Origin of the sequence: Stenotrophomonas sp. AS012628, from assembly GCF_010608305.1 — a bacterium.
In the GTDB taxonomy this organism is placed as follows: Bacteria; Pseudomonadota; Gammaproteobacteria; order Xanthomonadales; family Xanthomonadaceae; genus Stenotrophomonas; species Stenotrophomonas geniculata.
The window spans coordinates 1-56,452 of the sequence record NZ_VMBJ01000032.1; the positions used below are offsets into that span (position 1 = coordinate 1).

The 56,452-nt window shown below is 67.2% G+C and carries 49 protein-coding genes; 25 read left to right on the forward strand and 24 right to left on the reverse strand.

Going from position 1 to position 56,452, the window contains the following annotated elements; genetic code table 11:
• Positions 1-109: 109 nt before the first annotated feature.
• Positions 110-2,401, reverse strand: coding sequence for an NADP-dependent malic enzyme (locus G5A07_RS14325; RefSeq protein ID WP_043400158.1), 2,292 nt, complete (start codon positions 2,399-2,401; stop codon positions 110-112).
• A 230-nt stretch (positions 2,402-2,631) separates the two neighbouring features.
• Complete coding sequence (locus tag G5A07_RS14330) at positions 2,632-3,975, reverse strand: dicarboxylate/amino acid:cation symporter (RefSeq protein ID WP_010480813.1); 1,344 nt, start codon at positions 3,973-3,975, stop codon at positions 2,632-2,634.
• A 330-nt stretch (positions 3,976-4,305) separates the two neighbouring features.
• Here G5A07_RS14330 and G5A07_RS14335 point away from each other — a divergent pair, with 330 nt between their 5' ends.
• A complete protein-coding gene (locus G5A07_RS14335; protein WP_191863481.1) occupies positions 4,306-5,475 on the forward strand; it encodes a porin in 1,170 nt (389 codons plus the stop codon).
• A gap of 66 nt (positions 5,476-5,541) precedes the next feature.
• Complete coding sequence (locus G5A07_RS14340) at positions 5,542-8,184, forward strand: PAS-domain containing protein (RefSeq protein WP_043400152.1); 2,643 nt, start codon at positions 5,542-5,544, stop codon at positions 8,182-8,184.
• 573 nt (positions 8,185-8,757) lie between these two features.
• Here the strand turns inward: G5A07_RS14340 and G5A07_RS14345 are convergent.
• Genes G5A07_RS14345 through G5A07_RS14360 form a run of 4 tightly spaced genes read right to left on the reverse strand, consistent with a single transcriptional unit; the run spans position 8,758 to position 12,562 of the window.
• Positions 8,758-9,408 carry a response regulator transcription factor gene (locus tag G5A07_RS14345; protein ID WP_005414428.1) on the reverse strand — a complete coding sequence of 217 codons (651 nt, stop codon included), beginning with the start codon at positions 9,406-9,408 and terminating at the stop codon, positions 8,758-8,760.
• Between the two features lie 28 nt (positions 9,409-9,436).
• Complete coding sequence (locus G5A07_RS14350) at positions 9,437-10,492, reverse strand: ABC transporter substrate-binding protein (protein WP_191863482.1); 1,056 nt, start codon at positions 10,490-10,492, stop codon at positions 9,437-9,439.
• Complete coding sequence (locus tag G5A07_RS14355; protein ID WP_029379709.1) at positions 10,489-11,880, reverse strand: sensor histidine kinase; 1,392 nt, start codon at positions 11,878-11,880, stop codon at positions 10,489-10,491. The genes G5A07_RS14350 and G5A07_RS14355 overlap by 4 nt, the downstream gene beginning before the upstream one ends.
• Positions 11,873-12,562, reverse strand: a complete 690-nt coding sequence (locus G5A07_RS14360) for a response regulator transcription factor (protein WP_019337115.1) — start codon at positions 12,560-12,562, stop codon at positions 11,873-11,875. The genes G5A07_RS14355 and G5A07_RS14360 overlap by 8 nt, the downstream gene beginning before the upstream one ends.
• A gap of 242 nt (positions 12,563-12,804) precedes the next feature.
• On the opposite strand from G5A07_RS14360, the gene G5A07_RS14365 reads away from it, so the two are divergent.
• From G5A07_RS14365 to G5A07_RS14385, 5 genes are all read left to right on the forward strand, one after another.
• Positions 12,805-13,944, forward strand: a complete 1,140-nt coding sequence (locus G5A07_RS14365; protein WP_111098059.1) for a porin — start codon at positions 12,805-12,807, stop codon at positions 13,942-13,944.
• A 75-nt stretch (positions 13,945-14,019) separates the two neighbouring features.
• The gene (locus G5A07_RS14370) at positions 14,020-15,348 is read left to right on the forward strand and encodes a CitMHS family transporter (protein ID WP_029550722.1); all 1,329 of its coding nucleotides are present in this window, start codon (positions 14,020-14,022) and stop codon (positions 15,346-15,348) included.
• A 24-nt stretch (positions 15,349-15,372) separates the two neighbouring features.
• The gene (gene phbB / locus G5A07_RS14375) at positions 15,373-16,113 is read left to right on the forward strand and encodes an acetoacetyl-CoA reductase (RefSeq protein WP_005419193.1); all 741 of its coding nucleotides are present in this window, start codon (positions 15,373-15,375) and stop codon (positions 16,111-16,113) included.
• 207 nt (positions 16,114-16,320) lie between these two features.
• Positions 16,321-16,845, forward strand: coding sequence for a hypothetical protein (locus G5A07_RS14380; RefSeq protein ID WP_191863483.1), 525 nt, complete (start codon positions 16,321-16,323; stop codon positions 16,843-16,845).
• A gap of 159 nt (positions 16,846-17,004) precedes the next feature.
• Entirely contained in the window at positions 17,005-19,299 is a 2,295-nt protein-coding gene (locus G5A07_RS14385; RefSeq protein WP_191863484.1) for a TonB-dependent receptor, read from the forward strand.
• A 442-nt stretch (positions 19,300-19,741) separates the two neighbouring features.
• Here the strand turns inward: G5A07_RS14385 and G5A07_RS14390 are convergent, their stop codons facing one another.
• Positions 19,742-20,995 carry a flavohemoglobin expression-modulating QEGLA motif protein gene (locus G5A07_RS14390; protein WP_049411678.1) on the reverse strand — a complete coding sequence of 418 codons (1,254 nt, stop codon included), beginning with the start codon at positions 20,993-20,995 and terminating at the stop codon, positions 19,742-19,744.
• Between the two features lie 126 nt (positions 20,996-21,121).
• Complete coding sequence (rsgA, locus tag G5A07_RS14395) at positions 21,122-22,231, reverse strand: ribosome small subunit-dependent GTPase A (RefSeq protein ID WP_099560029.1); 1,110 nt, start codon at positions 22,229-22,231, stop codon at positions 21,122-21,124.
• Positions 22,232-22,345: 114 nt separating this feature from the next.
• On the opposite strand from rsgA, the gene G5A07_RS14400 reads away from it, so the two are divergent.
• The 3 genes from G5A07_RS14400 to G5A07_RS14410 are packed head-to-tail and all read left to right on the forward strand — an operon-like array spanning position 22,346 to position 24,977.
• On the forward strand, positions 22,346-23,620 hold the full coding sequence (locus G5A07_RS14400) for an aminotransferase class I/II-fold pyridoxal phosphate-dependent enzyme (protein WP_010480840.1): 1,275 nt from the start codon (positions 22,346-22,348) through the stop codon (positions 23,618-23,620).
• A gap of 3 nt (positions 23,621-23,623) precedes the next feature.
• On the forward strand, positions 23,624-24,241 hold the full coding sequence (locus G5A07_RS14405) for an SGNH/GDSL hydrolase family protein (protein ID WP_191863485.1): 618 nt from the start codon (positions 23,624-23,626) through the stop codon (positions 24,239-24,241).
• A gap of 4 nt (positions 24,242-24,245) precedes the next feature.
• Complete coding sequence (locus G5A07_RS14410; protein WP_191863486.1) at positions 24,246-24,977, forward strand: class I SAM-dependent methyltransferase; 732 nt, start codon at positions 24,246-24,248, stop codon at positions 24,975-24,977.
• Here G5A07_RS14410 and G5A07_RS14415 read toward each other — a convergent pair.
• On the reverse strand, positions 24,967-25,746 hold the full coding sequence (locus G5A07_RS14415; RefSeq protein WP_019336485.1) for a polysaccharide deacetylase family protein: 780 nt from the start codon (positions 25,744-25,746) through the stop codon (positions 24,967-24,969). The two genes, G5A07_RS14410 and G5A07_RS14415, sit on opposite strands and share 11 nt — an antisense overlap.
• Positions 25,747-25,805: 59 nt before the next feature.
• Between G5A07_RS14415 and grxD the strand changes: the two genes are divergently transcribed.
• On the forward strand, positions 25,806-26,732 hold the full coding sequence (gene grxD / locus G5A07_RS14420) for a Grx4 family monothiol glutaredoxin (RefSeq protein ID WP_010480849.1): 927 nt from the start codon (positions 25,806-25,808) through the stop codon (positions 26,730-26,732).
• 77 nt (positions 26,733-26,809) lie between these two features.
• Here grxD and G5A07_RS14425 read toward each other — a convergent pair whose 3' ends face one another.
• Positions 26,810-27,349: a DUF924 family protein gene (locus G5A07_RS14425; protein WP_049411690.1), complete on the reverse strand. Its 540-nt coding sequence runs from the start codon at positions 27,347-27,349 to the stop codon at positions 26,810-26,812.
• A 43-nt stretch (positions 27,350-27,392) separates the two neighbouring features.
• The gene (locus tag G5A07_RS14430) at positions 27,393-28,169 is read right to left on the reverse strand and encodes an AMP nucleosidase (protein WP_010480853.1); all 777 of its coding nucleotides are present in this window, start codon (positions 28,167-28,169) and stop codon (positions 27,393-27,395) included.
• Positions 28,170-28,320: 151 nt separating this feature from the next.
• Here G5A07_RS14430 and G5A07_RS14435 point away from each other — a divergent pair, with 151 nt between their 5' ends.
• From G5A07_RS14435 to G5A07_RS14455, 5 genes are all read left to right on the forward strand, one after another.
• Positions 28,321-29,730 carry an amidohydrolase gene (locus G5A07_RS14435; RefSeq protein ID WP_191863487.1) on the forward strand — a complete coding sequence of 470 codons (1,410 nt, stop codon included), beginning with the start codon at positions 28,321-28,323 and terminating at the stop codon, positions 29,728-29,730.
• On the forward strand, positions 29,730-31,013 hold the full coding sequence (locus G5A07_RS14440; RefSeq protein ID WP_191863488.1) for an amidohydrolase family protein: 1,284 nt from the start codon (positions 29,730-29,732) through the stop codon (positions 31,011-31,013). Before G5A07_RS14435 ends, G5A07_RS14440 begins: the two co-directional genes overlap by 1 nt.
• Positions 31,014-31,033: 20 nt before the next feature.
• On the forward strand, positions 31,034-31,666 hold the full coding sequence (locus G5A07_RS14445; protein ID WP_191863489.1) for a 2-hydroxychromene-2-carboxylate isomerase: 633 nt from the start codon (positions 31,034-31,036) through the stop codon (positions 31,664-31,666).
• Positions 31,667-31,761: 95 nt separating this feature from the next.
• Positions 31,762-32,703, forward strand: a complete 942-nt coding sequence (locus G5A07_RS14450) for a DegV family protein (RefSeq protein WP_071305844.1) — start codon at positions 31,762-31,764, stop codon at positions 32,701-32,703.
• A 77-nt stretch (positions 32,704-32,780) separates the two neighbouring features.
• A complete protein-coding gene (locus G5A07_RS14455) occupies positions 32,781-33,119 on the forward strand; it encodes a hypothetical protein (RefSeq protein WP_071305891.1) in 339 nt (112 codons plus the stop codon).
• A gap of 40 nt (positions 33,120-33,159) precedes the next feature.
• Here G5A07_RS14455 and G5A07_RS14460 read toward each other — a convergent pair whose 3' ends face one another.
• From G5A07_RS14460 to G5A07_RS14475, 4 genes are all read right to left on the reverse strand, one after another.
• Entirely contained in the window at positions 33,160-34,575 is a 1,416-nt protein-coding gene (locus tag G5A07_RS14460; protein ID WP_191863490.1) for an efflux transporter outer membrane subunit, read from the reverse strand.
• Positions 34,572-35,654: an HlyD family secretion protein gene (locus G5A07_RS14465; RefSeq protein WP_010480866.1), complete on the reverse strand. Its 1,083-nt coding sequence runs from the start codon at positions 35,652-35,654 to the stop codon at positions 34,572-34,574. Before G5A07_RS14465 ends, G5A07_RS14460 begins: the two co-directional genes overlap by 4 nt.
• Positions 35,655-35,674: 20 nt before the next feature.
• Positions 35,675-37,204 carry an MFS transporter gene (locus G5A07_RS14470; RefSeq protein ID WP_180867906.1) on the reverse strand — a complete coding sequence of 510 codons (1,530 nt, stop codon included), beginning with the start codon at positions 37,202-37,204 and terminating at the stop codon, positions 35,675-35,677.
• Between the two features lie 153 nt (positions 37,205-37,357).
• The gene (locus tag G5A07_RS14475; RefSeq protein WP_010480868.1) at positions 37,358-38,275 is read right to left on the reverse strand and encodes a LysR family transcriptional regulator; all 918 of its coding nucleotides are present in this window, start codon (positions 38,273-38,275) and stop codon (positions 37,358-37,360) included.
• Positions 38,276-38,416: 141 nt separating this feature from the next.
• On the opposite strand from G5A07_RS14475, the gene G5A07_RS14480 reads away from it, so the two are divergent.
• Both G5A07_RS14480 and G5A07_RS14485 read left to right on the forward strand, forming a co-directional pair.
• Positions 38,417-38,863 (forward strand): universal stress protein, encoded by a 447-nt coding sequence (locus G5A07_RS14480; protein ID WP_043400104.1) that lies wholly within the window; start codon positions 38,417-38,419, stop codon positions 38,861-38,863.
• Between the two features lie 5 nt (positions 38,864-38,868).
• A complete protein-coding gene (locus G5A07_RS14485; RefSeq protein WP_049480536.1) occupies positions 38,869-39,339 on the forward strand; it encodes a hypothetical protein in 471 nt (156 codons plus the stop codon).
• Positions 39,340-39,393: 54 nt separating this feature from the next.
• Here G5A07_RS14485 and G5A07_RS14490 read toward each other — a convergent pair whose 3' ends face one another.
• The 5 genes from G5A07_RS14490 to frmR form a co-directional block, all read right to left on the reverse strand.
• Positions 39,394-40,839: a GGDEF domain-containing protein gene (locus G5A07_RS14490; RefSeq protein WP_191863491.1), complete on the reverse strand. Its 1,446-nt coding sequence runs from the start codon at positions 40,837-40,839 to the stop codon at positions 39,394-39,396.
• A 111-nt stretch (positions 40,840-40,950) separates the two neighbouring features.
• Entirely contained in the window at positions 40,951-41,781 is an 831-nt protein-coding gene (fghA, locus tag G5A07_RS14495; RefSeq protein ID WP_191863492.1) for an S-formylglutathione hydrolase, read from the reverse strand.
• Between the two features lie 63 nt (positions 41,782-41,844).
• On the reverse strand, positions 41,845-42,204 hold the full coding sequence (locus tag G5A07_RS14500) for a YqcC family protein (RefSeq protein ID WP_010480873.1): 360 nt from the start codon (positions 42,202-42,204) through the stop codon (positions 41,845-41,847).
• Positions 42,205-42,212: 8 nt separating this feature from the next.
• Positions 42,213-43,322, reverse strand: a complete 1,110-nt coding sequence (locus G5A07_RS14505; RefSeq protein ID WP_010480874.1) for an S-(hydroxymethyl)glutathione dehydrogenase/class III alcohol dehydrogenase — start codon at positions 43,320-43,322, stop codon at positions 42,213-42,215.
• 66 nt (positions 43,323-43,388) lie between these two features.
• Complete coding sequence (gene frmR / locus G5A07_RS14510; protein WP_005411009.1) at positions 43,389-43,664, reverse strand: formaldehyde-responsive transcriptional repressor FrmR; 276 nt, start codon at positions 43,662-43,664, stop codon at positions 43,389-43,391.
• 214 nt (positions 43,665-43,878) lie between these two features.
• Here frmR and G5A07_RS14515 point away from each other — a divergent pair, with 214 nt between their 5' ends.
• Positions 43,879-46,971, forward strand: coding sequence for a TonB-dependent receptor (locus G5A07_RS14515; RefSeq protein ID WP_191863493.1), 3,093 nt, complete (start codon positions 43,879-43,881; stop codon positions 46,969-46,971).
• Positions 46,972-47,018: 47 nt separating this feature from the next.
• Here the strand turns inward: G5A07_RS14515 and G5A07_RS14520 are convergent, their stop codons facing one another.
• Positions 47,019-47,924: a LysR family transcriptional regulator gene (locus tag G5A07_RS14520; protein WP_043400088.1), complete on the reverse strand. Its 906-nt coding sequence runs from the start codon at positions 47,922-47,924 to the stop codon at positions 47,019-47,021.
• A gap of 128 nt (positions 47,925-48,052) precedes the next feature.
• Here G5A07_RS14520 and G5A07_RS14525 point away from each other — a divergent pair, with 128 nt between their 5' ends.
• The gene (locus G5A07_RS14525; protein ID WP_191863494.1) at positions 48,053-49,156 is read left to right on the forward strand and encodes an alkene reductase; all 1,104 of its coding nucleotides are present in this window, start codon (positions 48,053-48,055) and stop codon (positions 49,154-49,156) included.
• 59 nt (positions 49,157-49,215) lie between these two features.
• Positions 49,216-49,632, forward strand: coding sequence for a VOC family protein (locus tag G5A07_RS14530; RefSeq protein ID WP_109814479.1), 417 nt, complete (start codon positions 49,216-49,218; stop codon positions 49,630-49,632).
• Positions 49,633-49,644: 12 nt separating this feature from the next.
• On the opposite strand, the gene G5A07_RS14535 is transcribed toward G5A07_RS14530, so the two are convergent.
• The gene (locus G5A07_RS14535; RefSeq protein ID WP_049411723.1) at positions 49,645-50,340 is read right to left on the reverse strand and encodes a hypothetical protein; all 696 of its coding nucleotides are present in this window, start codon (positions 50,338-50,340) and stop codon (positions 49,645-49,647) included.
• A gap of 76 nt (positions 50,341-50,416) precedes the next feature.
• Between G5A07_RS14535 and G5A07_RS14540 the strand changes: the two genes are divergently transcribed.
• Complete coding sequence (locus G5A07_RS14540) at positions 50,417-51,079, forward strand: TetR/AcrR family transcriptional regulator (protein ID WP_191863495.1); 663 nt, start codon at positions 50,417-50,419, stop codon at positions 51,077-51,079.
• A gap of 77 nt (positions 51,080-51,156) precedes the next feature.
• Here G5A07_RS14540 and G5A07_RS14545 read toward each other — a convergent pair whose 3' ends face one another.
• On the reverse strand, positions 51,157-52,041 hold the full coding sequence (locus G5A07_RS14545; protein WP_049411730.1) for a LysR family transcriptional regulator: 885 nt from the start codon (positions 52,039-52,041) through the stop codon (positions 51,157-51,159).
• A 107-nt stretch (positions 52,042-52,148) separates the two neighbouring features.
• Between G5A07_RS14545 and G5A07_RS14550 the strand changes: the two genes are divergently transcribed.
• Positions 52,149-53,207, forward strand: a complete 1,059-nt coding sequence (locus G5A07_RS14550; RefSeq protein WP_005419275.1) for an NAD(P)-dependent alcohol dehydrogenase — start codon at positions 52,149-52,151, stop codon at positions 53,205-53,207.
• An 88-nt stretch (positions 53,208-53,295) separates the two neighbouring features.
• Here G5A07_RS14550 and G5A07_RS14555 read toward each other — a convergent pair whose 3' ends face one another.
• Positions 53,296-54,660, reverse strand: coding sequence for a glutamate--cysteine ligase (locus G5A07_RS14555; protein ID WP_049452780.1), 1,365 nt, complete (start codon positions 54,658-54,660; stop codon positions 53,296-53,298).
• Positions 54,661-54,812: 152 nt separating this feature from the next.
• Here G5A07_RS14555 and G5A07_RS14560 point away from each other — a divergent pair, with 152 nt between their 5' ends.
• Both G5A07_RS14560 and G5A07_RS14565 read left to right on the forward strand, forming a co-directional pair.
• Entirely contained in the window at positions 54,813-55,517 is a 705-nt protein-coding gene (locus tag G5A07_RS14560; RefSeq protein WP_032129894.1) for a VIT family protein, read from the forward strand.
• The gene (locus G5A07_RS14565; protein WP_191863496.1) at positions 55,514-56,338 is read left to right on the forward strand and encodes a helix-turn-helix transcriptional regulator; all 825 of its coding nucleotides are present in this window, start codon (positions 55,514-55,516) and stop codon (positions 56,336-56,338) included. Before G5A07_RS14560 ends, G5A07_RS14565 begins: the two co-directional genes overlap by 4 nt.
• Positions 56,339-56,452 lie beyond the last annotated feature (114 nt).

The window sequence follows — 56,452 nt, forward strand, 5'->3', positions numbered from 1 at the left end:
CTGCGCGCTCGCCGGGCATGGCCCGGCGCTACCCGATCCGGTTTCCGCTGGGCGGAAACGAAACGCGCCCCGAAGGGCGCGTTTCTGCAGATCGCAGCGGAACGAAGGCTTACGCCTTTTTTTCCGCTTCGATCTGCTTGCGGATCTGCGCATCGACCGCCGCAATGGCGGTCATGTTCAGGATCCGGCGCGAGGTCGCGCTGGTGGTCAGGATGTGCACCGGCTTGTTCACGCCCATCAGGATCGGACCGATCGCCACGCCGTCGGTGAACACGCGCACCAGGTTGTAGGCGATGTTGGCCGCTTCCAGGTTCGGCAGCACGAACAGGTTGGCGCGGCCCTGCAGGGTCGAGCCCGGCAGCAGCTTCTGCCGCAGCGCTTCATCCCATGCGGTGTCGCCCTGCATTTCGCCGTCCACGTTCAGACGCGGGTTGCGCTTGAGCAGCAGCTCGCGCACCTGGCGCATCTTCAGCGCATCCTTCGAATCATGGCTGCCGAAGTTGGAGTGCGACAGCAGCGCCACCTTCGGCTCGATGCCGAACAGCTTCATGCGGTAGGCCGCCTGCAGGGTCGCTTCGCACAGCTGCTCGGCGGTCGGGTCTTCCTGCACGTGGGTGTCCACGAAGAAGAACACGCCCTGCTGGTTGATCACGCCGGTCATCGCCGAGGTCGAGGTGACCTTCGGCTCCAGCGGCAGCACGCTGCGCACGTAGCCCAGCTTCTTGTGGAAGCGGCCGACGATGCCGGTCAGCATCGCATCGGCTTCACCACGGGCCACCATCACCGCCGCGATCAGGGTCGGGCGCGAACGCATCAGGTTCTTCGCCGCGGCCACGGTCACGCCACGGCGGCCGGTCAGGCCGTGGTAGTACTGCCAGTATTCGTTGAAGCGCGGGTCGTCGTTGATGTTGGTGACTTCAACGTTCTCGCCGATCTTCAGGCGCAGGCCGAGGCGCTCGATGCGCGATTCGATCACTTCCGGGCGGCCGATCAGGATCGGGTGCGCCAGGCCGTCATCGACCACGTTCTGCACCGCCTGCAGCACCACTTCCTCTTCGCCTTCGGCGTACACCACGCGCTGCTTGTCGCTGCGCGCGCGGTCGTAGACCGGCTTCATCATCAGGCTGGTGCGGTAGACGAACTGGGCAAGCTTGTCGCGGTAGGCACCCATGTCGGCGATCGGGCGCGAGGCCACGCCCGAATCCATCGCGGCCTGGGCCACGGCGGCCGACAGCTCCACCAGCAGGCGGCGGTCGAACGGGCGCGGGATCAGGTATTCACGGCCGAAGCTCGGCGTCTCGCCACCATAGGCCGAACCCATGTCGGTGGCCGCACGGCGCGCCAGCGCGGCGATGGCGCGCACGCAGGCGATCTTCATTTCCTCGTTGATCGCGGTCGCGCCCACGTCCAGCGCACCACGGAACAGGTACGGGAAGCACAGCACGTTGTTGACCTGGTTCGGGTAGTCCGAACGGCCGGTGCCGATGATCGCGTCCGGACGCGCGGCGCGCGCCAGTTCCGGCATGATTTCCGGGGTCGGGTTGGCCAGCGCGAAGATCACCGGATCCGGCGCCATGGTCTTGACCATGTCGGCGGTCAGGATGCCCGGTGCCGACAGGCCCAGGAAGATGTCCGCGCCGTCGACGATCTCGGCCAGGGTGCGCTTGTCGGTGTCGCGCGCATAGCGCTGCTTTTCCGGGTCCAGGTCGGTACGGCCGGTATGGATCACGCCCTCGCGGTCGAAGGCCAGGATGTTCTCCGGCTTCAGGCCCAGCTGCACCAGCATGTTCACGCAGGAAATGCCGGCTGCGCCCATGCCCGTGGTCGCCAGCTTCACTTCCTCGATCTTCTTGCCGGTGATCGCCATGGCGTTGAGCACGGCCGCGCCGACGATGATCGCCGTGCCGTGCTGGTCGTCATGGAACACCGGAATCTTCATGCGCTCGCGGAGCTTGCGCTCGACCACGAAGCATTCCGGCGCCTTGATGTCTTCCAGGTTGATGCCACCGAAGGTCGGCTCCAGCGAGGCGATGATGTCGACCAGCTTGTCCGGGTCGGTTTCATCCACTTCGATGTCGAACACATCGATGCCGGCGAACTTCTGGAACAGCACGCCCTTGCCTTCCATCACCGGCTTGCCGGCCAGCGCGCCGATGTTGCCCAGGCCCAGCACCGCGGTACCGTTGGAGATCACCGCCACCAGGTTGCCGCGGGCGGTCAGCTCGCTGGCCTGCTGCGGGTCGGCCTTGATCGCTTCACAGGCGTACGCCACGCCCGGCGAATACGCCAGCGACAGGTCGCGCTGGGTCAGCATGGGCTTGGTAGCGGAAACCTTGATCTTTCCCGGCGGGGACATCCGGTGGTAATCGAGGGCGGCCTGTTTGAAATCTTCGTTGGACATCGATGTGGGTTACATGAATGGGCAGAAGGGACAGGGGATGATACCCCCGTTGGAGCGTCTGGACCTGTCGCTATCCTGTCGCAGGCATGCTGCGACCGCACAATTCCGTGCCGTATGCGACGGTACCGGGATACCAGCTTCGGCGTCTGCCATGACAGCCATGGGACGCCCTGAAACGCCGCGGGGCCGTACCACTGTCGTGATCGGCCCCGCGGTACCACACACCTGGATCAGCCCCTGGCCGGCAGCGCCTCGGGCACGGCATCGATCAGCGGCGGCAGTTCGCTTTCGCGGCCATCCAGCGCCAGCTGCAGGCGGTTGCGGTCCAGCGCACCCTCCCAGCGCGAGACCACTACCGTGGCCACGGCATTGCCGATGAAGTTGGTCAGCGAGCGGCATTCGCTCATGAAGCGGTCCACGCCCAGGATCAGCGCCATGCCAGCCACCGGCACTTCCGGCACCACCGCCAGGGTCGCGGCCAGGGTGATGAAGCCGGCGCCGGTAACGCCAGCGGCACCCTTGGAGCTGAGCATGGCGACCAGCAGCAGGGCGATCTGGTGGCCCAGGGTCAGTTCGGTGTTGGTGGCCTGGGCGATGAACAGCGCGGCCAGGGTCATGTAGATGTTGGTTCCGTCCAGGTTGAACGAATAGCCGGTCGGGACCACCAGGCCCACCACCGACTTGCTGCACCCGGCGCGTTCCATCTTCTCCATCAGCGACGGCAGCGCCGACTCCGACGAGGAGGTACCCAGCACCAGCAGCAGTTCGGCCTTCAGGTAACGCGCAAGCTTGAACACCGAGAAGCCACACAGGCGGCAGACCAGGCCCAGGATCACCGCCACGAACAGGAACGCGGTGAGGTAGAACGAGCCCACCAGCCAGGCCAGGTTGATCAGCGAGCCGACGCCGTACTTGCCGATGGTGAAGGCGATTGCGCCGAAGGCACCGATCGGGGCGGCCTTCATCAGGATGTGCACCAGCTTGAACACCGGGGCGACCAGCGCCTCCAGGAAGTTCACGATCGGCTTGCCCTTCTCGCCCACCGATGCCAGCGCGATGCCGAACAGCACGGCCACGAACAGCACCTGCAGGATGTTGCCATCGACGAACGCGCTGAGCAGCGTCTTCGGGATGATGTCCATCAGGAAGCCGACCAGGGTCAGGTCATGCGACTTCTCGACGTAGCTGTGCACCGCGGTCTGATCCAGCTCGGCCGGGTTGATGTTCATGCCGGCGCCGGGCTGCACCACGTGCGCCACGATCATGCCGACGATCAGTGCCAGCGTGGAGAAGAACAGGAAGTACGCCATCGCCTTGGCGAACACGCGGCCCACCGTGCGCAGGTGGGTCATGCCGGCGATGCCGGTGACGATGGTCAGGAAGATCACCGGCGCGATGATCATCTTCACCAGGTTGATGAAGGCATCGCCGAGCGGTTTCATCTTCTCGCCGATCAACGGCTCGTAGTGGCCGAGGATGGCGCCCAGGACGATCGCCACGATCACCTGGAAGTACAGCTGGCGATAGATCGGCAACGGCTTTGCAGGCACCGGTGCTGCGGTCGGGATGTGCATGGCGGACTCCGGAAGGGGCGTTTTCAGGCACGTACGGCCCCGGGACTGCACGGGAACCGTAACCGTGGAAACTGATCGCAGGCCCTGTGCTGCACGCGCAGGGGGTGCGACCAATGGACGCCTTTGTACGCGCCGGGCACGCTGGCGCAGATAACCTATTGGTACTAGCCCCCCGGTTCAGGTGGCCGCGATGCCTACACTGGCGCCGCACCGCCCGATCACGGGGAGGCCGGTGGCCCGGGCTGAACGGCCGGGCGCGTCATTGCGAAAGTTCCGGCCCTTGCGGCCGTTGTTGTCCTGTCCACACGCAATCTGAGAGAGCCGCACCTAATGCGCCCGATTCCCACCTTGCTGGCCCTGTCGCTGGCCGCGCTTCCCGCCTTCGCTTCGGCTGCCGATTTCGACAACTGGCCGACCAGGTACACCTTCGGCGACGGCACCGAGCTGGCCGCCACCGCCAACATCGCCTACGACTACAACGATTTTTCCTCGGGCAGCGGTCTTGAGGACGACGACGCCGTGCGCCGCAAGGAGTTCGGCGCGACGCTGAAGAAGAAGGGCGTCTACGACGCGATGGTCTACTACGACTTCCAGTCCGACACCTGGCTGGACGTGTTCGTGCGCTTCGAAAGCAAGGCCTTCTTCGGCCGCGACATCGGCCGCTTCCGCTTCGGCTACATGAAGACCCCGGTTGGCCTGGACGCGAACACGTCTTCGCGCGCCGGCAGCTTCCTGGAAACCGCACTGCCCGTGCAGGCCTTCTACGCCGGCCGCCGCACGGGTGTGGAATGGGTGCTGGAGCGCCCGCAGTACCTGCTGCAGGCTGGCGCCTATGGCGGCAAGGACCTGCAGGGTGACAACCCCGGCACCACCCAGGCCGTGCGTGCGGTGTGGACCCCGGTGAAGGCGCCGGGTGATGTAATCCACCTGGGCCTGGCCTACTCGCAGGAAAATCCGCGTGGCTACAGCGATGGCCGCGACGTGCACCACGAGGCCAGCGCGCGCCTGCGCGCACGCCCGGAGGCCGGCCTGACCGACATCCGCTATGTCGATTCCGGCGCGCTGGTCACCGCCGACCAGATCCGCCGCACCGCCCTGGAAGGCATCTGGATCCGCGGCCCGTTCTCGCTGCAGGCCGAAGCCCTGCGCGCCACGGTCACCCGCCATGATGGCAAGCCCGACTACACCGGCAGCGGCCAGTACGCGATGGCCAGCTGGGTGTTGACCGGCGAATCGCGCCCGTACAACGCAGGTGCCGTGGCCAACATCAAGCCGGCGCACGACTACGGCGCGGTGGAACTGGTGGCCCGCTACAGCCGCATGGACCTCGACGATGGCAGCATCCTCGGCGGACGCCAGCACGACCTGACCCTGGGTGCGAACTGGTACCTGACCAGCCACTTCAAGTTCCAGGCCAATTACGTGAAGGTCGACGCCAGCCGTCGTGGTGTGCACAGCACGCCGGAGATCTTCGAACTGCGCGCGCAGATGCACTTCTGACCCCTTCCACGTCAGATCCCGGCGGGCGTGCATGCCACGCCCGCCGGCCCTGCGTAGACTGCCGCCATGTACTGGCTCAGCCGCCACCGGATGCTGTTGCTGACCATCGCGGTGATGGTCGGTGGCACCGTGCTGTCTGCAGTGGCCGCCGGCCACTACGCCTGGCGGCGTGCCCTGGGCGACGAAAGCAGCCAGGTGCAACGCCAGCTGCAGCTGTATGGCCAGGGCCTGCAGCAGCGCATCGACCGCTTCGGCACGCTGCCGCAGGTGCTGGCGCTGGACCCGGACCTGTTGCACGCCCTGCGCGTGCCGCCCTCGCCCGCCGAACGGCAGCGGCTGAACCTTAAGCTGCAACGCGCCAATGAGGTCACCCGCGCCTCGACCCTGACCCTGGTCGGCCACGACGGCGTGGCGGTGGCGGCCAGCAACTGGGACCAGCCGACCACCAATGTCGGCGAGAACTACAGCTATCGCCCGTATTACCGGCAGGCGCTGGCCAAGGGCCGCGGCCGCTTCTACGGCATCGGCATGACCACCGGCGTGCCCGGTTACTACCTGTCGCAGGCGATCGAGGAAGACGGCCAGCGGCTGGGCGTGGTGGTGATCAAGGTCGAGCTGTCGGCGCTGGAACAGGAATGGTTGAGCAGCCCCGATGTGGTGCTGGCCAGCGACGACCACGACGTGGTGTTCCTGGCCAACCGTGACAGCTGGCGCTACCGGCTGCTGCGCCCGCTGGGCGCCGACGAGCGCCGCGAGATGCTCGATGCCCGCCAGTACGCCGACCGCGCATTGCAACCCCTGCGTGCGCGTACCGAAGACGTGCTGGCCGATGGCGGCCGCATGGTGCGCCTGCTGGACCCGACGTTGCCGCAGCCGATGCTGTGGCAGAGCCTGCCGCTGCCCGCTGAAGGCTGGAACCTGCACCTGCTGCACGATGCCAGTGCAGCCACATCTGCCGGACGCGCGGCCGCACTCACCGGCGGTGCCGCATGGCTGGCGCTGGGCTTCCTGGTGCTGTTCGTGCAGCAGCGCCGGCGCCTGGCCAAACACCGCCTGCGCAGCCGCCGCGAACTCGAAACCCTGCTCAAGCAGCATGCACAGGAACTGCGCACCGCACAGGATGGCCTGCTGCAGGCCGCAACCGACGCTGACAGCGGCCTCAGCCGCAGCCTGGCGCACCTGCCGCAGGGCGTGGTGGTGATCGACCGCGAGCTGCGGCTGGTGGCATGGAATGCGCGCTATCTGGAACTGTTCCGGTTCCCGGCAGACCTGGTTCGCGTCGGCCGGCCGATCGAGGAACTGTTCCGTTTCAATGCACGCCGTGGCCTGCTCGGTCCCGGCCCGGTGGACGAGGCCATCGAGCGTCGCCTGAACCACCTGCGCAGCGGTCGCCCGCACATGCGCGAAAGCGAGAAGGACGACGGCACGGTGCTGGAGATCCGTGGCAATCCGCTGCCCGACGGCGGTTTCGTCACCAGCTATGCCGACATCACCAGCTACAAGAACGCCGCGCGCGAACTGCGTTCGCTGGCCGATGCGCTGGAGCACCGCATCGCCGAGCGCACCCGTGACCTGGACGAAGCACGCCGCGAAGCCGAACAGGCCAACCGCTACAAGACCCGCTTCGTCGCCTCGGCCGTGCACGACCTGCTGCAGCCACTCAACGCTGCACGCATGTTCGTCTCGGTGCTGCGCGGCAAACTGAGCGACCCGGCGCAGCAGCAGACCAGCGACCACATCGACGCTGCGCTGGCCGCGCAGGACGCGATTCTCAACAGCCTGCTGGATATCGCGCGGCTGGAATCGGGCAGCCTGCCCACGCGCGTGCAGGCGTTCCGGCTCGGGCCGCTGCTGCAGACGCTGGCGCGCGAGTTCGGCATCGCCGCACAGTCACGCGGGCTGGTGGTCGACTGGGTCGATACCGATGCGGTGGTGGTCAGCGATGAAGCCCTGCTGCGCCGCATCCTGCAGAACTTCCTGTCCAACGCGCTGCGCTACAGCGAACGCGGCCGCGTGCTGCTGGGTTGCCGCCGCCGCGAAGGCCTGCTGTGGATCGAAGTGCACGACCAGGGCCCGGGTATTCCGGATGCGCTGCAGGGCGAGATCTTCGAGGAGTTCCGCCGCCTTCACGACGGCCAGCAGCGCGGCGCTGGCCTTGGCCTGGCGATCGTCGATCGCATCGGTCGTCTGCTCGGCCATCCGATCCGCCTGCGCTCGCAGCTGGGCCAGGGCAGCGTGTTCGCGGTGGGCGTACCGTTCGGCGACGCCAGTGCGATTCCTGCTACGGCACCTGCGCCGGTGCTGGTGCAGGAACCGGCCGCGGACAATCCGCTGCGCGGGCGCCGGGTGTGGGTGATCGATGATGATCCGCACGTCTGCGCCGCCAGCCGCGCGCTGCTGGAACGCTGGGGCTGCGAGGTGATGCTGGCCGATGGCCCGCAGGCCGCGTTGCAGCTGGCAGCGACAGGCGCGGTACCGGAGCTGGTGCTGCTGGATGTGCGCATGGGCGATCACCACGGACCGGTGCTTTACGAGACGCTGGCGGAACTATGGCAGGCTCGCCCTCCGGTGGTGCTGGTCACTGCCGAGCGCGATGCGGGATTGCGTGAGATGGCCGCCGAGCGAGGCTGGGGGATGATGGCCAAGCCGGTGAAGCCGCCGGCGCTGCGGGCGCTGATGAGTCAGTTGCTGATCCGGCATCGCGGGTAGTTTCCAGCAAACGGCGCAGCCCCTCGTGGGTGGTGTCTGGTTGGTCGCGGAAGGCCGGATTGCTGAGGGCTGGCCGGATGGGTGGGCAGTGCGGGGACGCCGTGAACCCATCCATGGGGGCTTGGCCGCGGCATCCTTGCCGCGGACACCCCGCACTACCCACCCACCCGGCCGCTGACAGTTCACAGGTGTTCTCCACCCACGGACAAGAAAAAGAAGATCAAAAGCGGGTCGCCCGCTGCGCTTGCTCGTGTAGAGCCGAGCCCATGCTCGGCTGCTTTCCGGCCGGTCCGCGAAGCCGAGCGTGGGCTCGGCTCTACAAAAGGCGGCCTGACAGCCTGCTTTTGCTTCTGATCCTTTTTTCTTCTCCGTGGGTGGCAGGCCACCGAAATCTGTCAGAGGCCGGTCGGGTTGGGTGCGCGGGGGTGTCAGCCGCATGGATGCGGCTGCCAAGCCTCCAGGGACGGATTCACGGCGTCCCCCGCGCACCCAACCCGACCGGCCCGCTCGCAGCTTCTGCTTTCAGCGACCAACCCAAACCCACCCACGAGGGGCTGCGCCGTTGGCCGGAAACTACAACCCGATGCCGGCGTCGCCCTCGGGCTCCAGTGCCTTCACCAGCACCGCTGCCTGCGTTCGGCTATGGCACTCGAGTTTCTTCAGGATCGCGGTGACATGCACCTTCACCGTGTTCTCGGCCAGGCCCAACGTATAGGCGATCTGCTTGTTCAGCAGGCCATCGGCCAGGCACAGCAGCACGCGGAACTGCTGCGGGGTCAGCTGCGCCAGGCGGCTGGCCAGCAGTGCATCGGCCTCCGAACGCTCGGCGGCCATCGCCGGGAACCACAGGCCACCATCGAGCACCGCCTGCACGGCCTCGCCGATGGTCTCGGCCGGCGCCGACTTCGGGATGAACCCGGCGGCGCCGAACTGCTGCGCGCGGCGAATCACCCGCGGATGGTCGTTGGACGAGAGGATCACCACCGGGATGTCCGGATGCGAGCCACGCACGTGCAGCAGCGCGGAAAAACCGTGCGCGCCTGGCATGGTCAGGTCGAGCAGCACCAGGTCCACATCCGGATGTGCGTCGAGTGCTTCGGCCAAGGCCTCGGCGCTGGCGACCTCGCGCACCTGCGCCAGCGGCAGGCTCTGCCGCAATGACTGCACCACCGCCGAACGCAGCAGCGGGTGGTCATCGGCGATCAGGATGGTGTATTCGCTCATGCGGCCATTGTACGGGCAGGCCGGAGCCTCAGCGCCCTGCCGGCTCCACGCTGCTGCGCCAGGCATCGAGGAACTGGCGGCGCTTGAGCGCGTCCAGATACACCAGCAGGCCCGGACCCAGCTGGATCGGGCGGCGGCTGCGGCCCGGCGCATCATCGCCGCGCGCGTTGCCGGTCACGATCGGCATCAGCCGTGCCTCGCGCGACAGCACCTGCTGGCCGCGTGGCGACAGCAGGTAGTCGAGGAAGCGCCGGGCTTCTTCCGGGTGCGGGCCGGTGCGCGGAATCACTGCGGTGCGCAGCACCACCAGCGTGTAGTCCTCGGGCTCCACAATGCCCAGCGGCGCGCCGGCATCAACGCGCGCCTGCGCGTAGGAGCCGAGCACGTTGTAGACCAGCGACAGCTGTCCGCTGGCCACCTTGTCCAGCAGCACGCCGGTGCGCTCCTCGCGCACCACGTCGTTGTCGCCCAGCGCGCCCAGCAACGCACCGGCGATGCTGCCACGCTGCGCATCCTGGGTAGACAGCAGGTAGCCGACGCTGCTGCGCTCGATGTCATAGGTGCCGACCCTGCCGCGCAGCGGTGCTCCCTCGGCGCGCAGCCGGTCCAGCAGCTGCCGACGCGTGTGCGGCACCTTCGCGGCCGGCAGCATGCGGGTGTTGTAGACCATCACCACCGGCTCGTAGCTGATGCCGAAGGCCTCGTTGCGCCACTGTGCCCAGGCCGGCAGTGCAGCGGTCTGCGCCGAACGGTGTGGCAGCGCGTGGCCATCGTTGACCAGCTTGGTCTGCAGATCCATGCCGCTGGAGATCAGCAGGTCCGGCGATGCCAGCCCGCCGCGGTCGTGCAGGTAACGCGCGTACAGGTCCTGGGTGATGATGTCCTCGTACACCACCTCGGTGCCGGGATGCAGGCGCTGGTAATCGGCGATCACCACCGCGAACACTTCGATGTCGGTGGTGCCGTGAATGCGCAGCTGCGCAGTGGCCTTTGCCTGGGCCGGGAAACGGCGTACGTCGCCGGGCGCGGCCAGTACCGGCAGGGCCAGCAGCAAGGCAACGGCAGCAGCGAACAGGCGGATCATGGACTGCTCCGTGGCAGGCGGATGGTGGCGATCAGCCCGCCCTGCGGGCGGTTGCTGAGGTCGATGCGGCCGCCATGGCTGTCGACCACGCGCTTGACGATGGCCAGGCCCAGCCCGGCGCCGCCGGACGGCGCGCCTTCGCCACGGGCGAAGCGCTCGAACACGCGTTCGGCATCAGCGGGTGCGATGCCTGCGCCATGGTCGGCAATGGTCAGCACCGCCTGACCGCCTTCCACGGTCAGCGCGATCTGCAACGGGCCCTCGCCGCCGTACTTCAGTGCGTTGTCGACCAGGTTCTTGATCGCCTCGCGCAGCAACAGCGCGTCGCCGTGCACCTGCACCGGCTCGGCGGTCATCGCAAGTTGCACGCGCGGTGCCGGGCCGGCCTGCGGCAGGGCTTCATGCAGGGCCTGGTGCACGGTCTCGGCCAGGTCCACCGCCGCAAAGCGCTGCAGGTGCGAGCGATGGATCACGCTGGCATCGCTGAGCAGCTGGTTCAGCAACCGGCTCATGTGGGTGGCATTGCGCTCGATCGCCTGCAGGCTGCGCCGCATGTCTTCGGGGTCGTCGTCGTCCAGCGCAAGCTGTGCCTGCGCGCGCAGGGCAGCCAACGGCGTGCGCATCTGGTGCGCGGCCTCGGCCATGAATGCGCGCAGTGTCTCGTTGCTGCTGGACAGGCGCTCCATGAAGCGGTTCAACGCCGCCACCATCTGGTCCATCTCGCGCGGCACGCGCGCGTCGAGGGGCTTCAGGTCGGACGGTTCGCGGCGCGACAGCTCGCGTTCCACCCGCACCAGTGGGCGGAACGCGCGGTGCACGCCAAACGCCACCAGCGCCAGCAGCAGGCCGGACAGCACGCCGATCGCCAGCAGTGCGCGATTGACCATGTCCTGCGCGACGGCTTCGCGCGCACGCCGGGTCTGGCCCACCTGCACCTGCACCTCGCCCTGCGCCGAGGCCGCGGCGAAACTGCGGCCGACCACTACGAAGCGTACGGTCTCGCCGCTGTACGCCGCATCAAACAGCTGCGGCTGCGTGCCCGGACGGCGCGGCGGCGACGGCAGATCGCCATAACCTGTGATCAGGTTGCCGCGGCTGTCGGCCACCCGATAGAACACGCGGTCTTCCGGGGCCATCGCCAGCAGGTCCAGCGCCGCATAGGGAAGATCGACCTGCCACTGGCCGTCGACCAGCGCCACCGAATCGGCGATGGACAGCGCCGAAGACACCAGCAGGTGATCGTAGGAACGGTTTGCCGCACGCTGGCCATAGTCGCGCGCGGCGAACAGCAGCGCCACCGCGAACACCGCCAGCAGCGCGCCGAGGTAGAGCAGCAGCGTTCGCCGCAGCGAACCTGGCGCCGCGTTCGCAGCGCGTGCGTCAGCCATCGGCGTCGGCGCTGCCATCGCTGGCTTCCAGCAGGTAGCCGACACCGCGCACCGTGGTGATGCGCAGCGGTGCGCCGGCCAGCTTTCTCCGCAGGCGACCGACGTACAGCTCGATCGCATTCGGGCCGGCTTCGTCGTCGAAGCCGAACAGGCCGTTGCCGATCTCGTCCTTGCCGACCACCTGACCGAGGCGGCCGACCAGAATCTCCAGCAGCCGGTACTCGCGGTTGGGTAGCTCGATAGGCTCGCCGTCGAGACTGACACGATGCGCGGCATTATCGAACTGGAAGCCGCCGATCTGCACCACTTCGCTGGCCTGGCCTCGTGCACGACGCAGCAGCACGCGGCAGCGCGCTTCGAATTCGCGGAAATCGAACGGCTTGCCCAGGTAGTCGTCGGCGCCGACATCCAGCGCCTGCACGCGGTCTTCGATGCCATCGCGTGCGGTCAGCATCAGCACCGGCGTGCTGTCGCCACGCTCGCGCATGCCGGCCAGCACGCGCAGGCCATCGAGCTTGGGCAGGCCGATGTCCAGCACCACCAGGTCGAAGCTCTGGTAGCGCAGCACGCTGGCGGCGGCCAGGCCATCGGCCTGCCAGTCCACGGCGTGCCCACTGCGGCGCATGCGGCGGATGATCGCATCGGCCAGATCCGGGTTGTCTTCGACCAGCAGCAGGCGCATGGGCACGAGGGTGGGAGGGGAAACGAATGCTACCGCATGCCGCTGCCGCGCTCGCCGGGCCCTGCCAGGAAGCAGCAGCGAGCCGCTTTACGCTGCACCGCACAATCCGTTGACAGGACCATGACAGCTTGCCCGACCCAGACTGCGGCCGCGCACCGTCCGGTGCCCACGATTGCCGCGCGCCTGGCGCGCACCTGGGAGGGTTTGTGGAATTCACGTTTGCCTGGCGGCGTCCTGCCGCCATGATGGCGCTGGCTGTCCTGTCGGCGCCGGCCTTCGCTGCCGAAGACGACCGTCCGGTCACCGCCACCCTGGGTGGCCGCCTGCATCTGGACTTCGCTACCTTCGACAACGACAACCGCGGCACCCCGAACAAGGACGACACCGAAATCCGCCGCGCGTGGGTTGACGTATCCGGCAAGTTCTTCGTGGTCGACTACAAGCTGGAGGCCGATTTCTCCGGCGACCGCGTCGAGGCCAAGGACGTGTACCTGGCGCGCAGCTTCGGCAAGGCCGGCAAGCTGACCGTCGGCCAGTTCAAGCAGTACTTCTCGCTGGATGACCGCACCAGCTCCAACTACGGCAGCTTCCTGGAGCGCGGCAATGCCGGCACCACGCTGGCGCCGCTGTACCGCCTGGGCGCTTCGTGGCAGGCCAATCCGGGTGACTTCACCTGGGCCGCCAGCATCTACAGCCTGGAAAGCATCGACGCCTGGCAGGTGAAGGGGCGTGCTGCCGGTGGCCGTGTCACCTGGGCGCCCTCGCCCGCCGATGGCGACGTGCTGCACCTGGGCCTGTCGCTGGCCCGCGAGGCCTATGACAACCCGGGCGCGAACGGCGTTCCGGGCCTGAAGATCCGTCCGCGCCCGGCCGGCCACCTGTCCGACAACAGCCGCCTGACCCTGGTGGACTTCTCCGCCGGCCGCGATACCGATGTCAACAAGTGGTCGCTGGAGTACGCCCAGGTGCGCGGCCCGCTGTCGTGGCAGGGCGAGTTCAGTGGCGCCACCTTCGATGACGGTGCGCAGCGTGGCGACGTGATGGCCGCCTACGGCATGGTCAGCTGGTTCGTCACCGGCGAAAGCCGCGCCTACGACCGCAAGACCGGCCGCTTCGCGCGGGTGAAGGATATCCGCCACAAGGCCGGCGCGTTCGAAGTAGCGCTGCGCTACGACCAGATGTGGGGCGCGCAGCATCTCGATGGTGCGCCGGACCTGCGCCGCGGCAGCACCGAGGCGTGGACGCTGGGTGGCAACTGGTACCTGCGCGACAACCTGCGCTTCATGCTCAACGTGATCGAAAGCCGCAACCGCGACCGCTTGGCCGGGGTGACGGTGGACCGCACGCGCGCGGTCACCGGACGCCTGCAGTACGACTTCTAAGCCCGAATTCCCGGGCATACCGCCCGGGCCCCTTCCACGTCCCCACGTCCTGTATTCGCAAGGAGTCCGCAGATGATGCTGAGCATCCTCGGCTTTGGCATGGTCATTACGTTCATGTACTTGATCATGAGCAAACGCCTGTCGCCGCTCGTCGCCCTGATCACCATTCCCATCCTGTTCGCGCTGATCGGCGGCTTCGGCGCCGGCATCGACGAGATGATGCTGGAAGGCATCAAGAAGATCGCACCGACCGGCGTGATGCTGATGTTCGCCATCCTCTACTTCGGGGTGATGATCGATGCCGGCCTGTTCGACCCGCTGGTGCGGGTGATCCTGCGCTTCGTCAAGGGAGATCCGATGAAGATCGTGCTCGGCACCGCGGTGCTGGCGATGCTGATCTCGCTTGATGGCGATGGCTCGACCACCTACATGATCACCGTCTCGGCGATGCTGCCGCTGTACCAGCGTCTCGGCATGAACGCGCTGAACATGACCTGCGTGACCATCCTGGCCGGCGGCGTGATGAACCTGACCCCGTGGGGCGGCCCGACCGCACGCGCGGCCACCGCGCTGCACGTGGACCCGGCCGATGTGTTCGTGCCGCTGATCCCGTCGATGGTGATCGCCTGCGCCGGCGTGCTGCTGCTGGCCTGGTACCTGGGCCTGAAGGAACGCCGTCGCCTGGGTGTTGTGACCCTGCCCAAGGGCGGCAGCTGGATGGACAACAGCGTGTCCGACGACAGCAACGCGCTGCCGACCGTGGAAGATGCCGAAGACATCAAGCGGCCGAAGCTGCTGTGGGTGAACCTGGCACTGACCGTGGCGCTGATGACCGCGCTGATCATCGGCGTGCTGCCGATGCCGGTGCTGTTCATGGTCGGCTTCGCCATCGCCCTGGTCATCAACTACCCCAACCTGGCCGAGCAGCGCCGCCGTGTGGTCAACCACGCCGGCAACGTGCTGTCGGTGGTGTCGCTGATCTTCGCCGCGGGCATCTTCACCGGCATCCTCAACAACACCGGCATGGTCGAAGCGATGTCGCACAGCTTCCTGGCGGTGATTCCGGAGTCGTGGGGCCCGTACCTGGCGGTGATCACGGCGGTGGCGTCGATGCCGTTCACCTTCTTCATGTCCAACGACGCGTTCTACTTCGGCGTGCTGCCGATCCTCTCCGAGGCCGCGGGCAACTACGGCATCACCCCGGTGGAAATGGCGCGCGCCTCGCTGGCCGGCCAGCCGGTGCACCTGCTCAGCCCGCTGGTGCCCTCCACCTACCTGCTGGTGGGCCTGGCCAAGGTCGAGTTCGCCGACCACCAGAAGTTCACCCTGAAGTGGGCCATCGCCATCTCGATGCTGCTGATGATCGGCAGCCTGCTGTTCGGCCTGTATCCCCTCGCCGCCTGACCCTTTGCCAAGGAGCCTTCTGCAATGACGCTTCGAATCGCTTACGTCACCAGTGGAATGGGCAGTGTCGGCACTGCCATCTGCCAGAGCCTGGCCCGCAGTGGCCACACCGTGGTCGCCGGTTGCGCGCCGAACTCGCCGCGCAAGGCCAACTGGCTGCGCGAGCAGCGCGAACAGGGCTTCGATTTCATCGCCTCGGAAGGCAACGCCACCGACTGGGCTTCGACCAGCGCCGCGTTTGCCAAGGTGCGAGCGGAAGTGGGCGAGGTCGATGTGCTGGTCAACAACTCCGGCGGCAGCCGTGATCTGCTGTTCCGGCAGATGACGGTGGAAGACTGGAACGCGGTGATCGCCTCCAACCTCAATGCGCTGTTCAACCTTACCAAGCAGGTGGTGGACGGCATGGCCACGCGTGGCTGGGGCCGCATCATCAACATCGGTTCGGTCAGCGCCCACAAGGGCCAGATCGGGCAGGTGAACTACGCCACCGCCAAGGCCGCGATGCACGGTTTCAGCCGTGCACTGGCGGCCGAAGTGGCCTCGCGCGGCGTCACCGTCAACACGCTGTCGCCGGGCTACATCGCCAGCCAGGCGATCAGCAGCTTCCCGCCGGATGTGCTGGACCGGCTGGCGGCGTCGGTACCGGTGCGTCGCCTGGGCCGCCCCGAGGAAGTGGCCGGCCTGTGCGCCTGGCTGGCCTCGGATGAAGCCTCGTATGTGACCGGTGCCGACTATCCGGTCAACGGTGGCCTGTACATGGGTTGAGCCCGTCTCCACGCAAGGCGTGGACCGCCTCCCCCACGGAGTGCGCGGGGCCGGTGAACCTTCGCTTGCGAGGGGGATCCGGCCCCTTTTTGTTTCTGCATTTTCGGGACGTATTGCCCGATACATCGGCGGAACCGGTGCTATACCTGCCAACGCTCGCCGAGCCCGATGGATGAACGGCCGGAATCGCGGATCAAGGAGGTTGGCATGCGTGCATTGCTGATTGCGCTTCTCGTGGTCGCCACCCCGCCACTGGCGGCCACCCCACCTGCTGCCACTGCGGATGAGGCGGATGCAACCTGGCGGCTCGTGGAGCGCTGGTCCTTGCAGCTGTCACGCTCTGACCTTGTCGCGCAGCTATCACCCCTGGCTCCGGCCGGCTCGCGTTCGGAAGCAAGAATGGGCCGAAGCGACAGCGCCACCATCGATCTGGCGCCATTCGTGGTCGCTGGGAGGATCAAGGGGCCCTCTGCCCAGATCTACACCGACGCATCGGGGCGAATCATCAAAGGCATTACGCTGCGGCTGAGCGGCGCCTGCATCTCGCGAAAGCAGATGGGTCGTCGCTACCCCGACTTCAATGTCCTTTCCGTGCCGTCAGGGCATAGCCTGGACGAGTCGACGGTGTTCGGCACAGTAGTGAACGGCATCCAGATCGGGTTCTCATTCTCCGAACATGACCGTGACTGCATGGACCAGCTCAAATTGAGCTGGCCTGGGGAGCGCTTCTGATTCCCACCGGCCTACCACCATGACGAACATGTTGCAGGACACGCACCACTGCCCTGCATCGTTCGTTGGTTTTTCGTAAAGAAGGTTTCATGTTCCGTTCGCATAGTGGCCATGCACCGGCACGCGTGCCCGTGACCACCCCCAATGCAACGGACCACCATGCAGACCCGACACCTGACGATCGCCGTGGCGATCGCGCTCTCCGCCGCCAGCGCCCATGCCGCCCCCGCCGCCGATACCGGCGCCAGCACCGATGCCGCGCTGAGCGCGCAGACGCTGGATACCGTCTCCGTTATCGGCCAGGGCGAGACCCGCCAGGTGCAGCGCATCACCACCGTCGACAAGCAGGTGCTGCCGCCGGGCACCAGCGGCCAGAAGATCCTCGACCGCCTGCCGGGCGTGTCGGTGCAGTCCAACGACGCCTTCGGTGCCAACGAAGAATCGCAGACCATCAGCCTGCGCGGCTTCGACAAGAGCCGCCTCGGCTATACGCTGGACGGCATTCCGCTGGGTGACAACAGCTACGGCAACTACAACGGCCTGAGCATTGCCCGCGCGATCATCGCCGAGAACCTGGCCGGCGCAGAGTTGTCGCAGGGCATCGGCTCGCTGGGCGTGGCGTCGACGAGCAACCTGGGCGGCACCATCCAGTACTTCTCGATGGACCCGTCCACCGAATTCGGTGGACGCGCCAGCGTCACCGTGGGTGACAACAACCAGCGTCGCGGCTACCTGCGCGTGGATACAGGCGACATCAATGGTTTCTCGGCCTACGTGTCCGGCGTGCACCAGGACCAGGACATGTGGGCCGCGCCGTACCAGAACCAGACCACCCGCCAGTTCAACGCCAAGGCCGTGTGGAATGTCGGCGACCACCGCTTCGGTGCGTTCGTGGCGACCTCGCGCGCCAGCCAGGCCAACTACGCCTACCTGTCCAAGGACATGCTGGCACGTGGCCTGGGCTACGACTGGAACATCTATGCGCCGGACTGGGATCGCGCTGTCGCTGCCGCGTACTGCGCACCGGGCACCTACAACAAGGCACGCTGCAAGTTCAGCGGCGGCGTCAACAGCATCGACGATGCCTACTACCAGAGCCGCGCGCTGCGCGACGACAACCTCTATTCGGTCGATGCCGACCTGCGCCTGGGCGAGCAGGGCCGCCTGAAGCTGCTGGCCTACCACCACGACAACCGTGGCCAGGGCCACTGGTGGGCACCGGGCCAGCCGTCCTACCCGGGTACCGACAAGATGCTGCCGATCTCGATCCGCAGCACCAACTACACGATCAACCGCGATGGCCTGACCGCCGCGCTGTCGTGGACGGTGGGCATCCACGAACTGGAAGCCGGCCTGTGGTACGAGCAGAACGACCATAACGTGTCGCGCAACTTCTACTACATCAGCGGCCCGTTCCTGGACGACCTGTACCTGAAGAACCCGGACCGCCTGCTGTTCAACCAGGACTTCGACATCCGCACGCGCCAGTTCTACGTGCAGGACCGCATGCGCTTCCTGGACCAGCGCCTGACCGTGGATGTCGGTATCAAGAGCCCGAACACCCGCATGCGCGCCACCGCCCAGCCAGGCGTGGAAACCCGCATCGCCTCGGGCACGCTGACCGCCAAGAAGTCGGTGCTGCCGCAGGTGGGCCTGGGCTTCAAGCTCAACGCCAACAACGAGCTGTTCGCTTCGTACGCAGAGAACATCGCCGCCTTCGTCGGTGGCGGCAGCGGTGGCCCGTTGCAGGTGTCGCCGGAATCGTTCGCGGCCAGCGCCGGCCTGGAGCCGGAGAAGTCCAAGAGCCTTGAAGCCGGCTTCCGTACCTTCGGCGAGAAGTACCAGGCCTCGATCGCCGCCTACAACGTGAAGTTCGACAACCGCCTGCTGTCGCTGAACCCGTGCTCGAGCATCGAAGTCGGCACGCGTCCGGAGTGCGTGACGCGCTTCATCAACGTCGGTTCGGTGAAGAGCCACGGTGCGGAGCTGACCTTCATCCTCAAGCCGATCAACGGCCTGCAGTGGTACAACGCGCTGTCCTGGAACAAGACCACCTACGAGGATGACTACACCTCGGGCGGCGCGATCGTGCCGGTGGCCGGCAAGATCACGGTGGATACGCCGCAGCGCATGGCCTCCAGCGAGATCAGCTGGAACCGCGATGGCTTCTTCGCCAGCCTGCGTGCCAAGTACACCGGCAAGCGCTACTACACCTACACCAACGACCAGTCGGTGCCGGGCGTGACCACCTTCGACGCCGGTGCGGGCTACGACTTCGGCCCGGGCCTTGGCCTGCGCAACGTGCGGGTGTCGTTGAACGCGACCAACCTGACCAACAAGCGCTATGCCGGCCAGCTGAGTTCGTTCGCGCCGACCGATCCGAAGGGCACGCGGTATGCGATCCACGCGAGCGCGCCGCGGCAGCTGTTCATGACGGTGGCGGCGGAGTTCTAAGTCAAAAGCGGGCGCTGCGGCGCGTTGATTGTTCCTGCATGGCGCGGGTAGGCAGGCCCATGCAGGACACGCCGTAAACCCATCCATGGGGGCTCGATCGGCGCATCCATGCGCCTCACGGTCCTGCATGGGCCTGCCTACCCCCGCTGGACAGTTCCCCGCGCCGGCGCGGAGGGAATGGAAAGCAAGAGCAACAGCAAAAGCAAAAGCAAAGAGCCGGGCAATGCCCGGCTCTTTGCTTTTCAAGCGCAATCCCTCTGGTGGACCTGCTGCCGCGCCCGCAGGAAATTGTCTGGAGGAGGCGGGGCACCCTGGTCAGGACCGTTGGCGCCATGGATGGCGCCATCGAGCACCATGGAGGGGCTTTTGCGTGTCCTGACCAGGGTGCCCCGCCTCCTCCCAGCCGATAGCAGGCAGGCGCAGGAGGATCCGCCAACGCATTTCATTCCGGCGCCAGCTGGTCCATCCGTATCCGGTTGGCGAACAGCGAAAACGCCAGCATGCCGGCCAGGCCGTTTGCCCGGCTCACCCAGTGCGGCAGCCAGCGCGGCGGCTTCAGCACACCCGCTTCGAACAGCGGCGCGAACGCGATCGCATCGGCCAGGCTCATCTTGCCGGCGAACAACCAGCGGCAGACCTGCAGGCGGTCCTCGGCCAACATGTGGCGGAAGAAGGTATGCACCGACACCAGGCCACGCAGGTACACCGTGTCCTTGGTGAAGGCCAGGCCGCCACTGGGCGGCACGCCGCGGAACACGCGCTGTGCCGAAGCGAAGCTTTCTTCGGCGTTCTGCCCGGCATCGCAGAAGTAGCGGAACACTTCGATGAAATCGGCGCCTTCGCGTGCCATGGCAATCGCTTCGGTACGCAGGCTGATGCGTTTCAGGCGCTCGATGTCGATGCTGCCAGTGATCTGCTCGGCAAACGTCGCCAACCCTTCCTGGGTCGCAGTCACCCGCGGCGAGGACAACGCCAGGCTGGGCAGCACCGGTTGTTCGCGGCCATTCAAGGCGGTCAGCGAATGCACCAGCGCTTCGTGGTGGAACAGCTGCGCGCGGTCGTAGGCACTGAAGCGCGCACTGGTGCGCAGGCGGATGCGGGTCGGTCCGGCAGCGGCCTTGGACACCAGCTCTGGATCGAGCTGCACCTGGATGATGCGCGATTCGAAGAACGCATCCAGGTCATTCTGCAGCTGCAGCTGCAGGGCAATGGCCGAGACCGGCACCTGCTCTTCCGGCGCCAGCAGTTCGTGATCGAGTTCGGCAGCAATCTGGATGAAGTGACGCGCCGCCTCGCGCGTGCTCGGGCCATTGCCTGGCAACGGCTGCTCGGGCGCGCCGAACAACTGCACCGAACAGGTATCGACCGCCGCCGTGCCCAACCCTTCCAGCAGCTGCGCGGCCAGGTCCCAGCTCTGCGCCGACTGGCGCACGTAGTGGCCCAGCGGATGAGTATCATCGCAGTCGGCGGCGATCGCAGCCAATGCGCGGCGCTCCTCGCTGAAATCCAGCCTCGGGTAATCCACCTTCGGCAGCACCGGCTGTCCACGTGCCACGCTGTCCAGGAACGGTGCCTGCAGCGTGGCCGGCCAGCTGGTCAGGCCCAGCAGGCGGATGCCCCCCACGGCCTCGACCAGGCGCGCATCGAGCGCTGCATGGTGGGCCACGTCACGGTCCAGCGTCGCAGTCGGTTCCATGCGCGGACTATAACGCCCTGCCGTGTCCGGCGCCGTGCGCCGCCGCCCGAGCATCGGCTCGGGCGCTACAGGAAATGACTCCGCCGCGGACCCACTGTAGAGCCTAGCCCACGCTCGGCTGCTGTGCTACCGCCGGCGGTTCTTGCTCGCCGGGCGGAACTGCTGGCCCTTGCCCTTCCTGCCGCCACGCTCCTGCGCGGTCTCGGCCTGGCGAACAGCCAGCTTGGCGGCGGCGGCGGCCACTTCTTCCTTCAGCTTGAAGTAGTTCAGCAGTCGGCTCTCTTCGATCTCGCCGGCCTCGATCGCGGCACGTACCGCACAGCCCGGTTCCTGCTGGTGCTTGCAGTCGTTGAAACGGCACTGTGCGGCCAACGCTTCGATATCGGCGAAGCCACCTTCCGACAGCGTCTCTTCACCGGTCGGCTTCAGCTCGCGCATGCCGGGGGTGTCGATCAGGCAGGCGCCCGACGGCAGCGGCATCAGCGCGCGATGGGTGGTGGTGTGTCGTCCGCGCGAATCGTTGGCACGCACCGCGTTGGTCTTCATCCGCTGCTCGCCGAGCAGCGTGTTGGTCAACGTGGACTTGCCGGCACCGGACGAGCCCACCAGCACCACGGTGCGGCCCGGGACCAGCCACGGTTGCAGCACGGCAACGCTGTCGGCATCCAGGCCGTTGATCGCATGCAGCGCGATGCCCTGCATCTCCAGCTCTTCCAGCACCGCCAGCGCATCCTCGCTGTACTCGGTCTGGTCGGCCTTGGTCAGCACCACCACCGGTTCGGCACCGCCACCGCCGACCAGCAGCAGGTAGCGCTCGATGCGGCGCGGATTGAAGTCAGCGTCCAGGCCACAGACGATGAACACCGTATCGATGTTGGCCGCGATCACCTGCTGGTGGTAGTGCTCACCTGCGGCACCACGCTTGATCGCGGTGCGCCGTGGCAGCAGGGCGACGATGCGGATGCCATCGAGCAGCACCCAGTCGCCCACCGCCGGCCGCTCATGGCTGGGGAAGCGGGGGCGCTGCCATTCGGGCAGCGACTCGGCCTTGATCGATGCATCCGGGCCATCGGCCACCACGTAGTGGGTGCGGTGCTGTTCGATCACCCGTGCCGGGCGGGCCTGCGGGTGCGCGGCCATCGCGGCCTGCCAGTCGGCCTGCTGTGGCGGGCCGGGCCAGGGCCAGCCGATGGTCTGCAGGGCGATGAAATCGGGGGTCTGGGTCATCGCCGCCATTCTACCTGTGCCAGCGCCCTGCCAGCCCAGCAGTGACGGGCCCGGAGCCCTTGCCATGCAGTGCAGCAATTCCGGTAGGATGGAAGCCCCATGCCTTTTGACGGCCCAGCTCCCATGTCCACCACCTCGCCCAAGCCCCTGGCCATCCGCGAGCGCCTTTCCGAAGTGCGCTACGAAATCCGCGGAGAACTGGCGCGGCGAGCCCGGGAGCTGGAGGCGCAGGGCCGCAAGCTGATCAAGCTCAACATCGGAAACCCGGGCGCTTTCGGCTTCCGCGCGCCGGAGCACCTGCAACGCGCGATCGCCGACGACATGGGCCGCACCGACCCATACACCCACCAGCAGGGCCTGCCGGTGGCGCGCGAAGCCATCGCCAGCTACTACGCCCGCCGTGGCGCGCCCGATGCGCACCCGGACCGCGTCTTCCTCGGCAACGGCGTCAGCGAGCTGATCGACCTGTCGCTGCGTGCGCTGCTCAACCCGGGCGACGAAGTGCTGGTGCCCTCGCCCGACTACCCGCTGTGGTCGGCTTCGACCATCCTCAACGATGGCCGCCCGGTGTACTACCGCTGCGCGCCGGAGAACGGCTTCCAGCCGGACCCGAGCGAGATCGAGACGCTGGTCTCTTCGCGCACCCGCGCCATCGTGCTGATCAATCCGAACAATCCCAGCGGCGCCAGCTACCCGCGCGAACTGCTGGAGCGCGTGGTGGAAATCGCGCGCCGCCACAACCTGCTGCTGCTGGTCGATGAGATCTACGACCAGATCCTGTACGACGACGCGGTGTTCCAGCCGGTCGCGCCGCTGGCCGGTGATCATCCGTGCCTGACCTTCAGTGGCCTGAGCAAGGTGCACCGCGCCTGCGGCTGGCGTGTGGGCTGGGCCCACCTCAGCGGTGACGATGCCCGCTTGGGCGACTTCCGCGCCGCGCTGGACCTGTTGGGCGCACTGCGCCTGTGCGCCAACGTGCCGGGCCAGTACGCCATCGAGGCGGCGGTGAACGGTCCGGACACCATCTCCGAGCTGTGCACGCCGGGCGGCCGCCTGTATGAAACCCGCCGCGCGGTGATCGAGGCCTGCGAAGCCAGCGAGCACCTGTCACTGGTCGCGCCGGCCGGCGCGCTGTATGCGTTCCCGGCCGTGGTCGGTGCCGCTGCGAAGGGCTTCGACGACCACGATTTCGCGCTGGACCTGATGAACAACGAAGGCGTGCTGGTGGTGCCGGGCTCAAGCTTCAACGTGCCCTACCGCCATCATTTCCGCGTGACCCTGATGCCGGAAGCTTCGGTGATGCGCGATGTGTTCGCCCGCATCGACCGCGTGCTGGCGCGGCGTGCCGAGGATGCGACCAAGGTCGTGCCGCTGAAGCCGCGCCGTTCGGTGGCCTGAGCCGTGGCATTGTCCTACCTGGCGCTGGGCGATTCGTACACCATCGGTGAAGCGGTTGCAGTCGAAGGCCGCTGGCCGCACCAGCTGGCCGCCGCCCTGCGTGCGCAGGGCATCGACCTGTCCAACCCGCAGACCATTGCGACCACCGGCTGGACCACTGACGAGCTCGATGCGGGTATCGACGCGACCGCACCGCAGGGTCCGTTCGATTTCGTCAGCCTGCTGATCGGCGTCAACAACCAGTACCGCGGGCGTCCTCTGGACGAATACCGCAGCCAGTTCCAGGCCCTGCTGCAGCGGGCGATCGGCTTCGCCGGCGGTGATGCCGGCCGCGTGCTGGTGCTGTCCTTCCCCGATTGGGGCGCCACCCCGTTCGGTGCCGGCAGTGGCCGCGACCTGGCCGCGATCGAGATCCAGACCGACGAGTTCAATGCCGCCGCCGAGGTGATCAGTACCCGGCACGGCGTAGCCTTCGTCGACATCACCGACATCAGCCGCGCGCAGGGCGAAGACCCGACGATGATCGCCGAGGACGGCCTGCATCCTTCAGCGCGGATGTACGCGCTGTGGAGCGCGCGCGCGCTGCCGGTTGCCGCGCATCTGCTTGGCGGCACGGACTGAGGCGATGGACGGCACGCCACGGAACGGCCCGCCCCTGCCCTATGCTCCCCTGACGGCCCCGCAGGCCCGCTTGATCGCCGAAGCGTTCCGCCCGGCGCAGGCCTGGGGCAGCCGCCGCGACTACTACTACACCCGCGGCAAGCTCGGCAGCGATCCGCTGTACGACGGCGTGCTGCAGCATCTGCCTGACGACGGACAGCCGGTGCTGGACCTCGGCTGCGGGCTGGGCCTGTTCGCCCATGTACTGCGCCAGCGCGGCGGCACCCAGCGCTACCTGGGCGTGGACGTGGATGCGGGCAAGATCGCCCGCGCGCAACGTGCCGCCGTCGAGCTGCATGACGTGCGCTTCGACTGCGTGGACGTGCAGGCGCCACTGCCGGCGCAGGCCGGGCACGTCCTGCTGCTGGACGTGCTGCAGTACCTGGACGCGGACCCACAGCAGGCACTGCTGCGCGCGGCCAGTGCACGGGTGGCCCCCGGCGGCTGCCTGCTGCTGCGCACGCCGCTGGCCACCGGCGATGGCCGCGACCGCACCACGCGGGTGGCGGACCGGCTGGCCTGGCTGGTCGGCTGGATGGGCACACGCCCGCGCCACTATCCCGATCCACGGGTACTGCAGACAACGCTTGCCGAAGCGGGATTGCAGGTGGCCGCCCCCCGGCCACTGCATGGGCGTACGCCGTTCAACAGCTGGCTGCTGGTAGCGCGGCGCTACCGCATACGTATCAGCCGGTAGGCAGCTGCGCCTTCAAGCCGCGCTCTTCCAACGCCTGCAGCACGCGCTCGATGATCACCAGATTGTGGCCGTGGGCGGCGCCTTCGTGCAGCAGCACGATGGCTCCTGGCCGCAGGTCGGGCAGCAAACGCGCCAGCACGCCCTCCGGCGTGCAGCCGACGCCGTCGTAACCGCGTGCACTCCAGCCCACGCGCACCAGGCCGAGCGCCTTCAACACCGGCGCCACGAACGGGTTGGTCATGCCCACCACCGAGCGATACCAGCGCACCGGATGCCCGCTCAGCGCCTGCAGCGCATGCTGGCAGCCTTCGATCTCGGCCCGCATCGCCGCTGGGCCCAGGCGCCAGAAGCGGGCCTGCGGGTGGCTGAGACTGTGATTGCCGAGATCGTGGCCACGGCGCAGGATCTCGGCCACCAGTTCCGGCTGCGCCAGCGCACGGTCCCCCACCAGGAAGAAGGTCGCACGCGCCTGGTGGCGGTCCAGGAGGTCGAGCACGGCACGGGTTTCCGGGCCGGGGCCGTCATCGATCGTCAGCCAGACACTGTTGCCAGCGTCCGGCACCCGGCTCAATACCGGCGCGTAGAAACGGCTGTTGGGCAGGAATATCGGCACCATGAACAGCGCGTGGCTGGCCACCATCAGCGGCAGGGCCCAGTGCCAGCCTGCCAGTACCCATACCAGGATCACGGCCAACTGCGACGCCACCAGCCAGGGCAGCCAGCGCCAGGGCCGGGTCGGGATGCGATGCAATGTTCCTGCGTTGCTCATCCCCCATGATGCCATGGGGGGTAGAATTGATGATTCGAATTCCCGGAACCCCGACGTCCATGTCCCTCGATCCCGCCCTGCGTTCGCGCATCGAATCCATCCTCAACGCCAACCGCGTCGTGCTGTTCATGAAGGGCCAGCCGTCGATGCCGCAGTGTGGCTTCTCGGCCAAGGCCGTGGGCGCGCTGCAGGACCTCGGTGTCGAGTTCGCCCACGTCAACGTGCTGGCCGACCAGGAAATCCGTGAAGGCATCAAGGCCTACGGCGACTGGCCGACCATCCCGCAGCTGTACATCGACGGCGAACTGGTCGGCGGCAGCGACATCGTGCTGCAGATGGCCGCCAGCGGCGAACTGAGCAGCGTGCTGGGCCTGGCCGCACCGGACCGCACCCCGCCGAGCATCACCGTCACCCCGGCCGCTGTGGAAATGCTCAAGGGCGCGCTGGCCGACGCTCCGGGCGCTGCCCTGCAGCTGACCATCGACGCCGGCTTCCAGCCGAACTTCCAGCTGGCCCCGCATGACGAAGGCGCGATCGCTGCCGAATCCAACGGCCTGCGCGTGCAGTTCGACCTGTCCAGCGCCCGTCGCGCCAACGGCATCACCATCGACTGGGTGGACGACATCCGCGGCAAGGGCCTGGCCATCGACAACCCGAACGCGCCGAAGCCGGTACAGGAAATCAGCGTGCGTGATGCCGATGACATGGTGCGTGCCGGCAACATCACCCTGGTGGACGTGCGCCCGGCCGACGAGCGTGAGATCGCCGCCGTGGGCGTTCCGTTCAAGACCTTCGACGGCAACGGCCGTGCCGAGCTGGAAGCCCTGCCCAAGGACACCGCACTGGCCTTCATGTGCCACCACGGTGGCCGCAGCGCGCAGGCCGCCGAGCAGTTCCGCGCCCTCGGCTTCACCAAGGTGTTCAACGTCACCGGCGGCATCAACGCCTGGTCCGAAGACGTCGACAACGGCGTGCCGAAGTACTGATCGGCACTGAAAAAGGGGACGGAGAGGATTAAGTCGTTTGTGCCATAAACGTCTTAATCCCCTCCGTCCCCATTTTCTTAGCCGGCAAACCCGCCTTCGGCCAGGTAATCCAGCTCTTCCGCCGTGGGCAAGCGACCGAGCACGGCATTGCGATGCGGGAAGCGCCCGAAGCGGCGGATGATGTCGCGGTGCAGTTCGGCGTACTGCAGGTACTCCTTGTCACCCAGCACGTCGAACATCGCCACCGAACGGTCCTGGTCCATCGGATCCTCGGAGTGCTCGAACGGCAGGTAGATGAAGGCGCGCAGCTTCGGTACCAGCTGCAGGTCCAGGCCTTCCTCGATGGCGCGCATGGCGTAGTGCCGGGCCAGGCCATCGGTGGCGTAGGAATGGGCGGTCCCACGGAAGCAGTTGCGCGGGAACTGGTCCAGCAGCAGCATCAGCGCCAATGCCCCTTCGGCACTGCCCAGCCAATGCTCACGCCCGCGCGAAGCGGCGGCGAAATGCTCATCCAGAAACAACTGGCGGAACTGCGCGTCGAACGCATCATCGCGGGCGAACCACTTTGCAGGGCCCGCCTCGTTCCAGAATTCCACCACTTGCGCGGCAACGTCCATTACCTACTCCCAGGCCCGGACGCCCCGCGCCCGGCCTTCATCATCATTCGTCGAAGCGCAGGTGGCGGACCGACTTGCCGTTGCGCCGGATAAGCTTAAGCGCCTCGATACCGATCTGGATATGGTTTTCCACGAACTGGGAGCTGACCTTGGCATCGGAGGCTTCGGTCTTGACCCCATCGGGGATCATCGGCTGGTCCGAGACCAGCAGCAGCGCGCCACTGGGGATGTGGTTGGCGAAGCCGGCGGCGAACACCGTGGCCGTTTCCATGTCGATGGCCATGCAGCGCATCGCCCGCAGCCGCTCCTTGAAGCCCTCGTCGTGTTCCCAGACCCGGCGGTTGGTGGTGTAGACCGTGCCTGTCCAGTAGTCGTGGCCGAGGTCGCGGATCATGGTCGAGACCGCACGCTGCAGGGCAAAGGCCGGCAGGGCCGGGACTTCCGGTGGCAGGTAATCGCCCGAGGTACCCTCGCCACGGATCGCAGCGATCGGCAGCACCAGGTCACCCAGCTGGTTCTTGCGCTTGAGGCCACCGCACTTGCCCAGGAACAGCACCGCCTTGGGCATCACCGCCGACAGCAGGTCCATGATGATCGCGGCATTGGGGCTGCCCATGCCGAAGTTGATCATGGTGATGCCATCGATGGTGGCACTGGCCATCGGCCGGTCCAGGCCGATGACCGGCGCGCCGGTCAGCTCGGAGAACGTATGCAGGTAGCCCCCGAAGTTGGTCAGCAGGATGTGCTGGCCGAACTGGTCCAAGGGCACGCCGGTATACCGGGGCAGCCAGTTGTCGACGATTTCCTGCTTGCTCTTCATGGGCGGTCCGGTACGGCGGGGACCGGGTATTTTCAGCCACCCGGCCGGTGCCGTCGAGCTACCGTCGGCAGGCCTGTGAAGAAGGTCACTTGGCAAGCCCGCCGCCTCCGGGCTAGCGTCGACGGTTGGACCAGGCTGCAAGGGGAACTGCATGGCATCGACGTTGTTGCGCGCCGGGGTGGCCCTGGCGCTGCTTTCATTGAGCACGGCTCCGGCGGTGGGCGCCTCGCGCTTCGTCGCCGATCCCTACCCCAGCACCTACCAGGCCCATCCTGATGCGCCGGTACTGATCCAGAACGCCACGGTGCTGACCGGTACCGGCCGGCGCCTGGACAACGCCGACGTGCTGCTGCGCGACGGCCGCATCGCCGCCGTCGGTCGCCAACTGCAGGCCGATGCCGGTGTCACCCGCATCGATGCGCAGGGCAAGTGGGTCACCCCCGGGCTGATCGACGTGCATTCGCATCTGGGTGTATACCCCAGCCCCGGCGTCGGCGCGCACAGCGACGGCAACGAGATGACCGCACCGGTCACCGCCAACGTCTGGGCCGAACACTCGGTGTGGCCTCAGGACCCAGGCTTCGCCACGGCACTGGCCGGCGGCGTGACCAGCATGCAGGTGCTGCCCGGCTCGGCCAACCTGGTGGGTGGCCGCGGCGTGACCCTGAAGAACGTCCCGGCCATCACCTACCAGGCGATGAAGTTCCCCGGCGCTCCATGGGGCCTGAAGATGGCCTGCGGCGAGAACCCCAAGCGGGTCTATGGCGAAGGCAAGGGCGTGACCCCGGCCACGCGCATGGGCAACGTGGCCGGCTACCGTGCCGCCTTCATCGACGCCGCCGACTACATCGCCAAGAACAAACCCAAGCCGGCCAAGCGCAAGGGATGGTTCGGCAGCGACAAGGGCGACAGCGCCGGGGATGCAGGCGGCAAGCGCGATCTCAAGCTGGACACGCTGGCCGGCGCCATCGAAGGCGACATCCGCGTGCACATCCACTGCTACCGCGCCGACGAGATGGCCACCATGCTCGACCTGGCCAAGGAATTCGGCTTCAAGGTGGCCGCTTTCCACCACGGTGTGGAGGCCTACAAGCTGGCCGACCGGCTGGCCGCCGACGGCGTCTGCGGCGCACTCTGGGCCGACTGGTGGGGCTTCAAGATGGAAGCCTTCGACGGCATTCCCGAGAACATCGCGCTGGTCGACCGGCCGAAGAACAGCTGTGCCATCGTCCATTCCGATTCACCCGAAGGCATCCAGCGCCTGAACCAGGAAGCGGCCAAGGTAATGGCGTCCGCGCGCCGCGCGCGCATGGCGGAGATCACGCCCGAGCACGCCATCACCTGGATGACCGCCAACGCCGCCAAGGCGCTGGGCATCGAGGGCCAGACCGGCACCCTGGAAGCCGGCAAGATGGCCGATGTGGTGGTGTGGAACGGCAACCCCTTCAGTTCGTACGCACTGGCTGAGCAGGTCTTCATCGACGGCCGGCGGCTGTATGACCGCGGCGCGCCGGCGAGCACGCCGCGTTCTGATTTCCAGCTCGGCCAGGAGGTGCGCTGATGGTGGTGCTCAAGCAGTTGACGCAGTCTGCCGCGAAGGGCAGCCGAGCATGGTTCGGCGCTACTGTCATGGTGCTGGCCTGCATCTCCGCATCCGCACAGGCACAGGACCTGCTGGTGCGCAACGCGACGGTGCATACCGCCAGCACGCGCGGCAGCCTGCAGAACGCCGATGTGCTGGTGCAGGGCGGCATCATCCGCGCGGTGGGCAACGGCCTGTCAGCGCCTGCCGGCGCCACCGTGATCGAGGCCAATGGCCGCCCCCTGACGCCGGCGCTGTTCGGCGGTATCACCGAAACCGGCATCGAAGAGGTCTCGGGTGAATCGAGCACGGTGGACAGTTCGTTGAAGCTCGGCGAGCAACCACTGCGTCCGGAATTCGACGTCACCCTCGCCTACAACCCGGCCTCGGTGCTGATTCCGGTCACGCGCCTGGAAGGCATCGGCTTCACTGCGTTGGGCGCTGCCACCGGCGGTGGTTTCGTGGCTGGCCAGGGCGGCGTGATGCGGTTGGACGGCAGCGCCGACCCGATCGGCCCGCGCGCCCTGTTCCTGCGCATCGGCGCGGCAGCCTCCGAACTGACCGGGCATTCACGCGCCGCGCAATGGATGCTGTTGCAGCAGATGATCGACGAAGCACGCGGACAGGTGGCTGCGGACTCGCCGCACGCACTGCTGACCCCGGCCGGGCGCCGCACGCTCAGCCGCTATCTGGCCGGCCAAGGCCGCATCGTGGTGGAGGTCGATCGTGCCTCGGACATCCGCCAGCTGCTGCGCTGGGCCGCGCGCGAGAAGGTGAAGATCGCCATCGCCGGTGCCAGCGAAGCGTGGCAGGTCGCGCCGGAGCTGGCCGCCGCACAGGTGCCGGTGTTCGTCGACGTGCTGGCCAACCTGCCGGCCAGCTTCGACCAGATCGGCGCCACCCTGGAAAATGCCGCACGCCTGCAACGCGCCGGCGTGCCGGTGTCGTTCGTGCAGCGCGGCGACGCCACCCACAACGCGCGCAAGATGCGCCAGCTGGCCGGCAACGCGGTGGCCAACGGTTTGCCGTGGGCCGATGGCCTGGCCGGGCTGACCCGGGTGCCGGCGCAGGCGTTCGGGGTGGCCGACCAGATCGGCAGCATCGAGCCGGGCAAGCGTGCCGACCTGGTGCTGTGGGAGGGCGACCCGCTGGATGTGGCGCACTACGCCGAACAGGTCTGGCTGGGCGGCCGTGCGATGCCGATGCGCTCGCGCCAGACCGAACTGCGCGACCGCTACCTGCAGCGCAACGCGCAGCCCTGACCGCACACGAGGACACACCGATGGCGACATTGCGCTGGTACTTCGACTTCGTCTCGCCCTATTCCTACCTGCACTGGCAGAAGCTGAAGCAGTTGCCACAGTTCGGGCAGATCCAGACCGTGCCGATCGCCTTCGGTGCGGTACTGCATCACCTGGGCAACCTGGGCCCGGCCGAGATTCCGGCCAAGCGTCGTTTCATCTACCGCCAGCTGCTATGGAACGCACAGGCCGAGGGCACGCCCCTGCACTTCCCGCCGGGCCACCCATTCAACCCGCTGTCCGCCCTGCGCCTGTGCCTGGCCGCTGGCGCCAGCACGCAAGCGGTGGACGTGCTGTTCGACTGGATCTGGCGCGAAGGCCACGCGGGCGACAGCCCTGAGGCCCTGCGCGAACCGGCCGCGCGGCTGGGTATCGAGGATGTCGCATCCGCCATCGCCGACCCGGCGGTGAAGGAACAGCTGCGGCGCAACACAGAGGCCGCGATCGCGGCCGGCGTGTTCGGGGTACCCACCCTGGCCATCGGCGACGAGCTGTTCTGGGGCAACGACGCGCACCCGCTGATGGCCGCGGTGCTGGCCGATCCGGGCTTGCTGCGGCAGCCCGAATGGCAGCGTGTGGCCAACCTGCCGGTAGCGGTGCAGCGCAGTCGCTGAACAGGGCGTGGCGCGTATCCCTCGCGCGCCGGGCTGGGATTTGAGATAGATTTCACGTTTCCGAACCTACAACCGCCCTGGAGGGGGAGCCGCGGATGCGCATCGGAATCGTCGTCGACTCGGCCTGCGACCTGCCGCCGGACTTCATCGCCACACACAACATCGTGCTGCTGCCGATCACCGTACGGATTGGCGAAGCCGTGCTGGCCGATCACCGCGATGAGCAGGCCACGCTGAGCTTCCTGCACGCGCACGTGGCCGAGCATGGCGCTGAAGCGGAGACCATCCCCTTCAGCGTCAACCAGATCCGCGACCTGTTCCTGCAGCAGCTGGTGATCGATTACGACCACGTGTTCTGCATGACCATCACCAAGACCCGCAGCCCGATCCATGACAACGCGCTGCAGGCCAGCTTTGCCATCCTCAACGACTACAAGCCGGTGCGTCAGGCAGCGGGCTACAACTCGCCGTTCGCACTGCGCGTGCTCGACACCCAGAACCTGTTCGCTGCCCAGGCGGTAACGGCGGTGGAAGCGGTGCGCCTGCGCGACAGCAACGCCAGCGTGCAGCAGATCCGCGAACGATTGGAGGAACTGGCGGGCAACGTGCATGGCTACATGGTTACCCGCGACCTGTACTACATGCGCGCACGTGCGCGGCACAAGGGTGACCGCAGTGTCGGCCTGCTCAGTGCAGCGCTGGGCAGCGCACTGGACATCAAGCCGGTGCTGCATGGCTACCGCGGCGAGACCGGGCCGGTGGCCAAGATCAAGGGCTTCGACAACGCCGTGCAGAAGCTTTTCGCGGTGGTCGGCCAACGTGTGCGTGCCGGGCTGATGACACCGACGGTGTGCGTCAGCTACGGCGGTGAGCTGGACGAGCTGCGCACCCTGCCCGGCTACGCCCAGTTGAAGGAGGTCTGCGCCACCCATGGCGTGGCCGTGTACGAATCGGTGATGAGCCTGACCGGCATGGTCAATGTCGGCAAGGGCGCGGTCACCGTGGGCTTTGCCGATGGGCCACATCGGTTTGAATGAAGGCCAACCGTGGCGGGAATCTGCACATCGATTCCACCAAGACTGTGCCAGCCTTGCCGCACTTCAAGGAGAACTCCATGCCTGCGCAGTACCACATCAGCCTGCCCGATCCCTCCAAGGCCCGCGGCAACGACCCTGACCTGTCCTTCCATTCGCAGGGCGCCGCCGGTTTCGCCGAAGAGCTGCAGGACGCCCTGCGCAGCGGCACGCTGTTCGAGCGCTGGAAGGCCAAGCAGCCCGACCCGGATGCGGTGGAACCGCAGTGGGGCGTGACCGATCCGGAGGCCACCGTGACCGGCGAGCAGAAGGACCTGCGCATCAACCTCGTCGCCACCACCCGCATCGACAGTGACGTGTTCAAGCAGCGCCTGCGCCTGCTGGCCGGCCACCATTGGGAACTGCGCGACGTGCGTTGAGGCACCCGCCCGCCGGGCATGGCCCGGCGTTTCCATTTCCCTACCAGCCACCGCCCAGCGCGCGGTACAGCTCCACCCGCGCGATTGCCGCCGTAGCCTGGCTGTTGGCCAGTGCGGCCTGGTTGTCCAGTGCGATGCGCTGGGTGGTCAGCACGTCCAGCATGTCGACCACGCCGGCCTGGTACTGCCGGCGCGCCGCACCGAGCGCGGTCTCGCTTTCGTCCACCGCCACGTGCAGCTGCACGGTGCGCTGCTGTTCGGCGGCGTAGCCATCGATGGCGTCGTCCACTTCATGCCAGGCCTGCAGCACCGTGCGCTGGAACTGCAGCGACGACTGTTGCTGCTGCAGCTTGCTCAACGCGAGGTTGGCCTTGAGCCTGCCGCCCTGGAAGATCGGCAGGCTGATCGACGGCCCGATGCTGAAACGGTGTGCGTTCCAGCCATCCAGATCATCCAGCTGCTTGGCCTGGAAGCCAGCGTCGCCATTCAAGGTGATACGCGGCAGGAAACTGGCCTTGGCCACGCCGATGCCGGCCGTTGCGGCATGCAACGCCGCTTCGGCGCGACGGATGTCAGGGCGACGCTCGGCCAGTTCGCTGGGCAGCCCCACCGCCACGGCCGGCAGTGCGGGCCAGTCACGGCATGCATTCTGCAGCTGCGCATCCAGTGCCTGCGGAGGCTGCGCCAGCAGGAACGCCAGTGCATTGCGCAGCTGCGATTCACGATGCCGCAGCGGCGCGATGCGTGCCTGCAGCGATGCCACCTGCGCGGACGCGCTGGACACCTGCAGCGTGCTGGCCACGCCCTGGCGTTGGCGTGCTTCGGTCAGGCGCTTGATGTCGTGGGCGATGCCGAGGTTGTCCTCGGTGATCGCCAGCAGCTGCCGCGTCGCGCGCAGCTGCAGATAATCACGCGCGGTTTCCGCCAGCAGCGCGATGCGCACTGCATGTGCATCCTCCTCGGCCATCTGCACACGCGCATCGGCGGCTTCCACCTGGCGGCGCACCCGTCCCCACAGATCCAGTTCCCAGCTCAGGCCGATGCCGGCCTGGAACAGCCCATAGTCATCACGACCGCCGTTGCCGGACGGATCGTTCAAGCCCACCTCGCTGTTGCGTGCGCGTGCGCCGCTGGCGGTAGCGCTGACGCTGGGCAGACGGTCGGCGGCGCTGACGCCACGCGCGGCGCGGCTCTGCTGCACGCGGTTGGCCGCCAGCTGCAGGTCCAGGTTGGCCTCCAGCACCTGGCTGGCCAGCTGTCCGAGCAGTGGGTCGTCGAAGCCGGCCCACCAGGCGGCGTCCTGATCGATCGCGTTGCCCGCGACGGCCTCGCCCTGCCAGTGACTGGGCAGTTCCGCCTGAGGACGTACGAAGTCCGGACCCATCGTGCAGGCAGCCAGGGCCGTGCACAGGCTGGCCGCAACGAAGGTGCTGCGGAACAAGGCAACTGCGCTCATGCGCCCTCCCCGGCCGCATGGCCCGGACTGTGCTTCACGCTCTGCGCGCGCGCGCGGCTGCCCAGGTCGACACTGGCTTCCACCGACATGCCGGCACGCAGCTGGTCCAGCAGCGGCTGGCCCGGCTCCAGCACGATCTTCACCGGAATACGCTGCACCACCTTGGTGAAGTTGCCGGTGGCATTCTCCGGTGCGACAGCGGCGAAGGTGACGCCGGTGGCCGGCGCGATGCTGTCGATGTGCCCGCGCAGCGGCTTGCCCGGGAACACGTCCACCTTCAGTTCGACCTGCTGGCCGGCCTGCATGCGGGTCATCTGTGTTTCCTGGAAGTTGGCGACCACGAAGGCACGCTTCAGCGGCACCACCGCGGCCACCGGTGTACCCGGGGTCAGGTAGGCACCTACGCGCACTGCACGACGACCGACCATTCCGTCGATCGGTGCACGCAGCACGGTGTGCGACAGATCCAGTTCTGCGCGGGCCTGCGCCGCTTCCGCGCGTTGCACCGCGGCCTGCGCAGCCTGCACACCGGCGGTCAGGATGTCGGTGCGCTGGCGCGCGGTCGACAGCGCCGCCTGGCCCTGCTGCAGGTGGGCACTGGCCACGGCCTGCTTCGACTGCGCCTGCTGCGCGTTCTGCACGGTTCCGGCGCCGTCACGGGCCAGTTCGCGGTAGCGCTGCTGGTCGGCACTGGCCAGGGTCAGTTCGGAACGGCTGACATCGACACTGGCCCTGGCCTGCGCGATCAGCGAATCCTGCTGGGCCAGTGCGGCCTGTGCGTTGGCGAGCTGTGCGCGGGCATTGGCAAGGTCGGCACGGGCCGCCTGCAGGGCGACCTGGTAGTCACGGTCGTCGATGCGGGCCAGCACGTCGCCGGCCTTCACCGACTGGTTGTCCTCCACCTCCACGGCACTGACGAAGCCGGGAATTTTCGGAGCCACCAGGGTGTAGTCGGCCACCACGTACGCATTGTTGGTGCTCTGGTGGCCAGAGTCGCGCAGCAGCAGCCAGGCGCCGATGGCCAGGGCCAGTACGCCCAGGCCCAGGCCGGTGTTGAGAGTGGTTCGATTGATCGTCATGAGGGGTTCCTGCGAAAGGTTCAGGCCACTGCACGTGGCGGGTGGATGCGGGTGGGCATCCAGGCAATGAGGGGAATGAAGGCCAGCGCCACCAGTGCGACCACCCAGTACAGGTCGGCCGAGGTCAGCGCCTGCACCTGTGCATGCAGGCGCGCGCCGAGCTGCGGGCCATCGGCCAGCCACGGTTGCTCGCCCAGGCGGTCGACCAGCACGGTGGAATGGAAATGACGGCGGCCTTGGGCGACGGCATCCAGTACGCCGCTGGCGAGCACCGCAGCGAAACCCTTGACCGTGTTGAACCACGCCGAGGCAAATGGGCCGTCCTGCGGCGCCAGGCCGCCGGTGGCCAGCATCAGCAGCGGCAGCACCGCCATCGGTTGTGCGAACACCTGCAGCAGCTGCACCCACAGGAAGTTGTCGCGGATCCAGGCCACGTCCAGGTGCGAGCCCAGCCAGCAGGCCAGCGCCAGCATCGCCAGGCCGGTGGCCTGCACCCAGCGGCAGTCCACCGCGCGGATGTTCAGCAGCGCCGCCACCAGCGGCAGCGCGATCACCTGCGGCAGCGCCACCCACAGCAGCATCGGTGCGGTCTGCAGCGGCCGGTAACCCTGCACGCTGGCCAGGAAACCGGACGGGATGGAGATCACCGCCAGCAGCACGAACAGCACGCCGCCCAGCGTCACCAGCGAGTAGCTGAGATTGCGGTTGGCCAGCAGTTGCAGCTTGAAGAACGGCAAGGGGTGGAACCATTCATTGATCATGAACAGCACCATCAGGCCGGCGCCCCCCCCGATCATCAGCGTGATCATCGGCGAGTCGAACCAGTTCAGGCGCGGGCCCTGCACCAGGCCCAGTACCAGCAGCACCAGCGCTGGCAGGCCGAGCAGCAGGCCGACCGTATCGAACTGGGCGAAGCGTTCCAGCCTCAGCGGGTCCTGTGGCAGACCCCAGCTGACCATCGCCATGGCGGCCAGGCAGTACGGCACGATCTGCCAGAACGCCCAGTGCCAGCCCACCTGCTCGACCCAGAACGCGGCCAGCGGCGTGCCCATGCTCGGGCCGAACGTCGCCGTCAGCGCGTAGCCGGCCAGGCCGTACAGCTTGATGCCCGGCGGCAGGAAGCGCAGCGCCACGCTCATCAGCAACGGCGGCAGTGCACCACCGCACAGGCCCTGCAATGCACGCAGCAGCAGGAACACTTGCAGGTTCGGGGCGAGCGGGCACAGCACGCCCAGCACCATGAAGCCACCGATCATCGCCAGCGCGAAACGACGCAGCGAGAAGGTGGCGGCACACCACGGCGCGAAGGCCATCGCACTGACCGACATCGCGCTGTAGAGGGCGACGATCCAGCTGCCGTCATCGACGCTGAAACCCATCGCGCCACGGATGTCGGCCAGGGCGACCTTGGTGATGTTCTCGTTGAAGCCCGACACCAGCACCGCCAGCAGCACGCCACACAGGCCGACCAGAACGCGGCGGTCGAGCCCGGGGGCGGCGGCAGGACGGGGCGCTGCAGCGGCCGGGACAGCGGCGGCCGGCGTACTCATCGCCGGGCACCGATCCGTGCAGTGCACGGCATGTTGGGGGTCATTGGAATGCGCTCAGTGAAACTCCGGGGAGCGCAGTCTAGGGAGCCGGTACCCTGCGAAAAATGGCGCGACCCGCATCCCAGGCGTGCACCAGGCGCACGCATGCAGATGTCAGCGCGAGGCCTCCCCTGCGCTTTCGCACATGGTCTTGATCGAGCGCCGCAGCCACTGGTGCGCGGCGTCGTTGTCCAGGCGCGGATGCCAGGCCTGCACGATGGCCGCGGTCCGCACCGGAATCGGCAGCGGGAACAGGCGCAACGGCAGGCGCATGTTGACGATCCGCTCCAGCATCACGCTTGGCATCTGCGGCAGGATCAGGTCCGATTCGGCCGCCGCGAAGATCGCACCGTGGAAGGTCGGGCTGATCAGCGCCACGCGACGCTGCAGGCCGAGCGTGGCCAGGTCATCATCGATCGGCCCACGTGGCAGGCCACGGCGCGACACCGCGATGTGGTCGCACGCGGCAAAGCGCTCGGCACTGATCTCCTCGTCGAACAGTGGATGGTCTTCGCGCGCTGCGCCCATGAACGAGGTACTGAACAGGTTCTGCACCTTGGTATCGGGCGCATGCTTGCCGGCCGTGCTGATGTACAGGTCGATCCGGCCCTGTGCCATCGCATCGTCGTCGGTATCGCCCTCGGGCACGAAGCGCAGCACTGCGCGCGGCGCCTGCTGGCGGAACAGCTCGCGCAGGCGTCCGCCGAAACCACCGACGAACACATCATTGGCACGCACGCTGAAGGTTCGCTCGAGCACGCGCATGTCTACTTCGCGACCGGCGTTGAAGACGCGGTGGGCCTGCTCGATCACATCGCGGACCTGCTCGCGCAGCTGCAGGGCGCGGGGTGTGGGCGCCAGACCGCGGCCTGCACGCACCAGCACGGGGTCGCCCAGCGCAGTGCGGATCCGGCCCAGGGTGCGGCTCATTGCCGGCGCGCTCAGGTTCATCCGGCGCGCGGCGGCGGCCACGCTGCACTCGTCAATCAGCACGTCCAGTGCCAGCAACAGGTTCAGGTCCGGCAGGGGCATGACAGTCTCCGGTAAATCAGATGACTCTACGGCACTTTCAACCACCATGGATTGCGTTCTACGCATTCATTGACTGCCGCGCACGGCATGGGTGCACGCAATGACATCGGCGACCATCCCCGGCCTGCCAAGGAGACATCCATGTTCAATACCCTGCTGGTCGCCCTGGACGGTGGCCCCCAGCACGCGCGCGTGCTGGACCTGGCCGCGGCCATTGCCGGCCCCCGCAGCCGCCTGCACCTGCTGTGCGTGCTCGACCCCGAATTCGCGCTGGCGGCCGATGCCAGCGAAGCCGACCGTATCGAGTACCCGGAAGCCGCCCGCCAGCGCTCCCGCGCCGAGGCGGTGCTGGCCGAAGCCCTGGCCGAGCTGCGCGAGCGCGGCGTCGATGCCATCGCGCAGATCCCCTCCGGCGACCCCGGCGAAGTCATCAGCGACCAGGCCAGGCGCCTGAAGTGCGACCTGATCGTGATCGGCCACCGCCACCTGTCCCGGCTGGAGCGCCTGTTCGAACCCTCGATCGGGCAATGGACCATCGATCACGCCCCCTGCCCCGTGCTGGTGGAAACCCGCGACCCACAACCCTAGCTGCCATGGCCTCCCGTTCCCCCTTGTTTCCCACCCGGGTCAGCTACCGTGCCTTCGGCCGCCAGTTCGGCCGTGGCGAGCAGGCGCTGCTGGCGGCGATACGCCAGCTGCGTGACCCCGATCTCGTAGCCGATGGACTCGCACAGCTGCGCGGCCTCGGCCTTGATCCTGAAGGCTGCGACGCGTTCATCAACCTGCTGCCGCTGCTGGCCGCGCCGACGGCACCGATCGACCTGTTGCCCGCCGGCTCTCCGTTCATTGCCGCCAGCGAACTGGACCTGCTGGTCTGCCTGCTGCGCATCGCACAATGGCGGCATGCGCGCCCGCGCGAAGACGACACGCTGGCACCGTTGCGCCAGCAGCTGGCGCGCTGTGCGATAGCCGTGCAGGCGGCAAAACTGCCGTTGCGACAGCGCTCGTTGTCACCGGTCGGGCTGAGGCTGCTCGATCCCACCGGCTGGCTGCGGCAGCGATGACCCGGCCGCGCGGACCGTGCGCAATCGCGCACAGGGAGCGGCTACCTGGCGTGCTCAGCAATCCATCCTGCCGTGCGCACTGCCTTCGTCGTCGAGCACGTGCGCATGCAGGATCACCTGGTTGCGACCGGCGCGCTTGGCGGCATACAGGCCGGCATCGGCGTCCGCCAGCAACTGATCGGCACTGGCCAGGGCCGGCGGATGCAGGTAGCCCACTCCGATGCTGATACTGACCGACCCTTCCGGCAGTGGCAGCGCTGCCACCGCCTCGCGCAGGCGCTCGGCCAGCGCCAGCACGCCCGAGAGCGGGCTTCCCGGCACGATCACGGCGAATTCCTCGCCGCCATAGCGAGCAACGCTGTCACCACCGCGACCGGCTATGGCCTTCAGCACCCCGGCCACCGCCTGCAGGCAACGATCACCAGCCGGATGGCCGTGCTGGTCGTTGAAGGCCTTGAAGTGGTCGATATCCACCAGCAGCAGGCCCAGCTCGGTGCCGCTGCGCCGTGCGCGATTCCACTCGGACATCAGCCGTGCGTCGAATTCGCGACGGTTGGCCACGCCGGTCAGGCCATCCTGCCGCGCAAGTTGATCCAGTGCTGCCTGGCGTTCCAGAAGATCCGCCTGGAGCAACACGCTGCGCAGGCCGAAACCAAGGGTAGCTACGACGAAGCCCGCGACCGCCAACGGCCGCGCATGATCGACCACCAACGTGCCGACCACCAGCAGCAGCAATGGCAGGATGATCGGGCCGGCGGCCTGCACCGTCCGCGCCAGCCTCTGGTGTGCCGTGGTGCCTGTGTCCGGCGCCGTGTCCAGCGCCAAGCAGGCAATCAGCAGAAAAGGTACGTCGATCAGCAGATCGTTGAACGCACCGAATGCATCATCGGATGTGTAATGGTTGATGTAGTAGGCCACCAGCAGATAGGCCAGAGCGTACAGCGCCAGTGCGCGGAAGAATCTACGCCGTTCGGGCACGTCGCCGGCCAGCCATCGCACCACGGCGAACCCGGCGATACACAGATTCTGGATGTCGAACATGCGCTGCATGTTGGACATCGCATGGGCGTCGACCTCGACACGGGCGGCAAACGATGCGGTGTGCACGAAGAACAGCACCCCCAGCAACGCCGCCATCGCCGCGTCGATCAGGCTGATGCTCAAGCGCTCGCGGCGTGCCCGGGCCAGGATGAACACCAGCGGCACGCCATACAGCACGTACAACAACAGGCTGACGCGCGGGGTGAAGTCAGCCCGGCCGGCGCCCAGCGCATCCACCATGTTGAACGTCATGCCGCCGGCCCACAGCAGCAGTGCCATCGCGGTAGCACGCCAGCCCAGAGCGGCGCGGTCACGTTGCGCCCGCACCAGGCACGCGGCAGCGGCCAGCAGCGGCGCACCGGTCAGGAATACGAAAGAGCCTACGCCCGCCGGGCTCGGCCAGAACGCCACGACCAGCCCATGGCAAAGCACGTACAGCATCGCCAGCACTACCGGCATGCATCCCCCCGATCCGCAAGGCCGTATGGCCGCACCATAGCGCGCCTGCACGCCACAGCGGCGTGATCCACTGCGGCAAAACGACACTCCGCGTGCACCACCGGAACGCCCTCAGCCGTGCAGGGCGCGGGCGTGGTGGGCGATGTGCTCCCCGATGAAACTGGCGATGAAGTAGTAGCTGTGGTCGTAGCCCGGCTGCAGGCGCAGGGTCAGCGGATGGCCGGCGGCATCGCAGGCCTGCTGCAGGCGCTGCGGCTGCAGCTGGGTCTGCAGGAATTCGTCCGCCTCGCCCTGGTCGACCAGCAACGGCAGGCGCTCACGGGCCACAGCGACCAGCTCGCTGGCATCCCATTGCGCCCAGTCCGCCGGGTTGTCGCCCAGGTAGGCATGGAAGGCCTTCTGCCCCCACGGCACGTGGCTGGGTGCAACGATCGGCGAGAACGCCGACACGCTGCGGTAGCGCCCCGGGTTGCGCAGCGCGATCACCAGCGCACCGTGACCGCCCATCGAGTGGCCGCTGATGCCACGCGCATCGGTGACCGGGAAATTCGCCTCGATCAGTGCCGGCAGTTCCTGTGCCACGTAGTCGTGCATGCGGTAGTGCTTCGCCCACGGCGCACGGGTGGCATTGAGGTAGAACCCCGCCCCCTGGCCCAGGTCATAGCCTTCGGCATCGGCCACGTCATCGCCGCGCGGGCTGGTATCAGGCGCAACGATGATCACACCGTGCTCGGCCGCATAGCGCTGCGCGCCGGCCTTGGTGATGACGTTCTGCTCGGTGCAGGTCAGGCCGCTCAACCAGTACAGCACCGGCAGCGCCTGCGTTTCCGCCTGCGGCGGCAGGTACACGGCGAACTGCATGTCGCAGCCCAGCGTGGTGGAATGATGGCGGTAGACGTCCTGCCAGCCGCCGAAACAGGCGCGGTGTTCAATGCGTTCCATGGTGCTCTCCTGCGCGGCGCGCCAGCGCACGCGTACTTCTGGTAGATGCCGACCTTGGTCGGCTTATCCACGCGCGGCGTGGATGCCTTTGTTGATCCGTTCATCCAGCTGCGCCAGCAGGCGCAGCAATGGTTCGACGCCAGGCTGGCCATCAAGATTGCGAGAGGCCGCCACCGCCACATCGCTGCGCGGCGGCCACTGCCCGGCCGCGCGCGCCTCGTAGAGGCGCGGCAGGAATACCTGCGCAAGCCATTGCTCGAATGGCATGCCATCGTCGCTGCCGAAGGCCGAGGTCACCGTACGCGCTGGCCGCACCTCGCCCACTACCCAGCCCAGCGCACGCAACGCCTGCTCGATCGGGGCCACCAGCGCCGCGCGCGGGTCTTCCGCACGCGGCCGGCGCAGGGCATCCAGCCAGCCCATGACGCGGCTCAGTAGTGCACCACCGAACGGATCGACTTGCCTTCATGCATCAGGTCGAAGGCGTCGTTGATCCTGTCCAGGTCCATGGTGTGGGTGACGAACGGGGCCAGTTCGATATCGCCCTTCATCGCGTCTTCCACCATGCCCGGCAGCTGGCTGCGGCCCTTCACGCCACCAAACGCGGTGCCCATCCACTTGCGGCCGGTCACCAGCTGGAACGGACGGGTGGAGATCTCCTGGCCCGAACCGGCCACGCCGATCACCACGCTCTGGCCCCAGCCACGGTGCGCGCATTCCAGCGCCGCGCGCATCACGTTGACGTTGCCGATGCACTCGAAACTGTGGTCCACACCCCAGGTGGTCATCTCGACGATGACCTGCTGGATCGGCTTGTCGTAGTCCTTCGGATTGATGCAGTCGGTGGCGCCGAATTCGCGCGCCAGCTCGAACTTGGACGGGTTGGTGTCCACCGCGATGATGCGGCCGGCCTTGGCCTGGCGCGCGCCCTGGATCACCGCCAGGCCGATGCCGCCGAGGCCGAACACCGCCACGCTGTCGCCTTCCTGCACCTTGGCGGTGTTGTGCACCGCGCCGATGCCGGTGGTGACGCCGCAGCCGAGCAGGCAGACGTGTTCCGGGTTGGCGTCCGGGTTGATCTTCGCCAGCGAGACTTCGGCAACGACGGTGTACTCGCTGAAGGTCGAGCAGCCCATGTAGTGGTACAGCGGCTCGCCGTTGTAGCTGAAGCGGCTGGTGCCGTCGGGCATCACGCCCTTGCCCTGGGTGGCGCGCACCGACACGCACAGGTTGGTCTTGCCGCTCTTGCAGAACAGGCATTCGCCGCACTCGGCGGTGTACAGCGGAATCACGTGGTCGCCGGGCTTGACGCTGGTCACGCCCTCGCCCACGTCCACCACGATGCCGGCGCCTTCATGGCCCAGCACCACCGGGAACAGGCCTTCCGGGTCATCGCCGGACAGGGTGAACGCATCGGTGTGGCAGACACCGGTGTGGGTGATCTTGACCAGCACTTCGCCCTTCTTCGGCGGGGCGACGTCGATCTCGACGATCTGCAGCGGCTGGCCGGGACCAAAGGCGACGGCGGCACGGGACTTCATGGTGGCTTCTCCAGGATCAGGCGGGAATGGGATGGCAGGACGATCGACGCGATGTGGCGCCGATGCTTATTTCAGGTACGAGCGGATCAACGCGCTCATGTCGCGCACGCGTTCGGCGCGTTGTTCGTCGGAGGCTGCGGGTTGCCCGAACTCCTCGCGCAGATGGGCCTCCATCACTTCGGACATCAGGCCGTTGACCGCGCCACGGATGGCCGCGATCTGCTGCAGCACCGGCCCGCAGTCGGCACCGGCTTCCAGCGCGCGGTCCAGCGCATCGCACTGGCCGCGGATGCGGCGCACGCGGGCCAGGACCTTCTTCTTCTCCTCGGGGGAGTGCGGCATGACGGGGCCACCTCGGAACTATACTGGGGGATAGTATACATGCGCGGACGGATGAAGCCACATCATGCATGCCGGGGCATGCGCTACGGACAGATCAGCCTGCAAATATGAATGAATAGTAAATAGATTCAATTGTTACTTTTTCATGGCCTAGGGTGTCGCATTCGCCCTTGCGTTTATCCCTGAGTCACATTGGCGTGACCAGGGAGAGATCATGTACCGACCGTTGTTCGCCCGCAGTCGCTTGTCTGTCGCGTTGGGTTCGGCATTGGTGCTGGTGGCCGCCGCACCGGCCATGGCGCAGCAGGCCGCCACGCAGGAACAGGAGGCCGAGCCCGCCAGCAGCAAGACCCCCGTGCAGCTGGACCGGATGACCGTCACCGGCTCGCGCATCTACCGCGCCGGCTTCGACACGCTGGAACCCGCTGCGGTGGTCAGCCGTGAATCGATCGAGAACTATGGCGACACCAACCTCATCGACGCGGTGACCCGGATTCCCGGGGTCAGTGCAGGCGTCAGTTCGCGCGGCGACCAGGCCGGTTTCGGTGCGGGCGTCAACTTCGCCAGCAAGTTCGGCCTGGGCAGCAATCGCCTGCTGACCCTGGTCAATGGACGCCGCTTCGTGACCTCTACCCCGCCCACCATCTTCGGTGCCGGCGGCGGCTCGGGCATCCAGGTGGACATGAACGCCATTCCCAGCGTCATGGTGCAACGCATTGAAAGCCTGAGCGTTGGCGGTGCCCCCACCTATGGCTCGGATGCGATCTCCGGCGTCAACAACATCATCCTGCGCGACAAGTTCGATGGCGCCGAAGTCGAACTGGGCTATGGCAGAACCAGCAAGAACGACAACGAGCGCTACTCCTGGTCGGCCATCTTTGGTACCGGACTCGCCGATGGGCGTGGCCACATCGTGGTGGCCGCGGAACTGGACAATGCCGACGGCGTGAACGCGCTGCAACGTGATTTCTACCGCCAGGGCTACAGCCTGCAGGCCAACCCCACTGCAGCCAATGCTGGCAACTTCCAGCCCCTGCGCCGGCCAACCAATGATGGCCGCATCGACGGCAGCATTCCCTTCAATACCGGACCGGCCGACGGCATCCCCGACCAGGTCTGGATCCGCAACCGGCGCATCGCCAGCATGACCTTCGGTGGCCTGGTGATGCCGGCGACCGGCAGCTACACGCGCAACGGCTTGGGCGACATCCTTGGCTTCGGCCCGAACAAAGACAAACTGTGGCAGTTCAACAACGAGGGCAAGCTGGTCGAATTCAATCCCGGTACCAGCTATGCGGGCGGCAACGCCTCCGGCGGTGACGGGCTGAACCTGTTCGAGACGGTGCCGCTGATCGCCGACCTCGAACGACGCTCGGTGTTCTCCACCGGCAGCTTCGACTTCACCGACAACGTGCGCGGCTTCTTCGAGCTATCGCGATACGAAGCGACCGCCCGCGAAACCCTGGACCAGAACGTCTACAACGCCGTGTCCTTCGGCAATGCACGCCTGGATGGCGGCGGTACCGCCAGCGGTGCGCTGACCTTCAGCGCCAGCAATCCGTTCCTGAGTGCGGAAACCCGCAAGATCCTCGCCGACAACGGCATCACCTCGTTCCGCCTGTCGCGCTCTTCGCGCGACCTGTCGATGAACAACGCCAGCACCGAGACCCGCCTGACCCGCGCGGTGCTCGGGCTGAACGGCTTCTTCGAGGTTGGAAAGCGCAGCTTCAACTGGGAAGCCAGCGTCACCCATGGCCGCGGTGACTTCGACTACCTCGGCACCGGCCTGATCCAGCAGAACTTCATCAATGCGATCAACGTCACAACCGACGCCAGCGGGCGCATCATCTGTGACGCCACCCGCCCGGGCACCACGGCCGATGCGAACTGCCGCCCGCTGAATCTGTTCGGCGAGAACCAGGCGTCGCGCGAAGCCCTGGACTACGTCTCCACCCGGACCGTGGCCAAGGCGCAGACCCGCCAGACCGTCATAAACGCGTCGGTATCCGGCGGCCTGTTCGATCTGCCCGGCGGCGAGCTGTCCGCCGCGGCCGGCTTCGAGCACCGCCGCGAAGAAGGCTCCTTCACCCCCAGCGAGTACCAGCGCCTGGGCCAGGGTCGTTCGGTGCCGACCCAGGCGGCGGAAGGCAAATACCACACCAATGAAGTGTTCGCCGAAGTGCTGGCACCGCTGTTCAATCCCGACTGGGGCATCCCGGGCCTGCATCGCCTGGACCTGACCGCCAAGTTCCGCCGCGTCGACAATTCCGTCGCCGGCGCGTTCAATGCGTTCACCTACGGCATCCAGTACGAACCGATCGCCGGCCTGCAGCTGCGCGGCAACAAGACCCAGTCACTGCGTGCGCCCTCCATCGCCGAGCTCTACACCACCCAGCAGCCGGCCTACTACAACATCCCGGAAGTGTGCTCGCTGGACAACATCAGCGGCGGCTCCAATCCGGCGGTGCGTCGCCGCAACTGCCAGGCGTTCTTCGCCGCCTACCCGGGCGCCGATCCGAACACCTTCCGCCAGCAGCCGACCAATACGCTGGGCTCGACCAACGGCAGCACCCGCCTGCAGAACGAAACGGCGAAGTCGTGGACGGCCGGCATCGTGTTCGCGCCGGAGTGGATCCCGGGCCTGCGCGTCGCCGCCGACTGGTATGACATCAAGATCAACAACGTGATCACGTCGCTGAGCGCCAACGACATCATCACCGGTTGCTTCGACACTGCCGACTTCAACGCCGCCAACGTGCCAAACGCCAACCGCTTCTGCGGCCTGGTGACGCGTGATCCGAACACCGGCGTGGCTACCAGCATCAAGACCGAGTATGGCAACGGCCCGGTACTGATGTTCCGTGGCTGGACCGCCGAAGTCGGCTACCGTTGGGACCTGTCGCGCTTGGGCGTGCTGGACCTGGACTTCTACGGCTACATGCCGAAGAACCGTGGCCAGGCCGCGAACCGGGACGTGCCGTTCGTCGAACAGGCGGGCAGCTTCAACGAGCCCAAGCGCCAGTTCCGCTGGACCGCCCAGCATCGCATCGGCAACTGGAACTACGGCGTGGCCTCCAACTACACCAGCCGCGCCCAGTACACGATGACCGATACCCCGGAAAGCCGTCAGTACTTCTACCGCGACAGCTGGACCACCTGGGACGCCAACGTCACCTACCGCATCACCGATGCCGCACGCGTGACGCTGTCGGTAATCAACGTGGGCGACGACATCGGTCCGTTCCCCTATGTATTGGATGCACTGGGCCGTCGCTACATGGCCAGCCTGCGCTACAACTTCAAGTAGGCCAGCCACAGCGGTTTCACAGGCGGGGCCCGCTATACGGGCCCCGCTCAATCAAACAGACCTTGTTCCGCCAACCGGGTCAGCTCATCCACCACATAGCGAACCTTCGGCCGCAGGTGCCGGGTTGGCGGCCACAGCGCATGAATGTCGATGTGCCGCTGCATGTGCGCGTCCAGCACCAGTTGCAGCGCGCCGGAATCCAGATGGCGGCGCACCAGTGAAATGGGCATCTGGCAGATGCCGAGGCCAGCGATGGCCGCTTCGATCACCGCATCGCCATCATTGAGTTGATAGGGCGCACCGGGAATGAATGTTCCCTCGTCCTGCTCGCTGCCGATCCGCCACCAGACCGGCTGGCCATGGCGGAAGCCGACGATGCTGCGGTGCTGCGCCAGTTCCTCCACGGTGGCCGGCACGCCGTGTGCCTGCAGGTATTCCGGCGATGCGCAGGTGACCAGCCGCTGGCGCCCCAGCCGCCGCGCCACCAGATGCTCTGCCTGGTGCAGCCCACCGAAACGGATCAGCAGGTCGATGCCTTCCTCGACCGGATCGACGAAGTGATCGGTGAAGGTCATCGTCAACTGCAGGTCCGGGTACTGCCGGCACAACCGCAGCAGCACCGGCAACACCACCAGCCGCCCGAACGAGGACGGCATGTCGATGCGCAGCCGCCCGCTGGGCAGGCCGGCCGAACCCAGGCAGGCCTCGGCCGCGGAGATCTCTTCCAGCGCCGCCGCACAGGAGGCGTAGTACGCCTCGCCATCGGTGGTCAGCGCGATGCGCCGCGTGGTGCGATGGAACAGGCGCACCCCCAGCCGTGTTTCCAGCCGCGCGATGGCCTTGCCCACTGCTGAGCGCGAGATGCCCAGCGCATCGGCAGCTTCGGTGAAGCTGCCCGAGCGTGCGGTGGTGACAAAGGTCACCAGGCCATTCAAGGATTCCAGCGGCAGCATCGTTCGCACTCCATTGGGGACAAATAGTCCCGCACCAAGGGAGATCGAAGCGCTTTATGCGCCTGCATGTCAACTCCATCCTGTGTGCATCGCGCCGCTGGCGCCTCCCCCGCATCGAGATGACAGATATGACCGCCGCCCTCTTCCGCCCGTTCGACCTTTCAGGAACCGCCCTGCGCAACCGCATCGCGATGGCCCCGATGACCCGCGCCCGCAACCCCGGCGTCGTGGCCAACGAACTGACCGCCCAGTATTACCGGCAGCGTGCCAGCGCCGGCCTGATCATCAGCGAAGGCACGCCGGTCTCGCCGCAGGGCCAGGGCTACATCGACGTGCCGGGCATCTGGTCGGCCGAACAGGTGGCCGGCTGGAAGCTCGTCACCGAGGCGGTGCACGCCGCGCAGGGCACGATCTTCGCCCAGCTCTGGCACGTCGGCCGCATGTCGCATTCCTCGCTGCAGCCCGATGGTGGCCAACCGGTCAGCGCCGGCACGCGCCCGGTGGCCAGCGCACCGAAGAACACCTCGTTCGTGTATCTGGCCGATGGTAGCCGCGGCCATGCCGATCCCACCCCGGCACGTGCACTGGAGACCGCCGAGATCCCCGGCATCGTCGACGACTTCGTGCGCGGCGCGGACAACGCCATTGCGGCCGGCTTCGACGGCATCGAGCTGCATGCCGCCAACGGCTACCTGTTCGAACAGTTCCTCAACCCGCTCATCAACCAGCGCGAAGACTGCTACGGCGGCTCGCTGCCCAATCGTGCGCGCTTGATCCTGGACACCGTCGATGCAATGGCGCAACGCATCGGTGCGCATCGCATCGGCGTGCGCCTGGCACCGAACAACCTCACCTTCGACATGCCCTTCTACCCCGACAACGAAGCCACCTATCTGTACCTGGCCGAGGAACTGGGCACGCGCGGGCTGGCCTATGTGCACCTCAACGACAACCTGCAGGCGGGCCAGTCGGTGCTGGGCGAGGCGTTCCTGCAGCAGTTCAAGCAGGCCTACGGTAGCACCGTGATCCTGGCCGGTGGCATGACCCGCGAACGCGCCCTGCAGCTGATCGACGCCGGCACCATCGACCTGGCCGCGTTCGGCCAGCCGTTCATCGCCAACCCGGATCTGGTCGAGCGCCTGCAGCACAACGTCGCGCTGGCCACGCCGGACCGCAACACCTATTACGGTGGCGGCGAGGCAGGCTACCTCGATTACCCGCGCGCACAATAGAGCCACGCCACGCGTGGATGCGGGCGTACACTGCCCGCCCGCATCCACCGGATCTGCCCATGGATACGCCCACCGCGTCATTCATCGTCAATCTCGATGTCCCCGATCTCGCCGCTGCCGAAGACTTCTACATCCGGGCCTTCGGCCTGCGCATCGGCCGCCGTCTCGGCCCGGGTGCCGTGGAGCTGCTCGGTGGGCCAGCGCCGCTCTACCTGCTGCACAACGACGCCGGCAGCGCCGCCACCGAAGACGGCGACGTGCGCGACTACGAGCGCCATTGGACGCCGCTGCACCTGGATTGGGTGGTGGATGACATCGACGCCGCGCTGGTACGTGCAGTCGCAGCCGGAGCGACGCTCGAGCAGTCCGTGCGCGAGCGTCGCTGGGGACGCATCGCCGTGCTGGCCGATCCGTTCGGCCACGGCTTCTGCCTGATCCAGTTCAGTGCTGAAGGCTACGACGCGCTGGTCGAATGACCGTTGCACCACTCACCACGGCAAAGGCACTGCCTCGCCATTGGCACGCTCGCCGTAGTACAGCGACGGCAGCAAGCGCGAGAGGAAACTGAACTCCGTGTAGCAGTGCTTGAGCAGGCCCAGGCCGACCGCATCGCCGGCATCGCGGTGCGGATCAGCGCTGTCCAGGCCCAGCACGAAGCGGCTGCGCAGCACACAGCCGAACGGCGTATCGCGTGCCACGTGCAGCATCTGCCCGTCGCAGGGATCACCGTTTGCATCCAGGCGCACGTGGTCGCCGAAGCCGATGCGCGCGGCAATCACCGCCGATACATCGCCGGCATCCTGTGCCGCCTGCAGGCGCTCTGGCACCAACAACGTGCGCGGATCATGGAACTTCAGGCGCGCCGCCACCGGCGGAATGTCGGCCAGCGATTCCACCGCATGGATGCTGGCACCGTGGTAGCTGCGCCCGCGCTGCCACGCCGCGTCCCAGCCGCGATGCTCGACATGATCAACCGGATGCCACCAGCGGATGTGCTGGGTGGTCTCGAAGAAGGTGAACCACCAGTCCAGCATGCGGCCCTTGCAGCCGTGCAGATCGGTACGCACCGCGACAAGCAGGGTGCCATCTTCGCGGCGCTGGATGCCGGTCTCCAGGTGCATCGGCGCCGGGTCGAGCAGATCGTGGTGGTCCAGCCAGGCGCGTGCGTTCACAGCGGTATCCATCGGGGTCTCCTGCGGTGTTGGGAGACCCGACAATACGGAAACGTTATTCGTTTCGCAATTAGCCGGATGCGGTAAGATGGGGGCAATGAACAGCCCCCCCCTGCCCGAGCCCACAACACCGAGCCGCCGCCGCGGCCGCCCCGCTCGACCGGAAGCCGAGGTCCGCCACGCCGTGCTGCAGGCCACGCTGGAGCTGCTGCTGGCACAGGGTTACGAGGCGACCACGATCGAAGCGGTGGCGACCCATGCCGGGGTGGCGAAGAAGACCGTGTACCGCCACGCCAGCAACCGCGAGGAACTGGTCGGGTTGGCGGTGCGCGAATGGACCGACGGCTTCGCGCCGCAGCTGCAGCGCGATGCGCACGGTGCCGACGAGGTGCTGCCGTTGCTGCAGGACATCCTGCAGGCGGTCTGCGCGCAGGCGCTGTCGGCGCAGGCGGTGCAGGTGTTCCGCCTGCTGGCCACCGATTTCCCCGGCAAGGACGCGCTGCTGCAGGCCTATCTGGACAATGGCATCGAACGCGGCCGAGCGCTGCTGGCTGACTGGCTGGCGCGGCAGCAGCAGCGCGGGCTGCTGCGCGAGGGAGATCCTGTTCGCATGGCGCGACTGATTCTGGCAATGGCCGTGGCCGAGCCGCTGCGCGAACGCGTGATCGGCGTGGTGGCCGAGGATGCGCCGGTGGAGGTGCACCTGCGTGAGTGCCTGGCGTTGTTGGCGCCGGTGTTGCGGGTGCCGTAGGGTTGCCCCATCCGCGCATGGACGACAGTGGGTGGTGGGTGCCGTCCGTTGGTCGGCACCACATCCTCCATCGCAACTCATTCGCGCAGCATATCCACGAACGCGCGCAGCGCACCGGGCATCTGCCGCTGCTTCGGGTAGTACAGCGCGAAGCCGGCGAACGGTTCGCTCCAGTCTTCCAGCACCGCCACCATCTGCCCCGAATCAATGTAGGGCCTTGCCGTGTCTTCCAGTACGTAGGCCAGGCCGATGCCATCAAGCACTGCACCCACGACGGTGCCCTGCTCACTCAACGTGAGCCGGCCCGGCACATCGATCTCCAGCGCTTGCCCGCTACGCTCGAACTGCCACTTGTAGAGATGCCCGCTGGCGAAGCGGAAGCGGATGCATTCGTGTGCCGCCAGGTCCCGCGGATGCTGTGGTGCCGGGTGTCGCCGCAGGTAGTCCGGCGAGCCGACAATCAGCCCGCGCAGCGGTGGCCCCATCGGCACCGCCACCATGTCCTCGGGCACGAACTCGTGCAGGCGCACGCCGGCGTCGTAGCCCTCGGCGACGATGTCGACCAGGCCATCGTTCTCGGTCAGCTCCACCCGCACGTCGGGGTGAGCGTGCAGGAAGCGCGCCAGTCGCGGCCCCAACTGGGTCGGTACCGCCGCGCGGGTGGCGTTGATGCGCAGCAGGCCAGCCGGGGCGGCACGGAATTGGTTCATCTCTTCCAGCGCGTCATGCACCTGGCCCAGCGCCGGCTGCAGGCGCTCCAGCAGGCGCTGCCCGGCCTCAGTCAGGGCCACGCTGCGGGTGGTGCGATGGAACAGGCCCACCCCCAACCGCTCTTCCAGCGCGCGGATCGCATAGCTCACCGCCGAGGTCGACAGCGCCAGCTCGGCACCGGCGCGGCGGAAGCTGCGGTGGCGGGCGACCGCGGCAAACGCGGCCAGGTGGGTGAGGTTGTCAGTGGCCATGATTGTGCAGTTCCACTTGATGAATCATGCCGATATCCGAGATTCCTGCCGCTGGGAACGGGGCGTATTGTAAAACGCCTTTCGATAAACCCTGCCAAGGATTCCCCATGTCCCTCGCCCGTGGTTACGCCGCCCATTCACATACCGACCCGCTGATTCCGTACGAGTTCGAACGCCGCGCGGTCGGCCCGGACGATGTGCGCATCGAGATCCTCTACAGCGGCATCTGCCACTCCGACCTGCACCAGGCCCGCGACGACTGGGGTGGCTCGATCTACCCGATGGTGCCGGGCCACGAGATCATCGGCCGCGTGACCGAGGTCGGCAGCAACGTCACCCGCTTCAAGGTCGGCGACCACGCCGGCGTGGGCTGCATGGTCGACTCGTGCCGCCACTGCGACGCCTGCGAGCACGACCTGGAGCAGTACTGCGCCGAAGGCGCGACCTGGACCTACAACGGCCGTGAACGCGAAAGCGGCGCACCGACCTACGGCGGCTATTCCGACCACGTGGTGGTCGAGCAGCGCTTCGTGGTGAAGGTATCCGACACCCTCGACCTGAAGGCGGCCGCCCCGCTGCTGTGCGCCGGCATCACTACCTGGTCGCCGCTGCGCCACTGGAAGGTCGGCCCGGGCCAGAAGGTTGGCGTGATCGGTCTGGGTGGCCTCGGCCACATGGGCGTGAAGTTCGCCAAGGCACTCGGCGCGCACGTGGTGATGATCACCACCACCCCGGAAAAGGGGGCCGATGCCAAGCGCCTGGGCGCCGACGAAGTGCTGGTCTCGCGCGATGCCGCACAGATGAAGGCACATGCCGGCAGCTTCGACTTCCTGCTCAACACCATTCCGGTCGGCCATGACACCAACCCGTACATGGGCCTGCTCAAGCGCGAGGCGACCATGTGCCTGGTCGGCGTACTGACCGAACTGGACCCGCCGCTGACCGGTGGCAGCGTGATCTTCGGCCGCAAGCACCTGACCGGCTCGGCGATCGGCGGCATGGCCGAGACCCAGGAAATGATGGACTTCTGTGCCGAGCACGGCATCGTCAGCGATGTGGAGATGATCGACATCAAGAACGTCAACGAAGCCTGGGAACGCATGGCGAAGAACGATGTGCGCTACCGCTTCGTGATCGACATGGCGACGATGAAGAACGCGGCCTGATCCAAGGCAGGTGTGAAAAAGAAAAACCCCGGCACTGCCGGGGTTTTTTCATCGCGTGCCGACCAAGGCCGGCACCCACCCAACATCATCAATACGCGAACTCGCGGAACACCGGATCGACGTCGTCGTGCCAGCGGCCATGGAACAGCGCCAGCTTGCGCTCGGCCGGGGTCAGGCCGGATTCGACGATCTCCTGCAGCACGTCCAGGAACTTGCTCTCATCCTGGCCGTCTGCATTGCGCGCCGCGCGGCGCTTGAGGCCTTCAACGGAAATCTTCACCGCTTCGCGGGCCAGGTCGCGCACGCTGCCATTACGGAACGGCAGGTTCATTGCATGCTTCGGCACGCCGTCGCGCAGTGCATGGCGCTCGGCCAGGGTGAAGTCACGCACCAGGTCCCAGGCGGCATCCAGTGCGGTGTCGTCGTACAGCAGGCCGACCCAGAACGCCGGCAGCGCGCACAGGCGGCTCCACGGGCCACCGTCGGCGCCGCGCATTTCCAGGTACTTCTTCAGGCGCACTTCCGGGAACGCGGTGGTCATGTGATCCGACCAGTCGCGCAGGGTCGGCAGCGCACCCGGCAGCACCGGCAGCCTACCCTGCATGAAATCGCGGAAGCTCTGCCCGCTGGCGTCGTGGTAGATGCCATCGCGGTAGGAGAAATACATCGGCACGTCGAGCAGGTAATCGACATAGCGCTCGTAACCGAAGCCATCCTCGAACACGAAGTCGAGCATGCCGGTGCGGTCGGCGTCGGTGTCGGTCCAGATGTGCGAGCGGTAGCTCAGGTAGCCGTTGGGCTTGCCTTCGGTGAACGGCGAATCGGCGAACAGCGCGGTGGCGATCGGCTGCAGCGCCAGCGACACGCGGAACTTCTTCACCATGTCCGCTTCGGTGGCGTAGTCCAGGTTCACCTGCACCGTGCAGGTGCGGGTCATCATGTCCAGGCCGAGCGAGCCGACCTTGGGCATATACGAGCGCATGATCTTGTAGCGGCCCTTCGGCATCCACGGCATCTCATCGCGCTTCCACTTCGGCTGGAAGCCCATGCCGAGGAAACCCAGCTGCAGTTCGCCGGCCACCTGCGCCACTTCATTGAGGTGGGTGCCGGTTTCCACGCAGGTCTGGTGGATGGTCTCCAGCGCCGCTCCGGACAGTTCCAACTGACCGGCCGGTTCCAGCGTCACCGAGGCACCATCGCGCAGCAGGGCGATGGTGTTGCCATTCTCCTGCACCGGCTCCCAGCCGAAGCGGACCAGCCCATTGAGCAGCGCTTCGATGCCGCGCTCGCCTTCAAAGGTCGGCGGGCGCAGGTCATCCAGGCGGAACCCGAACTTCTCGTGCTCGGTGCCAATGCGCCACTGCGCGCGGGGCTTCTCGCCGGAGGCGATCACCTCCACCAGCTGCGAGCGGTCGGTAATGGGGGTATCGGCGACGTGGCTGGGGCTCGACAAGGGGAAGGCTCGCTGGACGGTGGCGGGGGATGTGGGGCTCGGAGCCTTCCATCGCAAGGGCGCACTATAGCGTGGCGACCCGTTGCGTCATGCGACGGAGACGGTTTTCAGCATCCTACCGACGCCCTCTTGACCCTCGTACACTCGGGGGCATGAGCCGCCATTCACGACACCCCGAACTGCACCGCTCCGAGCGCGTCGGCTGGCTGCGTGCCGCCGTGCTGGGGGCCAACGATGGCATCGTCTCGGTGGCCGGCCTGGTGGTCGGCGTAGCCGCCAGCGGCGCCTCCGCTGCGACCATCCTGGCCACCGGCGTGGCCGGCACCGTGGCCGGCGCGATGTCGATGGCGGCCGGCGAGTATGTCTCGGTGCAGACCCAGGCCGACACCGAAGACGCCGACCTGGCGATGGAAAAACGCGAACTGCACGAAGATCCGCACAGCGAGCTGGAAGAGCTGGCCGCGATCTACCGCCACCGTGGCCTGGAGCCGGCGCTGGCACGGCAGGTGGCCGAACAGCTCACCGCCCACGACGCACTGGGCGCCCACGCCCGCGACGAGCTGGGCATTACCGATACCCTGCGCGCCCGCCCGCTGCAGGCAGCGCTGGCCTCGGCCGGCGCCTTCACCTGCGGTGCGGCACTGCCGGTGCTGACCGCGCTGCTGGCGCCGGTCGACAAGGTCGCGATGATGACCACCGCCAGCACCCTGCTCGGCCTGTGCCTGACCGGCGCAATGGCAGCCCAGGCCGGCGGCGCACCGCCGGTACGCGGCGCGATCCGGGTGATGTTCTGGGGCGCGCTGGCGATGGCCGCAGCCGCCGGCGTCGGTCGCCTGCTCGGCGCACACGTGACATGACCGCCATGCTGCCCGCGGCCACCGCACTGCTGGCTGAGATGGCCAGTCTGGCCGGCTGCGAGCGCGCCGACGGCTATGCCTGCATCACCGCACGTCGCGAGCATGGCGCCAGCTCGGTGGAGATTCCGCAACCGCAGTTCGCGATCCTGCTGGAAGGCCGCAAGCAGGTGCGTACCGCTCATCAGTCTCTGGCGTTCGTTCCCGGCGACATCCTGCTGCTGACCCAGCGCTGCCGCATCGATGTGGTCAACACCCCCGACCCGCGCAGTGGCCGTTACCTCAGCGCCATCGTGCCGCTGTGTGCCGAAGTGCTGGCGGCCGCTCGCACGCTGTGGATCGAGGGGCTTCCCGCGCCTGGCCAGGCGATGGCGCGGTTGCCGTTGATCGAACATGGCGCGGTACTGCGCCAATGGCGGCAATCGCTGCAGGACGGGCGTTACAGCGAAGCACGATTGACGCTGGCCTCGCTGGTACTGACCTTGTGCCGGCAGGGCCACGGCAACCTGCTGCTGCCGCAGGCGCCGAGCCTGGGCGAACAGATCCGCGACCGCATCGCCGCCGAACCGGCACGCGATTGGCAGTCGCGCGATGTGGAAGAACAGTTCGCGCTGAGCGGCGCGACCCTCCGCCGCCGGCTCGCTGCCGAGGACACCAGCCTGCGCCAGCTGCTCACCGAGGCACGGCTGGCGCATGGCATGCAGCTGCTCTACACCACGGACCTGCCGTTGAAGACCGTGGCCGCACGCGCGGGCTATCGGTCTGTGGCGAGTTTCAGCAAGCGCTTCGCCGAGCAGTACGGGCTGGCTCCCACAGACATTTGAGGGGGTTCGGCAGGGCTGCGCCCTGCACCTGCCGAAGCGAGTGCAAGAGCCAAAGCAACAGCAACAGCGGGCTATCCGCGGGATGGCGGGGCACTGTGGGTTTGCGGGGACGCC

Bases quoted from the DNA above. Each gene is read 5' to 3' on its own strand.
- G5A07_RS14325 (WP_043400158.1), bottom strand. From the start codon at position 2,401: ATGTCCAACGAAGATTTCAAACAGGCCGCCCTCGATTACCACCGGATG.
- G5A07_RS14330 (WP_010480813.1), bottom strand. From the start codon at position 3,975: ATGCACATCCCGACCGCAGCACCGGTGCCTGCAAAGCCGTTGCCGATC.
- G5A07_RS14335 (WP_191863481.1), top strand. From the start codon at position 4,306: ATGCGCCCGATTCCCACCTTGCTGGCCCTGTCGCTGGCCGCGCTTCCC.
- G5A07_RS14340 (WP_043400152.1), top strand. From the start codon at position 5,542: ATGTACTGGCTCAGCCGCCACCGGATGCTGTTGCTGACCATCGCGGTG.
- G5A07_RS14345 (WP_005414428.1), bottom strand. From the start codon at position 9,408: ATGAGCGAATACACCATCCTGATCGCCGATGACCACCCGCTGCTGCGT.
- G5A07_RS14350 (WP_191863482.1), bottom strand. From the start codon at position 10,492: ATGATCCGCCTGTTCGCTGCTGCCGTTGCCTTGCTGCTGGCCCTGCCG.
- G5A07_RS14355 (WP_029379709.1), bottom strand. From the start codon at position 11,880: ATGGCTGACGCACGCGCTGCGAACGCGGCGCCAGGTTCGCTGCGGCGA.
- G5A07_RS14360 (WP_019337115.1), bottom strand. From the start codon at position 12,562: ATGCGCCTGCTGCTGGTCGAAGACAACCCGGATCTGGCCGATGCGATC.
- G5A07_RS14365 (WP_111098059.1), top strand. From the start codon at position 12,805: ATGATGGCGCTGGCTGTCCTGTCGGCGCCGGCCTTCGCTGCCGAAGAC.
- G5A07_RS14370 (WP_029550722.1), top strand. From the start codon at position 14,020: ATGCTGAGCATCCTCGGCTTTGGCATGGTCATTACGTTCATGTACTTG.
- phbB (WP_005419193.1), top strand. From the start codon at position 15,373: ATGACGCTTCGAATCGCTTACGTCACCAGTGGAATGGGCAGTGTCGGC.
- G5A07_RS14380 (WP_191863483.1), top strand. From the start codon at position 16,321: ATGCGTGCATTGCTGATTGCGCTTCTCGTGGTCGCCACCCCGCCACTG.
- G5A07_RS14385 (WP_191863484.1), top strand. From the start codon at position 17,005: ATGCAGACCCGACACCTGACGATCGCCGTGGCGATCGCGCTCTCCGCC.
- G5A07_RS14390 (WP_049411678.1), bottom strand. From the start codon at position 20,995: ATGGAACCGACTGCGACGCTGGACCGTGACGTGGCCCACCATGCAGCG.
- rsgA (WP_099560029.1), bottom strand. From the start codon at position 22,231: ATGGCGGCGATGACCCAGACCCCCGATTTCATCGCCCTGCAGACCATC.
- G5A07_RS14400 (WP_010480840.1), top strand. From the start codon at position 22,346: ATGTCCACCACCTCGCCCAAGCCCCTGGCCATCCGCGAGCGCCTTTCC.
- G5A07_RS14410 (WP_191863486.1), top strand. From the start codon at position 24,246: ATGGACGGCACGCCACGGAACGGCCCGCCCCTGCCCTATGCTCCCCTG.
- G5A07_RS14415 (WP_019336485.1), bottom strand. From the start codon at position 25,746: ATGAGCAACGCAGGAACATTGCATCGCATCCCGACCCGGCCCTGGCGC.
- grxD (WP_010480849.1), top strand. From the start codon at position 25,806: ATGTCCCTCGATCCCGCCCTGCGTTCGCGCATCGAATCCATCCTCAAC.
- G5A07_RS14425 (WP_049411690.1), bottom strand. From the start codon at position 27,349: ATGGACGTTGCCGCGCAAGTGGTGGAATTCTGGAACGAGGCGGGCCCT.
- G5A07_RS14430 (WP_010480853.1), bottom strand. From the start codon at position 28,169: ATGAAGAGCAAGCAGGAAATCGTCGACAACTGGCTGCCCCGGTATACC.
- G5A07_RS14435 (WP_191863487.1), top strand. From the start codon at position 28,321: ATGGCATCGACGTTGTTGCGCGCCGGGGTGGCCCTGGCGCTGCTTTCA.
- G5A07_RS14440 (WP_191863488.1), top strand. From the start codon at position 29,730: ATGGTGGTGCTCAAGCAGTTGACGCAGTCTGCCGCGAAGGGCAGCCGA.
- G5A07_RS14445 (WP_191863489.1), top strand. From the start codon at position 31,034: ATGGCGACATTGCGCTGGTACTTCGACTTCGTCTCGCCCTATTCCTAC.
- G5A07_RS14450 (WP_071305844.1), top strand. From the start codon at position 31,762: ATGCGCATCGGAATCGTCGTCGACTCGGCCTGCGACCTGCCGCCGGAC.
- G5A07_RS14455 (WP_071305891.1), top strand. From the start codon at position 32,781: ATGCCTGCGCAGTACCACATCAGCCTGCCCGATCCCTCCAAGGCCCGC.
- G5A07_RS14460 (WP_191863490.1), bottom strand. From the start codon at position 34,575: ATGAGCGCAGTTGCCTTGTTCCGCAGCACCTTCGTTGCGGCCAGCCTG.
- G5A07_RS14465 (WP_010480866.1), bottom strand. From the start codon at position 35,654: ATGACGATCAATCGAACCACTCTCAACACCGGCCTGGGCCTGGGCGTA.
- G5A07_RS14470 (WP_180867906.1), bottom strand. From the start codon at position 37,204: ATGAGTACGCCGGCCGCCGCTGTCCCGGCCGCTGCAGCGCCCCGTCCT.
- G5A07_RS14475 (WP_010480868.1), bottom strand. From the start codon at position 38,275: ATGCCCCTGCCGGACCTGAACCTGTTGCTGGCACTGGACGTGCTGATT.
- G5A07_RS14480 (WP_043400104.1), top strand. From the start codon at position 38,417: ATGTTCAATACCCTGCTGGTCGCCCTGGACGGTGGCCCCCAGCACGCG.
- G5A07_RS14485 (WP_049480536.1), top strand. From the start codon at position 38,869: ATGGCCTCCCGTTCCCCCTTGTTTCCCACCCGGGTCAGCTACCGTGCC.
- G5A07_RS14490 (WP_191863491.1), bottom strand. From the start codon at position 40,839: ATGCCGGTAGTGCTGGCGATGCTGTACGTGCTTTGCCATGGGCTGGTC.
- fghA (WP_191863492.1), bottom strand. From the start codon at position 41,781: ATGGAACGCATTGAACACCGCGCCTGTTTCGGCGGCTGGCAGGACGTC.
- G5A07_RS14500 (WP_010480873.1), bottom strand. From the start codon at position 42,204: ATGGGCTGGCTGGATGCCCTGCGCCGGCCGCGTGCGGAAGACCCGCGC.
- G5A07_RS14505 (WP_010480874.1), bottom strand. From the start codon at position 43,322: ATGAAGTCCCGTGCCGCCGTCGCCTTTGGTCCCGGCCAGCCGCTGCAG.
- frmR (WP_005411009.1), bottom strand. From the start codon at position 43,664: ATGCCGCACTCCCCCGAGGAGAAGAAGAAGGTCCTGGCCCGCGTGCGC.
- G5A07_RS14515 (WP_191863493.1), top strand. From the start codon at position 43,879: ATGTACCGACCGTTGTTCGCCCGCAGTCGCTTGTCTGTCGCGTTGGGT.
- G5A07_RS14520 (WP_043400088.1), bottom strand. From the start codon at position 47,924: ATGCTGCCGCTGGAATCCTTGAATGGCCTGGTGACCTTTGTCACCACC.
- G5A07_RS14525 (WP_191863494.1), top strand. From the start codon at position 48,053: ATGACCGCCGCCCTCTTCCGCCCGTTCGACCTTTCAGGAACCGCCCTG.
- G5A07_RS14530 (WP_109814479.1), top strand. From the start codon at position 49,216: ATGGATACGCCCACCGCGTCATTCATCGTCAATCTCGATGTCCCCGAT.
- G5A07_RS14535 (WP_049411723.1), bottom strand. From the start codon at position 50,340: ATGGATACCGCTGTGAACGCACGCGCCTGGCTGGACCACCACGATCTG.
- G5A07_RS14540 (WP_191863495.1), top strand. From the start codon at position 50,417: ATGGGGGCAATGAACAGCCCCCCCCTGCCCGAGCCCACAACACCGAGC.
- G5A07_RS14545 (WP_049411730.1), bottom strand. From the start codon at position 52,041: ATGGCCACTGACAACCTCACCCACCTGGCCGCGTTTGCCGCGGTCGCC.
- G5A07_RS14550 (WP_005419275.1), top strand. From the start codon at position 52,149: ATGTCCCTCGCCCGTGGTTACGCCGCCCATTCACATACCGACCCGCTG.
- G5A07_RS14560 (WP_032129894.1), top strand. From the start codon at position 54,813: ATGAGCCGCCATTCACGACACCCCGAACTGCACCGCTCCGAGCGCGTC.
- G5A07_RS14565 (WP_191863496.1), top strand. From the start codon at position 55,514: ATGACCGCCATGCTGCCCGCGGCCACCGCACTGCTGGCTGAGATGGCC.